General features: G+C 46.1%; 50 protein-coding genes and 1 pseudogene (1 of these 51 running past the window's edge). 32 read left to right on the top strand and 19 right to left on the bottom strand.

Annotated elements, in window-relative coordinates:
* Nucleotides 1-2,330, bottom strand: the 5' portion of a protein-coding gene (locus BM099_RS00255) for an efflux RND transporter permease subunit (RefSeq protein WP_090722932.1). Its footprint begins 841 nt before the window's first position; the window shows 2,330 of its 3,171 coding nt (coding positions 1-2,330); its start codon is at nucleotides 2,328-2,330; its stop codon lies off the left edge, out of view.
* A 31-nt stretch (nucleotides 2,331-2,361) separates the two neighbouring features.
* The gene (locus tag BM099_RS00250; RefSeq protein WP_090722930.1) at nucleotides 2,362-3,612 is read right to left on the bottom strand and encodes an efflux RND transporter periplasmic adaptor subunit; all 1,251 of its coding nucleotides are present in this window, start codon (nucleotides 3,610-3,612) and stop codon (nucleotides 2,362-2,364) included.
* A gap of 436 nt (nucleotides 3,613-4,048) precedes the next feature.
* On the opposite strand from BM099_RS00250, the gene BM099_RS00245 reads away from it, so the two are divergent.
* Nucleotides 4,049-4,666: a TetR/AcrR family transcriptional regulator gene (locus BM099_RS00245; RefSeq protein WP_090722928.1), complete on the top strand. Its 618-nt coding sequence runs from the start codon at nucleotides 4,049-4,051 to the stop codon at nucleotides 4,664-4,666.
* A 429-nt stretch (nucleotides 4,667-5,095) separates the two neighbouring features.
* On the opposite strand, the gene gyrB is transcribed toward BM099_RS00245, so the two are convergent.
* The 4 genes from gyrB to dnaA are packed head-to-tail and all read right to left on the bottom strand — an operon-like array spanning nucleotide 5,096 to nucleotide 11,319.
* Complete coding sequence (gyrB, locus tag BM099_RS00240; RefSeq protein ID WP_090722926.1) at nucleotides 5,096-7,516, bottom strand: DNA topoisomerase (ATP-hydrolyzing) subunit B; 2,421 nt, start codon at nucleotides 7,514-7,516, stop codon at nucleotides 5,096-5,098.
* Nucleotides 7,517-7,530: 14 nt separating this feature from the next.
* Nucleotides 7,531-8,622: a DNA replication/repair protein RecF gene (recF, locus tag BM099_RS00235; protein WP_090722923.1), complete on the bottom strand. Its 1,092-nt coding sequence runs from the start codon at nucleotides 8,620-8,622 to the stop codon at nucleotides 7,531-7,533.
* Nucleotides 8,623-8,669: 47 nt separating this feature from the next.
* Complete coding sequence (dnaN, locus tag BM099_RS00230; protein ID WP_090722921.1) at nucleotides 8,670-9,773, bottom strand: DNA polymerase III subunit beta; 1,104 nt, start codon at nucleotides 9,771-9,773, stop codon at nucleotides 8,670-8,672.
* Between the two features lie 28 nt (nucleotides 9,774-9,801).
* Nucleotides 9,802-11,319 (bottom strand): chromosomal replication initiator protein DnaA, encoded by a 1,518-nt coding sequence (dnaA, locus tag BM099_RS00225; protein WP_090722917.1) that lies wholly within the window; start codon nucleotides 11,317-11,319, stop codon nucleotides 9,802-9,804.
* Between the two features lie 478 nt (nucleotides 11,320-11,797).
* Between dnaA and rpmH the strand changes: the two genes are divergently transcribed.
* The 4 genes from rpmH to mnmE all read left to right on the top strand — a co-directional run bounded on the left by rpmH (nucleotide 11,798) and on the right by mnmE (nucleotide 15,457).
* Entirely contained in the window at nucleotides 11,798-11,932 is a 135-nt protein-coding gene (gene rpmH / locus BM099_RS00220; protein ID WP_054339742.1) for a 50S ribosomal protein L34, read from the top strand.
* 30 nt (nucleotides 11,933-11,962) lie between these two features.
* Complete coding sequence (rnpA, locus tag BM099_RS00215; RefSeq protein WP_090722914.1) at nucleotides 11,963-12,340, top strand: ribonuclease P protein component; 378 nt, start codon at nucleotides 11,963-11,965, stop codon at nucleotides 12,338-12,340.
* Nucleotides 12,341-12,353: 13 nt separating this feature from the next.
* Nucleotides 12,354-14,018: a membrane protein insertase YidC gene (gene yidC, locus BM099_RS00210; protein ID WP_090722911.1), complete on the top strand. Its 1,665-nt coding sequence runs from the start codon at nucleotides 12,354-12,356 to the stop codon at nucleotides 14,016-14,018.
* Nucleotides 14,019-14,089: 71 nt separating this feature from the next.
* Nucleotides 14,090-15,457, top strand: coding sequence for a tRNA uridine-5-carboxymethylaminomethyl(34) synthesis GTPase MnmE (mnmE, locus tag BM099_RS00205; protein WP_090722908.1), 1,368 nt, complete (start codon nucleotides 14,090-14,092; stop codon nucleotides 15,455-15,457).
* 24 nt (nucleotides 15,458-15,481) lie between these two features.
* On the opposite strand, the gene BM099_RS00200 is transcribed toward mnmE, so the two are convergent.
* The 9 genes from BM099_RS00200 to mtgA form a co-directional block, all read right to left on the bottom strand.
* Entirely contained in the window at nucleotides 15,482-16,807 is a 1,326-nt protein-coding gene (locus BM099_RS00200) for a hypothetical protein (protein ID WP_090722905.1), read from the bottom strand.
* 8 nt (nucleotides 16,808-16,815) lie between these two features.
* Entirely contained in the window at nucleotides 16,816-17,796 is a 981-nt protein-coding gene (locus BM099_RS00195) for a serine/threonine protein kinase (RefSeq protein WP_090722901.1), read from the bottom strand.
* A 153-nt stretch (nucleotides 17,797-17,949) separates the two neighbouring features.
* Complete coding sequence (locus BM099_RS00190; protein ID WP_090724111.1) at nucleotides 17,950-18,942, bottom strand: adenosine deaminase; 993 nt, start codon at nucleotides 18,940-18,942, stop codon at nucleotides 17,950-17,952.
* Between the two features lie 92 nt (nucleotides 18,943-19,034).
* Entirely contained in the window at nucleotides 19,035-20,120 is a 1,086-nt protein-coding gene (locus BM099_RS00185) for a BMP family ABC transporter substrate-binding protein (protein ID WP_090722898.1), read from the bottom strand.
* A gap of 45 nt (nucleotides 20,121-20,165) precedes the next feature.
* Entirely contained in the window at nucleotides 20,166-20,675 is a 510-nt protein-coding gene (gene gpt, locus BM099_RS00180; RefSeq protein ID WP_090722890.1) for a xanthine phosphoribosyltransferase, read from the bottom strand.
* Nucleotides 20,676-20,967: 292 nt separating this feature from the next.
* Nucleotides 20,968-21,894: an ABC transporter permease gene (locus BM099_RS00175; protein ID WP_090722886.1), complete on the bottom strand. Its 927-nt coding sequence runs from the start codon at nucleotides 21,892-21,894 to the stop codon at nucleotides 20,968-20,970.
* The gene (locus BM099_RS00170; protein WP_090722882.1) at nucleotides 21,894-22,991 is read right to left on the bottom strand and encodes an ABC transporter permease; all 1,098 of its coding nucleotides are present in this window, start codon (nucleotides 22,989-22,991) and stop codon (nucleotides 21,894-21,896) included. Before BM099_RS00170 ends, BM099_RS00175 begins: the two co-directional genes overlap by 1 nt.
* A gap of 10 nt (nucleotides 22,992-23,001) precedes the next feature.
* The gene (locus BM099_RS00165) at nucleotides 23,002-24,615 is read right to left on the bottom strand and encodes an ABC transporter ATP-binding protein (protein WP_090722877.1); all 1,614 of its coding nucleotides are present in this window, start codon (nucleotides 24,613-24,615) and stop codon (nucleotides 23,002-23,004) included.
* Nucleotides 24,616-24,987: 372 nt separating this feature from the next.
* Nucleotides 24,988-25,695 carry a monofunctional biosynthetic peptidoglycan transglycosylase gene (gene mtgA / locus BM099_RS00160; RefSeq protein ID WP_244889899.1) on the bottom strand — a complete coding sequence of 236 codons (708 nt, stop codon included), beginning with the start codon at nucleotides 25,693-25,695 and terminating at the stop codon, nucleotides 24,988-24,990.
* 186 nt (nucleotides 25,696-25,881) lie between these two features.
* On the opposite strand from mtgA, the gene BM099_RS00155 reads away from it, so the two are divergent.
* The 14 genes from BM099_RS00155 to BM099_RS00090 all read left to right on the top strand — a co-directional run bounded on the left by BM099_RS00155 (nucleotide 25,882) and on the right by BM099_RS00090 (nucleotide 39,605).
* Nucleotides 25,882-27,483, top strand: coding sequence for a GMC family oxidoreductase (locus BM099_RS00155; RefSeq protein WP_090722873.1), 1,602 nt, complete (start codon nucleotides 25,882-25,884; stop codon nucleotides 27,481-27,483).
* Between the two features lie 695 nt (nucleotides 27,484-28,178).
* Nucleotides 28,179-30,074: a tRNA uridine-5-carboxymethylaminomethyl(34) synthesis enzyme MnmG gene (gene mnmG, locus BM099_RS00150; protein WP_090722870.1), complete on the top strand. Its 1,896-nt coding sequence runs from the start codon at nucleotides 28,179-28,181 to the stop codon at nucleotides 30,072-30,074.
* On the top strand, nucleotides 30,074-30,703 hold the full coding sequence (gene rsmG, locus BM099_RS00145; protein WP_090722866.1) for a 16S rRNA (guanine(527)-N(7))-methyltransferase RsmG: 630 nt from the start codon (nucleotides 30,074-30,076) through the stop codon (nucleotides 30,701-30,703). Before mnmG ends, rsmG begins: the two co-directional genes overlap by 1 nt.
* Nucleotides 30,704-30,705: 2 nt before the next feature.
* Entirely contained in the window at nucleotides 30,706-31,515 is an 810-nt protein-coding gene (locus tag BM099_RS00140; protein ID WP_090722862.1) for a ParA family protein, read from the top strand.
* On the top strand, nucleotides 31,515-32,399 hold the full coding sequence (locus BM099_RS00135) for a ParB/RepB/Spo0J family partition protein (protein WP_198064086.1): 885 nt from the start codon (nucleotides 31,515-31,517) through the stop codon (nucleotides 32,397-32,399). Before BM099_RS00140 ends, BM099_RS00135 begins: the two co-directional genes overlap by 1 nt.
* 187 nt (nucleotides 32,400-32,586) lie before the next feature.
* Complete coding sequence (locus BM099_RS00130; RefSeq protein ID WP_090722853.1) at nucleotides 32,587-32,991, top strand: ATP synthase subunit I; 405 nt, start codon at nucleotides 32,587-32,589, stop codon at nucleotides 32,989-32,991.
* A gap of 18 nt (nucleotides 32,992-33,009) precedes the next feature.
* Nucleotides 33,010-33,831 (top strand): F0F1 ATP synthase subunit A, encoded by an 822-nt coding sequence (atpB, locus tag BM099_RS00125; protein WP_090722848.1) that lies wholly within the window; start codon nucleotides 33,010-33,012, stop codon nucleotides 33,829-33,831.
* Between the two features lie 90 nt (nucleotides 33,832-33,921).
* Nucleotides 33,922-34,149 carry a F0F1 ATP synthase subunit C gene (atpE, locus tag BM099_RS00120; protein WP_425319905.1) on the top strand — a complete coding sequence of 76 codons (228 nt, stop codon included), beginning with the start codon at nucleotides 33,922-33,924 and terminating at the stop codon, nucleotides 34,147-34,149.
* A gap of 71 nt (nucleotides 34,150-34,220) precedes the next feature.
* A complete protein-coding gene (locus BM099_RS00115) occupies nucleotides 34,221-34,691 on the top strand; it encodes a F0F1 ATP synthase subunit B (protein ID WP_090722839.1) in 471 nt (156 codons plus the stop codon).
* A gap of 12 nt (nucleotides 34,692-34,703) precedes the next feature.
* Entirely contained in the window at nucleotides 34,704-35,240 is a 537-nt protein-coding gene (locus BM099_RS00110) for a F0F1 ATP synthase subunit delta (RefSeq protein WP_090722836.1), read from the top strand.
* Between the two features lie 15 nt (nucleotides 35,241-35,255).
* Nucleotides 35,256-36,800: a F0F1 ATP synthase subunit alpha gene (atpA, locus tag BM099_RS00105; RefSeq protein ID WP_090722833.1), complete on the top strand. Its 1,545-nt coding sequence runs from the start codon at nucleotides 35,256-35,258 to the stop codon at nucleotides 36,798-36,800.
* Nucleotides 36,801-36,869: 69 nt separating this feature from the next.
* Nucleotides 36,870-37,733 carry a F0F1 ATP synthase subunit gamma gene (gene atpG / locus BM099_RS00100; RefSeq protein ID WP_090722831.1) on the top strand — a complete coding sequence of 288 codons (864 nt, stop codon included), beginning with the start codon at nucleotides 36,870-36,872 and terminating at the stop codon, nucleotides 37,731-37,733.
* Between the two features lie 36 nt (nucleotides 37,734-37,769).
* Nucleotides 37,770-39,146 (top strand): F0F1 ATP synthase subunit beta, encoded by a 1,377-nt coding sequence (gene atpD, locus BM099_RS00095; RefSeq protein WP_090722829.1) that lies wholly within the window; start codon nucleotides 37,770-37,772, stop codon nucleotides 39,144-39,146.
* A 33-nt stretch (nucleotides 39,147-39,179) separates the two neighbouring features.
* Nucleotides 39,180-39,605, top strand: a complete 426-nt coding sequence (locus BM099_RS00090) for a F0F1 ATP synthase subunit epsilon (protein ID WP_090722826.1) — start codon at nucleotides 39,180-39,182, stop codon at nucleotides 39,603-39,605.
* A 77-nt stretch (nucleotides 39,606-39,682) separates the two neighbouring features.
* Here the strand turns inward: BM099_RS00090 and BM099_RS00085 are convergent, their stop codons facing one another.
* Entirely contained in the window at nucleotides 39,683-40,423 is a 741-nt protein-coding gene (locus BM099_RS00085) for a TrmB family transcriptional regulator (protein WP_090722824.1), read from the bottom strand.
* A gap of 115 nt (nucleotides 40,424-40,538) precedes the next feature.
* Between BM099_RS00085 and glmU the strand changes: the two genes are divergently transcribed.
* From glmU to BM099_RS00045, 8 genes are all read left to right on the top strand, one after another.
* The gene (gene glmU, locus BM099_RS00080; protein WP_090722822.1) at nucleotides 40,539-41,903 is read left to right on the top strand and encodes a bifunctional UDP-N-acetylglucosamine diphosphorylase/glucosamine-1-phosphate N-acetyltransferase GlmU; all 1,365 of its coding nucleotides are present in this window, start codon (nucleotides 40,539-40,541) and stop codon (nucleotides 41,901-41,903) included.
* Nucleotides 41,904-41,915: 12 nt separating this feature from the next.
* A complete protein-coding gene (gene glmS, locus BM099_RS00075; RefSeq protein ID WP_090722819.1) occupies nucleotides 41,916-43,742 on the top strand; it encodes a glutamine--fructose-6-phosphate transaminase (isomerizing) in 1,827 nt (608 codons plus the stop codon).
* 456 nt (nucleotides 43,743-44,198) lie between these two features.
* Nucleotides 44,199-46,994 carry a monovalent cation/H+ antiporter subunit A gene (locus BM099_RS00070; protein WP_090722816.1) on the top strand — a complete coding sequence of 932 codons (2,796 nt, stop codon included), beginning with the start codon at nucleotides 44,199-44,201 and terminating at the stop codon, nucleotides 46,992-46,994.
* Nucleotides 46,994-47,359, top strand: coding sequence for a Na+/H+ antiporter subunit C (locus BM099_RS00065; RefSeq protein WP_090722812.1), 366 nt, complete (start codon nucleotides 46,994-46,996; stop codon nucleotides 47,357-47,359). Before BM099_RS00070 ends, BM099_RS00065 begins: the two co-directional genes overlap by 1 nt.
* A complete protein-coding gene (locus tag BM099_RS00060; RefSeq protein ID WP_090722807.1) occupies nucleotides 47,359-48,867 on the top strand; it encodes a monovalent cation/H+ antiporter subunit D in 1,509 nt (502 codons plus the stop codon). The genes BM099_RS00065 and BM099_RS00060 overlap by 1 nt, the downstream gene beginning before the upstream one ends.
* Nucleotides 48,867-49,370 carry a Na+/H+ antiporter subunit E gene (locus BM099_RS00055; RefSeq protein ID WP_090722803.1) on the top strand — a complete coding sequence of 168 codons (504 nt, stop codon included), beginning with the start codon at nucleotides 48,867-48,869 and terminating at the stop codon, nucleotides 49,368-49,370. Before BM099_RS00060 ends, BM099_RS00055 begins: the two co-directional genes overlap by 1 nt.
* Complete coding sequence (locus BM099_RS00050) at nucleotides 49,364-49,633, top strand: K+/H+ antiporter subunit F (protein WP_090722800.1); 270 nt, start codon at nucleotides 49,364-49,366, stop codon at nucleotides 49,631-49,633. Before BM099_RS00055 ends, BM099_RS00050 begins: the two co-directional genes overlap by 7 nt.
* Nucleotides 49,634-49,689: 56 nt before the next feature.
* Nucleotides 49,690-50,046, top strand: coding sequence for a Na+/H+ antiporter subunit G (locus tag BM099_RS00045; RefSeq protein ID WP_090722798.1), 357 nt, complete (start codon nucleotides 49,690-49,692; stop codon nucleotides 50,044-50,046).
* 284 nt (nucleotides 50,047-50,330) lie between these two features.
* Here the strand turns inward: BM099_RS00045 and BM099_RS00040 are convergent, their stop codons facing one another.
* Complete coding sequence (locus BM099_RS00040) at nucleotides 50,331-51,797, bottom strand: FGGY family carbohydrate kinase (protein WP_090722796.1); 1,467 nt, start codon at nucleotides 51,795-51,797, stop codon at nucleotides 50,331-50,333.
* Between the two features lie 290 nt (nucleotides 51,798-52,087).
* Here BM099_RS00040 and BM099_RS00035 point away from each other — a divergent pair, with 290 nt between their 5' ends.
* From BM099_RS00035 to BM099_RS00025, 3 genes are all read left to right on the top strand, one after another.
* Complete coding sequence (locus tag BM099_RS00035; RefSeq protein WP_090722794.1) at nucleotides 52,088-52,657, top strand: DJ-1/PfpI family protein; 570 nt, start codon at nucleotides 52,088-52,090, stop codon at nucleotides 52,655-52,657.
* 101 nt (nucleotides 52,658-52,758) lie between these two features.
* Nucleotides 52,759-53,109, top strand: coding sequence for a ribbon-helix-helix domain-containing protein (locus tag BM099_RS00030; RefSeq protein WP_090724105.1), 351 nt, complete (start codon nucleotides 52,759-52,761; stop codon nucleotides 53,107-53,109).
* 127 nt (nucleotides 53,110-53,236) lie between these two features.
* Nucleotides 53,237-54,727, top strand: coding sequence for an FMN-binding glutamate synthase family protein (locus tag BM099_RS00025; protein ID WP_090722791.1), 1,491 nt, complete (start codon nucleotides 53,237-53,239; stop codon nucleotides 54,725-54,727).
* A 44-nt stretch (nucleotides 54,728-54,771) separates the two neighbouring features.
* Here the strand turns inward: BM099_RS00025 and BM099_RS00020 are convergent, their stop codons facing one another.
* Complete coding sequence (locus tag BM099_RS00020; protein WP_090722788.1) at nucleotides 54,772-54,978, bottom strand: PA3496 family putative envelope integrity protein; 207 nt, start codon at nucleotides 54,976-54,978, stop codon at nucleotides 54,772-54,774.
* 83 nt (nucleotides 54,979-55,061) lie between these two features.
* Nucleotides 55,062-55,946, bottom strand: coding sequence for a transcriptional regulator HexR (hexR, locus tag BM099_RS00015; protein WP_090722786.1), 885 nt, complete (start codon nucleotides 55,944-55,946; stop codon nucleotides 55,062-55,064).
* Nucleotides 55,947-56,226: 280 nt separating this feature from the next.
* Here hexR and BM099_RS00010 point away from each other — a divergent pair, with 280 nt between their 5' ends.
* Complete coding sequence (locus BM099_RS00010; RefSeq protein WP_143083706.1) at nucleotides 56,227-57,306, top strand: TRAP transporter substrate-binding protein; 1,080 nt, start codon at nucleotides 56,227-56,229, stop codon at nucleotides 57,304-57,306.
* A gap of 111 nt (nucleotides 57,307-57,417) precedes the next feature.
* A pseudogene (locus BM099_RS00005) lies at nucleotides 57,418-57,671 on the top strand (hypothetical protein); the annotation flags it as partial.

Below are 57,671 nucleotides of genomic sequence, written 5' to 3'. Positions count from 1 at the left end.
ACCTGGTAAGTACGGCCAAACTGGTTGAAGTCATTAACATAGGCCGAGCCCATATATGCCTGCAGTGTATCGAACAACTCATTTAACGAGACGGATTGTTGCTTAGCCTTGGTCCGGTCTATATCCAAATCCAACTGCGGAACATTAACCTGGTAGCTGGAAAACACACCGGCCAATTCTGGTGTAGCCCATGCTTTTTGCATAACTTGCATAGTAACTTTATAGAGTTCGTCATAACCGTAATTTGCCCGATCTTGTATCTGTAGACGAAATCCACCAATAGTGCCTAAACCCATGACAGGCGGTGGCGGGAAAATGGCAATATAAGCATCCTCGATCCCTGCAAACTTTTGGTTGAGTGCAGCGGCTATCGCTTTTGCTGAAAGTGAAGGGTCTGTACGCTGATCAAAATCAGTCAACGGAGTGAATACCACACCACTGTTAGGGCTGTTGGTGAAGCCATTGATGCTAAGGCCGGGAAACCCGACTGAATGAGAAACGCCGGGTTGCTCAAGGGCAATACGAGACATCTCTTTGATAACGGCCTCGGTGCGGTCAAGCGATGCTGCATCAGGTAATTGAGCAAATGCAATCAGGTATTGCTTATCCTGACCTGGCACATAGCCTGTTGGTGTCGTATTAAATTGGTAACCGGTCAAGCCAATTAAGCCAATGTAGAGTATGCCAATCAGTGCGCCAAAACGGATTACTTTTTTAACCAGCCAGCCGTAACCGTGAGAGAGCTTTGCAAAAAGGAGATTAAACGGCTTAAACAACCAGCCACCTAACACGGTGTCCATAGAGCGTGTTAGCCAATCCTTTTTTTCGTGCCGGCCTTTCAGTAGTAAAGCAGACAGGGCAGGGCTAAGGGTTAGCGAATTGATCGCAGAAATAAAGGTAGAAATGGTAATAGTCAGAGCAAACTGCTTATAGAACTGCCCGGTCAAACCCGACATAAAGGCGGTAGGAATAAAGACCGCGGCTAACACCAGGGTAGTTGCCACGATGGGGCCTGTGACTTCCTTCATCGCTTTTTGTGTTGCCGCGATAGGTGATAAGCCTTCTTCGATATTACGCTCAACGTTTTCAACGACAACGATGGCATCGTCTACAACGATACCGATCGCTAATACTAATCCGAACAGCGAGAGGGCGTTTAATGAAAAGCCCAGCAAATGCATAAAAGCAAAGGTACCGACTAAGGATACAGGCACCGCTACCAATGGAATGATAGATGCGCGCCATGTTTGCAAGAAGAGTACAACAACGATAACGACTAACAAGATGGCTTCGAGTAAGGTTTTAACCACGGCTTCAATGGAACCCCGTACAAATACGGTTGGATCGTAGACGATGTCGTAGCTCAAGCCTTGCGGGAAGGTTTGTGATAGCTCCGCCATTTTCGCGCGTACATCATCAGAGATCTGAATGGCATTCGAACCTGACGCCTGGAAGACAGGAATCGCAACCGCTTCTTTATTATCTAATAAAGACCGCAGGGCGTAAGTAGAAGATCCCAGTTCGATACGTGAGATATCTTTTAAGCGTGTGATCTCTCCCTGCGCACCTACATTAACGATAATGTCTTCAAACTCTTCTACTTTTGAAAGACGGCCTTTTACATTGATCAATAATTGGAAGTCAGCATCACCTGTGGGCTGGGCCCCCAAACTACCGGCAGCCGCCTGCTGATTTTGCTCGCGAATAGCCGCAATAACGTCTGTAGGAGATAAGCCCAAAGCAGCGACTTTATTAGGATCCAGCCAAACACGCATGCTGTATTCGCCCGCACCAAATAAACGAACGGCACCGACACCCTCGATACGCGCTAGCTCATCTTTAACGTTGAGTGCCGCGTAGTTTGAAAGGTAGAGCATGTCGTACCTGTCATCCGGTGAGGTTAAATGCACCACCATGGTGAGGCTGGGTGATGATTTTTCTGTTACTACGCCCAGACGCTGCACTTCTTGTGGTAGACGAGGTTTAGCACGCTCTACACGGCTTTGCACCTGGGTTTGAGCCAAGTCGATATCGGTACCAATCGCAAAGGTGATGGTCAGTGTCATACGTCCATCAGAGGTAGCCTGAGAGGACATATACAGCATGTCTTCTACACCGTTGATCTCTTGTTCCAGCGGTGAAGCAACCGTTTCAGCAATCACTTTTGGGTTCGCGCCAGGGTAGTTAGCCGTGACGACAACCGTTGGCGGTACCACGTCGGGGTATTCGGTAATGGGTAACTGCCATACCGCTATTGCACCACCAATAAAAAACAACAGTGAGATAACGGCCGCAAATATCGGTCGCTTGATAAAAAACTGGGATAACATAGTGGCTCCTTACTGAACCTTGAGCGTTGGCTTAACTGCGGTTATCTGTTGGTTCTGCAGTACTGCTAAGTGCCGCAGCACTGGCTCTGTCTAAGGTCTGCTGCTCAGCGTGTATTAGCGCGAGTTCTTCATCGCTGGCCATGGCAACGGACTTAGGTTTGATCTGCATGGCGGGACGAACGCGCTGTAAACCATTAACAACAATGACATCCTCAGGCGATAACCCTTGGGTTACAATTCGTAATCCGTTGATGGTTTCACCCAAGGTAACAGGGCGGTATTCCAGCGTGTTCTCGGCATTGACCACCAGGACAAACTTGTTATTCAGGTCGGTACCGATGGCTTTGTTGTCGACAAGAATACCTTCGTAGGTATCACTGCCGATGAGTTTGAGCCGTGCAAATAAACCAGGAATTAAGTTGTTATCCTGATTTGCAAAGCGGGCACGAACCCGAATCGTGCCGGTTTGTTGGTTCATGCGGTTATCAACAAAATCGATATAGCCGATGTGAGAGTAACCAGTATCGTTTGCAAGCCCCATATAAACAGGCTTATCGGTATTGGTATCACGTGTATCGGCGCGTTTTCCAGCATTAGCCAGCATGCCGTATTTTAGATAAGTTTGTTCATCCAGATCAAAATAGGCATACATGCTATCGGTAGATACCAGGCTGGTTAGCTCGCTTTGGCCTGCATTAACAAAATTGCCCTCAGTCACCAGTGCATAGGATACACGGCCATCAATCGGAGCCGTAACCTGGGTATATGCCACGTCTAACTGAGCGCGTGTTAATGCCGCTTGAACAGAGGCGACTTGTGCAGCAGTTTGTTGTTGCTGAGCGAAGCGGTTGTCTACAGCCTCGTTAGAGATAGCGCGTTGTTTAGCCAGCTTTTTTGCCCGATCGTAATCGTGATTAGCCAGTTTTGCCGCTGCTTTGGCGTTATTCAGATCCGCTTTTAAACGATTTACTTCGGTGTCAAACGGCTGTGAATCAATAAGGAAGAGTACATCGCTTTTTTTAACCAGCGCGCCTTCTTGAAACATAACTTTTTCAATATAGCCAGAAACACGCGGTACAAGGCTCACTGTTTGTGGGGCTTGTAAACGGCCGGTGAACTCATCCCATTCGGTAATACGTTCATGAATCACTTGCGCAACGGAGACTGTCGGTGGAGGAGAAGATGCACTGGGTGCGGCTGCTTCTTTACCACCACACGCTGTTAGCAACAGGGTAACAATACTGCCAAGCGTGAGGTTTCTGATCATTTTTTTGTTGCTCATAGCGTTAGTCTCTTGAGTCATGTGATTTTTGATAAAACCGCTTTAAAGCGAGTGTCTGAGTACAGCGGTTGCAGAAAAGTTATATTTTCTTGACGCTTGCACTAGTTTTGTACCGCCCGGTAAGAATATAATTTACCTGTGATATGTACAATCTATTTTGTACCGATTGGTATATTATTTTTCGAACGCTGTATCTTGCGATTGCAACAATGCTTTTAAATAAGCATGTAAGACCATGTAAATAAGCCTGTGGTACGTATAACCCTGTAGTTTTGCCAGCTATACGTTACACTCAAATTCCAACAGGTGAGCGATTCTTACCTCACCTTGTTGGGCTGATAATTTGCAGATAATTCATGCTGCTTTTGAAGGGCATTATTGAATAGATGAGTTGTGTCGATTATTTGCGATAAAAAATGTCATTAGGAGAATAGCTATGTCGGAATCACGTTGTACAGCTTCGGTCGGCAGACCACGTGCTTTTGATCCGGAAGCTGCATTAGAAAAAGCCTTGGACGTCTTTTGGCGTAAGGGTTATGACGGCACTTCGTTAGCAGACCTAACGGAAGCAATGGGCATTAACAAGCCAAGCTTATATTCTACTTTTGGTAATAAAGACCAGCTATTTTTAAAAGCAATCGAGGTATATGAAAATCGCCCTTGTGCTTTTTTGGGGCCTGCACTCGAAGAGCCAACCGCTCACCAAGTGGTTAAAAAAATGCTCTACGGTGCCGCCAAAAATTTTGCAGACAAGAGCCACCCGCAAGGCTGTGTCATTATACAAGGCGCTTTATCTTGCAGCGAAACAGCCAGTTCCGTGAAAGAGGCGCTGATGGCCCGCCGGCAGGATGGCGAAGAACGTCTGCGTGATCGCCTGGCACGTGCCCAAGCCGAAGGGGATATCCCGGCAACGACAAATGTAGTGACTTTGGCACGTTATCTGGGAACGGTTATGCAAGGTATGGCAATCCAGGCGAATAATGGTGCAACTTCGGAAGAGTTAACAGAGGTGGCTGACTTAGCGCTTTCTGCTATGCCAGCAATCGCTCCATAGCGCTTGCCTATATTCAGGGCAGTAAAATCCTTCGTGCTGCGTAACCGCTGAATTACACAAAGATCTCCGCTATATCGGGTGTCCCGAATGTATATTGTGGCTGTTGTTTCGGACAGAAAAACAGCTCAATGTCTAACTATAATGAACACATACGACGTAGCTGATGGGCGTAAAACGCTGAGGCGCTGTCCGTTACGACAAGAGGCAAGTTTCATGATGATGCTTCTGAGGCAGCTCAAGTAAGGCTTTAGGGCAAAGGGGAGTCTGGAGAAAGAAGCGAGCTATCAAGGTTACAAATTTTTCCCTCAGCAAACCAAAAAGCAGCCAGTGACGGCTGCTTTTTAGCTTTCATTTCATCTCTCATGAGACGCCGTTTCACACTAATGAGACGGCATGTCATCTTTCATGAGATTTGACAAAACAGACAACCTAAACGTCAACATTCGTCGCATGCAGCGCATTGGCTTCAATAAAGGCACGTCTTGGTTCGACTTCGTCGCCCATCAGTGTGATGAACAACTGATCTGCTGAGATAGCGTCTTCAATGGTGACCTGCAGCATACGACGCGCATCTGGGTCCATGGTGGTTTCCCATAGCTGGTCTGGGTTCATTTCACCCAGCCCTTTGTAGCGCTGTATCGAGTTTCCACGCTTAGACTGCTCTAATAGCCAGTTAATGCCATCTTTGAAGAAGGTGACAGGGAATGTACGCTCGCCGCGTTTAACGAATGCGCCGGGCTCCAGAAGGCCTTCCAGCACCTTAGCCAGATCAGATATGGCGGCATATTCACGTGATGAGAAGAAGTCTCTACGAAAGACAAAGTTGGTATCAACGCCGTGGTTGATGTGCACAATCTTTGGCAGGTAAACACTGTGTTCTTTATCGTAAATCAACTCAGACTCATAGCGCTCACTAACACTGGACTGTAATTCCATCGCTTCAACCAGTGTTTTTAACCAACTCTCGACGATTTCTGGTTTAGCCAGATCATCTACGCTCAATACGGATTGATAAATCATCTGTGTTAATGCGGATGGCGGATAGAGTTTGCTCAAACGTGTAATGTGCTTATCCACAGCGCGATATTGATTAATCAGCGACTCAAGTGCCGCGCCAGAAATTGCCGGTGCGCCTTCATGTACGTGGAAGCTGGCGTTATCCAAAGCACCCTGTAGCAGGTAATTCTCTAACGCATCATCATCTTTCAGATACTGTTCTTGCTTACCTTTTTTGATCTTATACAGCGGCGGTTGAGCGATATAGATGTAACCACGCTCGATCAGTTCAGGCATTTGGCGGAAGAAGAAGGTCAGTAGCAGGGTACGGATGTGGGATCCATCCACGTCGGCATCGGTCATGATAATAACGCTGTGGTAGCGTAATTTATCCGGGTTGTATTCGTCCCGGCCAATACCACAACCCAATGCGGTAATGAGTGTTCCGACTTCAACAGAGGAGAGCATCTTGTCGAAACGCGCTTTTTCTACGTTGAGTATTTTACCTTTCAACGGCAGAATCGCTTGTGTCCGACGGTCGCGTCCCTGTTTAGCTGAACCGCCCGCAGAATCACCCTCTACGAGGTACAGTTCAGAAAGGGCGGGATCTTTTTCCTGACAGTCAGCCAGTTTACCCGGCAAACCAGCAATATCCAGTGCGCCTTTACGACGTGTCATATCACGCGCTTTACGTGCCGCTTCACGTGCCCGCGCGGCTTCTATCATTTTATTAACGATGGCTTTGGATTCTTGCGGATTTTCATGCAGATAATCGCTGAAGTGCTGAGCAAACATCTGCTCTACAGCCGTTTTAACTTCTGAAGACACCAGTTTGTCTTTGGTCTGCGAAGAGAACTTAGGATCCGGCACCTTAACAGAGATGATAGCGCATATGCCTTCACGGCTGTCATCACCCGAGGTGCTGACTTTACTGCCTTTATTCAGACCTTCTTGCTCAATATAAGTATTAAGTGAGCGCGTCAGTGCCGAACGAAAACCGGATAGATGTGTACCACCATCACGTTGTGGAATGTTGTTGGTGAAACAGTAAAGATTTTCTTGATAGGTATCATTCCATTGCAGTGCTATTTCAACACCCACACCATTTTCATGCATACCGGTCAGATGAACGACCTTATTGACGGCGGTTTTGTTCTGATTCAGATACTCAACAAACGCACTCAAGCCCCCCGTATACTCAAAAATATCCTGACGAGCAGTGCGCTCGTCTGTCAGGACAATACGCACACCGGAGTTAAGAAAAGAGAGTTCTCTTAAACGTTTAGCCAATATCTCGAACTGAAACTCAACATTCGTGAAGGTTTGTTCTGATGGCTTAAACCTTACTTCTGTACCCGATTGGTCAGTTTCACCGACAATCGCAAGCGGAGCCTGAGGCACACCATGAACATAAGTCTGTTCATGTACTTTGCCATCACGGCGAACTGTCAGCTTCAGCTCAGCGGAAAGTGCGTTAACAACTGAGACGCCTACACCGTGCAAACCACCGGATACTTTATAGCTGTTGTCATCGAACTTACCACCGGCATGCAGAACCGTCATGATAACTTCTGCAGCAGATACGCCTTCCTCATCATGCATGCCGGTAGGAATACCACGGCCATTATCTGAAACGGAAACACTATCATCCGGATGGATAATGACGCTAATCTCGCTGCAATGGCCAGCAAGTGCTTCATCGATTGAGTTATCCACAATCTCGAAAACCATGTGGTGCAGACCGCTTCCATCGTCTGTATCACCTATATACATCCCTGGGCGTTTACGAACCGCATCCAGCCCCTTAAGGACCTTAATACTGTTGGAATCGTAATTCTGCTCTTCGCCACTCATGGCACTCTCCTGACTCAGTGTGTTTGTACTAATTGGCCTGCTTCAATATTGAAATAGGCCACTGCTGTATCGGCTTTCCAGAATCTGCTTAACGCGTCTGGTTCAACACAGGTAATAAAGCATTGATTATTTGTTTGTTCTAAAAATTCACAAAATAAACGGCTATGGCGTTCATCCAGTTCTGACGGCAAATCGTCAATCAGATAAACGCATGGGCGATTACTTAAGCGATGAAACAAAGCGCCTTGTGCTAATTTCAATGCACTAACCACTAGTTTTTTCTGCCCTCGGGATAGGCGCTCTGCAGCACTCACTCCCTCAGATTTCACTTTAAGATCGGCGCGTTGTGGGCCGATACTGGTAAAACCCTGCTTCAGGTCTCTGAGTAAGTTTTCTGATAACAGTTCATCCAGAGGCCGCTTTTTATCCCATCCCGCTGAGAACTTCAGCGTGATCGCCAAATCACCCACCAATCTTAATAAAATCTCTTCAAAATCGGGCATTAACAAATCAATATAGCGTTGTCGCATGCTCGTTAACTGCTCGGCGTAGAGAATAAATTCCTGATCCCATATCTGACGTAAAACAGGATCAATTTTACCACACTTCAGCAAAGAATTACGCTGTTGTAATACACGCTTAAAAGCACGCCACAACTGGATAAAGGCTGTTTCTGAATGAAACGCTCCCCAATCAACAAACTGACGCCGTGTCGCGGGGCTACCTTCCAATAATTCAAAAGTATCCGTATTAATTAACTGCAGTGGAATCAGTCCTGCCAGCTCCGACAGATCAATACTATTTCCACCATAACGAATGTTCACTTCGCCCGACACATCGCGGCTCACGCCCAGGGGTTTAACCTGACCGTTACCCATGGCATCAATAGTCGAGAACACCAACGACTGACTTTCTGAAGCGCTTATCAGGTAGCGGAACTGATTAGTACGAAAGGAACGCGTCAGACCAAGAAAGTGCAACGACTCTAACAGCGAGGTTTTACCACTGCCATTGGCACCATAAATGATATTAATTCGCTCGGAGGGTTCGAAAGACAGTGCAGAGATATTACGTATCTTTTCTACGGAGAGAGATCTGATTGGCATAAAGTGTTGCGTGAAGCCTAAAACGGCTCCACACAGATCATCCTATCTTACATTCGCATCGGCATAACAACGTAAAGATTTCCCTGCTCATCGAGCCCTTCAATCAACGCACTGCTATTGGAATCCGACAAGGTAAAGCGAACAATATCTGAATTAAGAATAGAAAGCGCATCCAGCAAGTAGTTAACATTGAAACCGATCTCAAGAGAGTCTCCCTCATAATCGATCGCAATCGTTTCTTCTGCTTCTTCTTGCTCTGGGTTATTAGCCATAACCTGCAGAAAACCACTGGTTAATGTTAAACGAACGCCGCGATATTTCTCGTTAGATAGAATCGCGATACGGCTGAATACTTTTCGCAACGCCTGGCGATCCCCCAATACAAACTTGTCGCCGTTGCGCGGGATAACACGCTGATAATCAGGAAATTTTCCATCAACAAGTTTAGAGGTAAAGATGAATTCGCCGACATGTGCGCGGATATGATTAGCGCCCACAACCAGTTTCAGGGGTTCATCACCATGCTGAAGTAAGCGCGCCAATTCCAGAATGCCTTTACGTGGCACGATAATCTGTTGTGCGGATTGCTGATCCGTTTCAACATTGGCAACACTGGTCGCCAGTCGATGTCCATCGGTCGCAACCGTGCGCAATGAACCGTCAGCAATTTCAAGCAGCATACCGTTCAGGTAATAACGCACATCCTGCTGAGCCATCGAAAAGCCCGTTTGCTCAATCAAATAACGAAGTTGACCTTGCGAGAGTGTCAGATCAAATGTCTGCGGACTGTCTTCAACATTCGGAAACTCAGCAGCTGGCAGTGTAGACAGCGAAAAGCGGCTACGGCCTGACTTAATAACCATCTTCTGGCCAGTCAGTGCCATCTCAATTTGTGAATCATCCGGCAGTGATTTACAAATATCCATAAGTTTACGCGCAGGCACTGTCACCGAACCTGGCTCAGCCGGCTCATCAAGCGTGACACAACCAACCAGCTCTACTTCAAGATCAGTTCCTGTCATGGACAGCTTATGATCTTCAGCGACCAATAAAATATTGGACAACACCGGAAGTGTCTGACGACGCTCTACTACACCCGCTACCAATTGCAGCGGTTTAATCAGTGCTTCACGTGAAATAACGAATTTCATGGCAACCTACCCTTATTCCGCTCCGATACTACGCCGTCAGATGACGTAGCAGGTTCTGATAATCTTCTCGGATATCCGTATCGCTTTCCCGCAACTCTTTGATTTTACGGCAAGCGTGTAAAACCGTCGTATGATCGCGACCACCAAAGGCATTGCCAATCTCAGGTAAACTGTGATTGGTCAGTTCTTTGGAAATACTCATGGCGACCTGACGGGGACGTGCTACCGAGCGACTTCTTCGCTTGGATAACAAATCGGATATCTTAATTTTATAATACTCCGCGACCACACGCTGAATATTGTCAATACTAACTTGTTTATCCTGTAATGCCAGTAAGTCTTTCAATGATTCTTTAATGAAAGGCGTAGTTATTGCATTACCTGTAAAATGCGCGTTGGCAATGACCCGTTTCAGGGCGCCTTCAAGCTCACGGACGTTGGATCTGATTTTTTGTGCCAGAAAGAAAGCAGCATCATCCGGGAGGATAATTTTAGCTTCTTCGGCTTTTTTCATCACGATGGCAGCACGCGTTTCCAATTCAGGCGGCTCAACAGCCACCGTTAGTCCCCAGCCAAAACGTGATTTGAGACGATCCTCAACACCGTTTATCTCTTTCGGATAACGATCACTGGTCAGAATCATCTGTTGGCCGCCTTCAAGCAAGGCATTAAAGGTGTGGAAAAACTCTTCCTGCGAGCGCTCTTTACCAGCAAAGAACTGAATATCATCAATAAGCAGCGCATCAACCGAGCGATAATAACGCTTAAAGTCATTAATCGCATTCAGCTGTAATGCTTTAACCATGTCCGCTACAAAGCGCTCTGAATGCAAATAAACAATGCGAGCATTCGGATTCTGGCGCAACATTTCCATGCCAACGGCATGCATTAAGTGAGTTTTACCTAAGCCAACGCCGCCATATATAAAGAGAGGGTTGTAAGCGCCACCGGGGTTATCTGCAACTTGCTGTGCGGCCGCCAATGCCAGTTGGTTTGATTTGCCCTGTACGAAGGACTCAAAAGTAAAGGCTCTGTTTAAATTAGATTGATGGCGTAAACCACCTTCTACATCCACCTCAACGGCTCTATCGGGTTCAGATAAGCCGACATCGAGTTCCAACTGAGGAGCCTGTATGAGGGATCCAGAGCCGGAGTGAGCACTTACTTCTTTGTTTTGATCTGTATTTCTTTGCGCTGGCTGATACTCAGTTTGAACCGTATCGGCATATGCAGGCGCTGCAGGCGGTGCAACAGGGCGAGGGCGCGGAGGCATCCTGCGGGCGGTTGTTGACGCAGAACCAACGGCAGCAATTTCTATCCTGACATCAATACTGATATCACCAGAAACATCGCAAATAACTTGCCGGATACGAGATAAAAATTTGTCGTTAACCCAGTCACGGACGAATCGATTCGGTGCAAAAAGAACCACCAAAGAGCCGGAACTATCATCAGCACTTAAAGGGCGAATCCAGGTATTGTATTGCTGGGCAGGGAATTCACTTTGCAAGCTAGGCAAGCAACGCTCCCACAAATCTCCCGACATAGATTCTCCGCAAAAAAATAGTGACGCGCCAAAAACAACGTAAGTCAACGTAAGTGACTGTTATGTCGCGGCTATTCTACAGTGATACACATCAGTTATCCACACGACGGCTGAAAATATTAAAAACGGCAGGTCAAAATAAAATAACCGACTAAAAGACGCATGTTTTGATTACTTATTAAACAAATCAGCACTTATATACAACAAACAAACACGATATCTAACAGATTATTCACAGGGTAACCCATTGTTATAAATACAATACAGGCGTTATAAACATTTTTATTCAGTGCTTGTTATTCACCGATGAATCAACCCCATCCGACACTCATTCTTACAAGTAATTACGTTATTAGTTAAAAAAGCATTTGAATTATATAAATTAATTCACTAGACTTTCGCGTCTTAATTTTGCTCTGTAGGCTTCAGCCAGCTAATAACCGAGCACCTAAACAAGCGTTAATAGTAGGACTGACTCATGAAAAGAACTTTTCAACCAAGCGTATTAAAACGTGCTCGTACTCACGGCTTCCGTGCTCGCATGGCTACTAAAAGTGGTCGCGCAGTTATCAATCGCCGTCGTGCTAAAGGCCGCGCACGTCTGTCTGCTTAATAACAGACAGCGGCCGGATCTGGTAGTTGAATGACCGAATTCGGATATCCCCGACAGCTGCGCCTGCTGACTGCCGGGGATTTTCAAAAGGTCTTTGATAGTGTAACTATTAAAGTACCAGACCAGAAAATTCTCATACTCGCCCGTCATAACGGACTCGAACATCCACGTCTCGGGTTTGTAATATCAAAAAAAAATGTACGTAGAGCAGTGAAACGTAATCATGTTCGGCGTATCATTCGCGAGTCATTTCGCCTTAATCAGCATGATTTACCACCCGTCGATATAATTATTCTGGCACGCCCAGGATTAGGGGATATGAGCGGATGCGATTTACATCGCCTTGCCGTAAAATGCTGGTCTCGGTTGAATAAAAAATCCAAACACGTACTTAACAAGCAAGATTAACGGTCTTAAACTTATGGATGTACAGCGAGTCATACTAGTTGCCGCTCTGGCACTTATCTCATACATGCTGGTCTTACAGTGGAATGAAGATTACGGTCAGCAACCAACAGCACAAGCCCCGGCTGCTTCTGTATCTGTCTATGGCAGCGCAGCGACAAGCAGTGATCTCCCAACCGCAGTAAATACCGAAAAAAGCGTTTCTGGTGACTTACCTATTACCGAAACAACGCCAATAAGCACGCCTAAAGCACAGCTTATTACGGTAAAAACTGATGTTCTGGACGTGCTTATAGATGCCAAAGGCGGTGATATCATTCAAGTTGCCCTGCCAGCATACAAAGCATCGTTAGGCAGTCCACTTCCATTTATTCTGCTAGAACAAACACCTGGTCGCACCTACGTATCCCAAAGCGGCTTGGTGGGCAAAAACGGTCCAGATGCGAGTCCGGATGGTCGCCCAACCTATGTAGTAGAAAGCAACGAATTTACGCTGGGTGATAAAGATAGCTTCAATGTCGACTTGCTATTAACTAACCCGAATGGCGTTACCATCACTAAGCGATATATCTTTAGCAAAGGCTCATACACTATTGGGCATGAATATATCGTAAATAATGGATCTGCTGAACTCTTCCAGGCGAACCTGTTCGCTCAGATCAAGCGCGACCAAAGCTCAGATCCAAACTCATCTACTGATATGGGAATGCAGTCTTACTTAGGACCTGTCTTCTCTACCGCTGAAAATAAGTATCAAAAATACTCTTTCGATGATGTTGATGAAGTCAACTTCAATGCAACCACGCCTGATGGCTGGGCGGGTATGATTCAGCATTACTTCCTGAGTGCATGGATTCCTGCACCCGGCGCTGAATATACTTACAGCACCCGCAAGTTGAACGGTAACTATATCGCTGGTTTTGTTTCGCCTGCTTTTGAAGTACCTGCCGGCAGCGAAAAAACGGTATCTGCATCTTTCTATGCAGGCCCTAAAGATGTTGATCAGATGGAAGCCGCGGCTCCAAACCTTGAACTAACCCTTGATTACGGTTGGTTATGGTGGATTGCATCGCCCCTGTATGTCGTTCTTAAATGGATTCACGGTATTGTCGGCAACTGGGGTCTGACTATTATTTGTATCACCATCCTCGTGAAAGCATTGCTCTTCCAGTTAAACGCTAAAGCCTTCAAATCCATGGCTAAAATGCGTAAGTTCGGTCCAGAGATGACACGCTTGAAAGAGCTTCATGGTGGTGACCGCCAGAAGATGTCTCAGGCAATGATGGAACTGTACAAGAAAGAGAAGATAAATCCGCTCGGAGGGTGTTTACCTATCGTCGCGCAGATGCCTATCTTCATCTCTTTGTACTGGGTACTGATGGAATCGGTAGAATTGCGTCACGCTGAGTTCCTGTACCTGACTGACCTTTCAACAAAAGATCCTTACTTCATTCTGCCGATCATCATGGGCGTGAGTATGTTTATTCAGCAATCGCTGAACCCAACGCCTCCGGACCCGATGCAGGCTAAAGTAATGAAGATGTTGCCTATCCTGTTCACCTTCTTCTTCCTGTGGTTCCCTGCAGGTCTGACGCTGTACTGGGTAGTTAACAACATTCTGTCAATCGCACAGCAATATGTGATTAACAAACAGATTGAAGCGGAACCTGTCGCGTCTTAACATAGCGCAACGAACACAAGAAAGGCTCCTGCGGGAGCCTTTTTCAATGTCGCCAGAAAAATGGAGTACTTATGAGCCTGATATCTCAAGAAACCATCGCCGCACAAGCGACTGCCCCCGGGCGTGGAGGTGTGGGGATTATTCGTGTATCAGGTCCAAAAGCAGCTGAAATAGCTGAACAGGTGTTAGGTTATCTGCCCAAACCGCGTTATGCACACTACGGTCCTTTCAAAGATGTACAAGGCAACGAGTTGGACGAAGGCATTGCACTGTATTTCCCCGGTCCAAACTCATTTACCGGTGAGGATATTCTGGAGTTACAAGGGCACGGCGGCCCTGTAGTCATGGATTTTCTGCTTCAACGTGTTCAATCACTCGGTGCCCGACTCGCCCGGCCGGGGGAATTTTCTGAACGCGCTTTTTTAAATGACAAACTCGACTTAGCGCAGGCGGAAGCAATTGCCGACTTAATTGACAGCTCCTCACAGCAAGCCGCGCGTTGTGCGTTACGCTCTCTGCAGGGAGAGTTCTCGCGCCGTATCGATACCTTGGTAGAGTCGCTCATCCAGTTACGCATCTATGTAGAAGCCGCTATCGACTTCCCCGAGGAGGAGATCGACTTTCTCGCTGACGGCAAAGTACTTGCAGACCTGCATGCCATCATTGCTAACCTCGATGCAGTACAAGATGAAGCCAAGCAGGGTAGCTTGATCCGCGAAGGCATGAGCGTTGTTATTGCCGGCCGTCCTAACGCCGGTAAGTCCAGCCTGCTGAATGCACTCGCAGGACGGGAAACGGCGATTGTCACCGATATTGAAGGGACTACACGTGATGTATTGCGTGAACATATCCACATTGACGGCATGCCACTGCACATTATCGATACCGCCGGATTGCGTGACGCACCCGATGAAGTCGAACGTATTGGTATTAGCCGTGCCTGGGAAGAAATCCATAAAGCGGATAGGGTACTGTTGATGGTAGACAGCACCAAAACACATGCGGATGACCCGCAGCAGATCTGGCCAGAATTTGTCGAGAAGCTGAAAGATCAAAGCAAGATCACAGTTATTCGCAACAAATCGGATCTTAGCGGAGAAGGATGCGGCTTACAAGAAGTACACGGCCACACCTTAATCAACCTTTCAGCCAAAGCGGGTGAGGGGATAGAAACGTTACGCGATCACCTGAAAACCTGCATGGGCTACCAAGCCACCACCGAAGGTGGGTTTCTGGCACGGCGCCGCCACCTTGAGGCGTTAAATACCGCCTCACGACTGCTGGAAACCGGCCGTGAGCAGTTAATCTACAACGGTGCCGGCGAACTACTCGCCGAGGACCTGAGACAAGCCCAGCAAGCCCTAGGAGAGATAACCGGTCAGTTCAGTAATGATGATCTGTTAGGTAGAATTTTTTCAAGCTTCTGCATTGGCAAGTGAACTAATATCTTGCTGGGATTAAGGTTATAGCACGCCTATCGCATCATAGAGGTGTAAAAACAGGATCTGCAACAGTAAAAATTTTACTGAAAATATCCGGTTACGCATAAACAGGCCGAAGTTGCTGATATTAAAACGTCCCGAGAGTGTCAAATGCATCCCTGAGAGTGGCGACGCAATCACCCCTCCGGCCCAGCACATCAGGAAGGTCATGGCCAACAGATCTGGCGCGGCATTAAGATTGGCGAGTAAGCCGCCTGCTGTGGCGATAGTGATGACAGGATGCACACCGAGAACCGCCAGAGTGACCGATATAATCAATAAGCCGCTCGCTTGCCACGGGCCAAAACTACTTATTCCGAGCGATAAATTAGCTGACGTCATCAGTACGCCGATTCCCACTGCCAAGACACCCGCCGACAGAAACAACAGCAGTTCTGAGCCGATATTCGGAATCACATTCACGATATGATTTTTATACGAGGCAATACCGGCCGAGCGTTGCCAAAGCACCAGCAACAACAAAGGCAAGGTAATCGATAGTAACGAGATCAGCGTCAGCACCGGCACCAGCGGCAACAAAAAATGGCACGCCATGATCGATATTCCGAGAAATGATGGCATCCATAAGGCCGACAGATCCAACGGATAACCTTTGAACTCCCCGACCTCTATTTCCTTGCTGATTTCTGTTCCGGCAATCCACAGAGCAACGGCCGCGATGGGCAAACCAGCCATGGCTAAAATAAACAGATGTGCTCCGGGAGCATTAATCAGCGCTACCCCCATCGCAGCAAAAAAAGGCGACCAAAGTGCCGCTGTACCAAAACCGCGAGAAAGGGTGGCCGCCTGCGTCATCGTTAAAGGTTGTTTCTGATTCAGCTGTTCCGCCATAATCATCAGCGCCGACAGGTTGATAACCGATCCGAACAGATGCACCCCGAGTAAAGTTTTCCAGAAAGCTTTCCTACCCTGGGGTTCGGATCGTTCATCACTCAACGCCGAGGCCGCAACCAAGCGTAAAAAGCTGACAGATGCCAGCATAGTGACTAATGCCTGGTTCGCGCTCAGCGCTTTCAACCAGGATGTCGGTGCACCCTGTGCATAACTCCAAAACAAACAGACAACACCTACCAGTAACATCAAGCCAGATTGCAGCAATTGCATCGGCCGTACACGGTGTAACAATAAAATAGCTGCCAACCAACCCACAATTCCCGCCCACCAACTGGGTAGAGTAGCCGTTAAACCAGTGATGACAGATAACACGATCATCACAAACAGCGTAAGACCAGCCAGGCGGATATGGAGTGGACTCTGTTGTTGTATAATCGCCTGATTATTCGACATCTTTCATCTCACAATAGCCGCAGCACGGGTTCCTGCAAAGCAGAAAACTGCTCCCTAAGCTGCAACAGATGCTCCCCCCAGTAGCGCTCGGTATTGAACCATGAAAAATTATGCGGAAAAGCGGGATCATCCCAGCGGCGAGCAATCCAGGCCGCATAGTGCATCATTCGTAAAGTACGTAACGCTTCTATTAAATGCAGTTCACGGGGATTAAAATCGGAAAACTCATTATAGCCTTCTATGACTTCGCCAATTTGTAGCTGCTGTTGTTGACGATCTCCCGTCAAAAACATCCACAAATCCTGAATAGCAGGTGCCATGCGCGCATCGTCAAAATCAACAAAATGAGGCGTATTATCCCGCCACAGGATATTGCCGGCATGGCAATCGCCATGCACACGGATTTGCTTCACAGCTCCGGCACGCTTAAAAGCGGCGTCAATTTCACGCAACAGATCTGAGGTGAGGCTGTCGTAAGCATTTTTTAATGATTTAGGGATAAATTCCTGGCTGATAAAAGCCGCGCTATCCACACCATAGCTTTGAATATCCAAAGCAGGTCTGTGGATAAAAGGCCGTACCTGGCTTATGTGATGTATTCGTCCAATCGTTCGCCCTAACTGAAACTGATGCTCGGGGTCATCCAGCTCTGGCGCCCGGCCGCCGCGGCGCTCAAATAATGAGAAACGGAAATCTTTGAACGTAAATAAACTCTCGTCGATCTCATTTTTCATCGGTGCAACAACCGACAGTTCCTGCTCCACCAGCTCATACATAAACTGATGTTCTTCGATAATCTGCTCGTTACTCCAACGCTGTGGTCGGTAGAACTTGGCAATTAATGGTGTTTTTTCTTCAATACCTACCTGATAAACGCGGTTTTCATAACTGTTTAGCGCCATGATACGACCGTCACTTAAATACCCAAGCGACTCCACTGCGTCAAGAACGGTATCCGGTGTCAATTCAAAAAAGGGCTGTTTATTCATAAGACTAGCGTCGAATCCGGTAATGTAAGCATTGAAAAACGAACCTCATATAGTAAACCCTGAGCGACGCAATAGCGCGCTCAATGTGTTCAGCAGCAGTTTTTATAAATAGATTTTATAAAAACACATCATCTGGAACTAACACAGTGGACGTTAAACATTCCTGATCTGTTGGATGATAGAAAGTTTTCTTTCATCCGGCAAAAAACTAGCCTTAATACTGTTGATAGCCAACTGCCGGGCCTGAGCAGGTGACATCGCCAACGATTCATATAAAGCCATATAGTTCTCCGCGACATAGCCACCAAAATAAGCAGGATCGTCAGAATTAACCGTCACCATAACGCCTTGATCGAGCATTTTTAATATCGTGTGGTCAGACATATCTGCGAAGACTTTTAAGCGCGTATTCGATAGCGGGCAAACCGTCAGTGGGATCTGCTCATCGATCAAACGTTGCATCAATTCGGCATCCTCATAAGCACGCACGCCATGGTCGATACGATCTACATTGAGCTGATCTAATGCTGACCACACATATGCTGGCGGGCCTTCTTCACCCGCATGAGCGACTGTTTTAAAGCCTTTGGCGCGAGCTTTGGCAAAGACACGCTGAAACTTCTCCGGAGGATGGCCCATTTCAGAGCTGTCTAAGCCCACCGCAATAAACTGATCACGATATGGCATGGCCATCTCTAACGTTTCAAAAGCGGCTTCTTCGGATAAATGACGTAAAAAGGAGAGTATCAGGTAGCTACTGATACCCAACTCAGTTTCGGCCTGTTTTAAGGCAGCGCTGATACCCTTGATCAAGACCTTAAAAGAAATACCTCTATCCGTATGAGTTTGCGGATCAAAAAACGGCTCGGTATGCACCACGCCTTGCGCTTTACAACGCAGCAGATACGCCCAGGTTAAATCAAAAAAATCCTGCTCGGTCTGTAATACATTGGCGCCTTGATAATATATATCGAGAAAATCCTGCAAATTACTGAATTGATAAGCGGCTTTAATGGCCGCTATATCAGCATAGGGGAGCGTGATGCCGTTTCGATTCGCCAGCTGCATCATCAGTGCGGGCTCCAGGCTGCCTTCCAGATGAAGATGCAACTCAGCTTTAGGCAGCTGTGTAATAAAATCGGTCATGTTCATCATAAAAGCTCCCTGAAATTAGCCTAAAAATAGATTTAAAAAAGGGGGCATAAGCCCCCTGGTGTCATTTAGGTTATTAGTCCTGATTACTTCGGAATCTCACTAGGCACACCTTCTACAAACCAATTAATACCCGCCAGATCAGCATGCGGTAAAATTTCGCCTTCAGCCACTATAAGTTCACCGGCCTTATTTTTTATCGGACCGGCAAATGGGTGCAGAGTTCCTGCTTTGATCTGGGCGATCAGCGCTTGAGCCTCAGCAACAATATCCGCTGGGATGCTATCACTGAATTCAGGGATAACGATCTCTTCTTCTGCCATTCCACCCCAATGATCTTCCGACTTCCAGGTACCATCCATAACTTGCTGAACACGTTTGATGTAGAAAGGAGACCAGTTATCCACAACCGAAAATATGTGCGCTTTTTTACCAAACTTAGACATATCAGATGCCTGACCTACTGCAAATGCACCCCGTCTGTCGGCTGCTTGCATCGCTGCCGGGCTATCCGTGTGCTGCAAAATAATATCCACACCCTGATCCATCATTGCATTGGCGGCATCCGCTTCTTTACCCGGATCGAACCAGCTATTGACCCAGATGATTTTCAGCTCAGCATCCGGGTTATATTTATTCAACGCCAACTGTACCGCATTGATATCACGAATAACCTCAGGAATAGGGAAGGAGGCGATAAAACCAATTTTGTTAGATTTAGTCATTTTCGCGGCCGTAAAGCCCGCGATATAGCGACCTTCGTAGGTATTAGAGATATAAGTACCGACGTTTTTTGACAACTTGTATCCCGTCGCGTGTTCAAACGTCACTTTTGGGAAGCGTTTGGCTACTTTCAGGGTAGGATTCATAAAACCAAACGAGGTTGTAAAAATCAGATCGTGGCCGGTTTTAGCAAGATTACGGATAACACGCTCAGCATCCGCGCCTTCGGGTACGTTTTCAACGTAAGTCGTTTTCACCTTATCGCCAAAATGCTTTTCTAAAGCCAAACGTCCCTGATCATGTTGATAACTCCAGCCATGATCGCCTATCGGCCCTACGTATACAAAACCTACTTTAAAAGGCTCCGCTGCCTGAACACCCAGTGCCGCCACTATAGCCACAGCAGCCATTAAGCCTGTCAGGAATTTTTTTAAGACGATTTTTTTCATTACGGAAATCCTCGTTAGAATACTTTTTATTATTGACTAAAATGCTCAGCCAGCATTGTTTGCCCGGTCAGCCAACGGTGTAGCGAAGGTATAATCCATATCCCATGGAAAACGAATCCAGGTATCCTGGCTCACTTCCATTACATAAGTATCTACTAAAGGCCGGCCAGCAGGTTTAGCATATAAGGTGACGAAATGCGCTTTAGGTAGCATTTCACGAACACATCGCGCTGTTTTACCCGTATCAACTAAGTCATCCACCAGCAAAAAGCCTTCACCGTCGCCTTCAACACCTTTAAGAATGTTCAGTTCTCCCTGATGCGTCGCCGCATCACCTTCTTGACTCGCCGCATAACTGGTGATGCAGACGGTATCGATCAAACGGATATCCAGCTCACGAGCAAGAATCGCGGCAGGCACCAGGCCTCCTCGCGTGATCGCTATAATCCCTTTCCACGGGCCTAACTCCAGCAACCGCCATGAAAGCGCACGGGAGTTACGGTGAAGCTCCTCCCAGGTAACCGGAAAATCTTTACGGTAAGGCGACTGTCCCATCAATTATTCCTCATCAATCAACATTACATATGTCTTATAAAAAGATGACAAGACATAACACTGTCAGAAATCATAACCTAAAAGTTAGGTTTTTCTAGTGTATAAATGTTCTGCTCCCCTGTACCAGTCTTTCCTCAGGTACGCGATGTTAACCAGCCTCGCTCAATATAATCAACCGAGCACACACCAAACATTTTAAGCAGAATGTTTATTCGTCGATTACTAGCACTTCCTGTGTATCTGGACGCACATTATTACATTCCCTGATTTACGCTCCCTGGCTCTGCCTACGTTACGTTCCCGCATGAAAGGGTTTGCCCAAAGAGATCGGCGCATACATTTTACTTTGCCCCTGATTACGCGACATCATCACCAGCACCAGTACCGTAGCAATATAAGGCAGCATCGCTAGCAGGTTAGGTGATACAGCAAACCCAAGTCCCTGTGCTACCAGGTGCAAAATACTCGCTAGACCAAACAGATAAGCCCCCAGCAGTATTCTTTCTGTACGCCAGCTCGCAAATACAACCAAAGCTAATGCAATCCAACCACGTCCGGAGGTCATGTTTTCAGCCCATAAAGGGGTATAGGCCAGAGACAGATAACCGCCCGCTAAACCCGCCATGGCACCACCAAAAGCCACCGCTAAATAACGGGTGCGCATAACCGGTAAACCGATGGCGTTAGCGGCATGTGGATTCTCGCCGACTGCTTTGACAATTAAGCCGGTGCGACTCGATCGGAAAAACCAAAAGATCACGCCAAATAAGACAAAAGACAGGTAAACGATCAGATCCTGAGCAAACAGCATTTTGCCGATCACCGGGATTTCGCTGAGGAAGGGGATAGCGATCACGTCTAACCCTTCAATGGGATTACCGACAAAGCCTGAACCGATAAAAGCCGATAACCCTGTTCCAAAGATGGTCAACGCCAGGCCCGTTGCAACTTGATTGGCATTAAGCCCCAGTGCAATCATGGCAAATAATTGCGACATCAGCACACCGGCAACGATCGCCATCAAAAAGCCAAAGAATAGATTACCCGTTAACCATGTTGCTATAAACCCAGCCACAGCACCCATCAGCATCATGCCTTCCTGACCTAAATTTAACACGCCGCTTTTTTCACATACCATTTCACCCAGCGCCACAATCAGCAACGGAGTCCCGGTACGTATCATGGCGTAGAGAATATTCGTAATCAGATCAATATCCATTAATGTTGCTCCGCACGGCTTGTCACTGTATCCATACCTGACCAGGGAAATTTAATTTTATAACCAATCAAGACATCACAGGCGAGGAGGTAAAACAGCAGCATTCCCTGAAACAAACCGGTGATAGCCAGCGGCATATTCAATTCAATCTGCGCCATTTCTCCCCCCATATAAATGAGGGCCATTAATAGGCTGGCAAATAAAATACCGACAGGGTGCAAGCGTCCTAAAAAAGCCACAATGATAGCGGCATAGCCATAGCCCGGGGATATCTGCGGTACTAGTTGTCCTATTGGGCCTGCTACCTCACCGGCACCGGCAAGCCCTGCCAATCCGCCGCTAATTAGCATCGTTATCCAGACGAGTTTTTTATCTTTAAAACCGGCTAGCCTCGCAGCACTGGCATCCAGCCCCAATACTTTTATTTGAAACCCTATAAAGCTACGGGCTAACAAAACCCAGATAATCACGACTGCCAACAAAGCAAACAATATACCCGCGTGCACGCGCGTATCCTCTACTAAAATCGGCAACAAGGAAGCGTCCCCAAACATCGCTGATTCTGGAAAGTTGTAGCCATCGGGGTCTTTCAATGGCCCATGCACCGAAAAAATCAGCAAGTTCAGCGCAATATAGTTAAACATGATGGTTGTCAGAATTTCATTCGCGTTAAAGTGGGTTTTTAGCCAAGCCGCCAACAGCGCCCATAATGCACCACCCGCAATTCCCGCCAGCATCACTGCCGGCATAGCCCACGCAGCCTCCACTTCGATAATATTGACCGCTAACGCGCTGGCAGCGAGTCCACCGATCAATAGCTGTCCTTCAGCACCGATATTCCACACCTGCGCCTTAAATACGATCGCAAGTCCAATCGCGCAGAGCAAAATAGGTGTCGTTTTAACGCATAACTCAGCTAAACCATAGGTATCTGAAATCGGCGTATAGAGCATGGTTTTTAAAGCAAAGAAAGGATCATGTCCCTGCAAATAAAAAAACACGCCCCCGGTAATCAGAGTAAGAACACCGGCTAACAAAGGTGATAAATAGGCCATTTTACGGGAGTGCTCGGCGCGAGGTACGAGTTTAAGAAACATCTGGCACTCCTTAATGAGTTTTTACGGCTGCTGCCGTCGATTGTAGCGAAACGATGTTCGCCTCAGGCGTTTTTTCATCAGGGAGTAGTTCATCAAACATGCCTGCCATCCAGCGTCCGACCTCTTCTAATGTCACCTGCGGTGTAGGTTTAATCGGTGAAAGAGCACCATCACAAATAGCGCAAAGTCGATCAGAGATTAAAAAAAGCTCATCGATATCTTCTGAGACAATCAATATTGCGGCCCCCTGATCCCGCAAATCGATTAAAGCCTGATGAATCGCTGTGGCAGCACCGATATCAACTCCCCAGGTAGGATGTGCTGCGACTAATAATTGCGGATTCTGCATGATCTCGCGACCAATAATGAACTTTTGCAGATTACCGCCCGATAGGCTTTTGGCATGCGTACCACTATCAGGCGTCTTCACTTTGAACTGTTTAATAATTTTTTTCGCAAAACTTTCTGTACCCTCATGGTCGATCATGCCATTTTTAATCAAACCTGTTAGAAAGCCTGTCAGCAGTGCATTATCTTTCAAACTCATATCGGGCACTGCACCGCGACCTAAACGCTCTTCAGGCACGAAGGCGAGTCCTTTACGACGGCGTTTTTCCGGGCATAAATGCCCGACGGGGCCACAGGGGAAGTGGATAGCATCATGATTTTTGATGATATCTTCACCACTCAGTGCCGCCAGTAATTCTTCCTGACCATTACCAGCCACACCTGCAATGCCGACAATTTCACCCGCATGTACATCCAGATTAATGTTTTTCAGATCAACACCAAATGGGTCATCACTGCGTTGATTCAAGCCACGCACCTGTAAAAAAACCGCCTGTCCCTGCACTTTGTCATAATCCATGCTAATAGGGGTTTCATCCCCCACCATCATGCGTGCCATACTGGATGCATCTTCCTCCGTGGGTATACAAGCTCCCGATACCCGCCCGGCACGCAATACCGTCGCGCGATGACATAAGGCTTTGACTTCATTTAATTTATGGCTGATAAACAAAATACTACAACCTTCCTCTGCCAAACGGCGCAGCGTGATAAACAGTGTATCGACTTCCTGTGGCGTTAAAACTGAGGTCGGCTCATCCAGAATCAACAAGCGAATATCCTGTACCAAACAACGCACTATCTCAACCCGTTGCCTTTCTCCCACCGAAAGTGAATGTACGTAGCGCTGCGGATTCAACGCCATACCATAACGCGCTGATACGCTGCGAATTTTTTCAGCCAGGGCTTTCATATCGTCGGCTTCATTGCCCAACGCCAATGCGATATTCTCAGTAACGGTCAGGGTTTCGAATAATGAAAAGTGCTGAAAAACCATGCCAATACCGAGTTTTCGAGCATGCGCAGGATCTTTAATCCGAATCGTCTCTCCTTCCCAGATTAATTGTCCGGCATCGGGCTTCACTACACCGTAGATAATCTTCATCAGAGTACTTTTACCGGCACCGTTTTCACCTAGCAGGGCATGGATCTCTCCTACACCGATGTCCAGATCAACGCTGTCATTAGCAAGACACCCCGGATATTGCTTAGTGATACCTTGCATGACCAACCGCTTTGGCCGATCCGGATTAGAGCTGACTGTAGGAGTATTCATCTGTGCCCTCATTTAACGAATCGAACTTACTGTAATGTCTCTGGGCTCATTAGCTATAGACTGATTTTTTATACATAATGGCAGAATTTATGAAAGACCTGACTAATAAGACAGTTTTTTGAATAACTCAGATACATATTTTATCTCAGGTAGCTATCTGAAATACTATCGATAAATTAAAATAATATGAAAAAAGCAACGAAGTAAATTTATTTATAATCGATTAGCATGAAAATGTTAATGATGAAATTGCAGCACAATTAGGCATTTTATCATGTTAGCGATCTGCTAAGGAGCAGCCGTTATGGATCCTTAGCAACATGATTGGATGCGTTTATTAATGCTCTTTTTACATCTGATCCATGCCTGGGGTTAATCCTTTTTCATTAATGGATTTATATAGGCCGTTCCTCCTAATTGACGCATCTGCCTGGAAATCCATGTCACCCGCTGCGCTATATAAGCCGTCGGACGTCCTGCATTAAAGCGCTTAGGGTTAGGTAATACAGCCGCTAACCGAGCCGCCTGTACCTGGCTAAGCTGACGTGCATTCACACCAAAGAAATGCCGGCTAGCGGCTTCAACTCCGTAGATACCTTCACCAAATTCAGCAATGTTCAGATAAACTTCCATAATTCTGCGCTTAGACCACAAACCTTCCAGCCCCAATGTTAAACCGGCTTCGAATATTTTGCGTACAAACTGACGGCCGTTCCACAGAAACAGGTTTTTTGCAGTCTGTTGTGAAATGGTACTGGCTCCGCGTAAAGCGTTACCTTTTCGATAGTCCTTAACGACCGTCATAATTCCTTTAATATCCAATCCCCAATGGTGAAGAAAGGTCTGATCTTCACTGGCAATCACCGCTAGAGGCATCCACGCAGAGATATTTTCAAGATCAACCCATGTATGGCGTACCTCACGTTGCGGATGCTGCCACTGATCAATAACCATAAAAGCGGATGTTGGCGGATTAACAAAACGCAATAAACCAATCATTCCCAAAAAAAATAAACATACCAATAGAAATGTTAAAAGCACACGCTGTATAAACGACCGTAGCATAGATTTTTTAGCCACTCAGGATGCTCCCAAAGAAGAAAATTTCAACATCAAAAACCCCTTAAACTTTAATCACACACAGGCATAAAACGCCTATTTATACTTTTTTAATTGGTTATTACTTGTTAAAAAGAGATTCTATCTAATAACAAGAAAATAACAGCTCTTCGTTCGTTAAACGATAGAGTTTTACAGGGAGACGTTATGCATCCGTGCGAATTTCAGGCTGATTACATTATTATCGGCGCAGGTTCCGCTGGTTGTGTGTTAGCAAACAGACTCTCAGCCGATCCAAAAAATAAAGTCCTTTTATTAGAGGCGGGTGGCAAAGACAGCTACCCCTGGATTCATATTCCCATCGGCTATATATACACCATGAACAACCCGAAAACTGATTGGTGCTTTAAGACACAGGCCGATGCCGGATTAAATGGCCGCGCTCTGAACTATCCTCGTGGAAAAGTGCTGGGGGGATGCTCCTCCATCAATGGCATGATCTATATGCGAGGCCAACAACAAGATTATGATCAGTGGGCAGCGGCCGGCAATCAAGGATGGAGTTGGGACGACGTACTTCCTTATTTTAAAAAATCAGAAGATCACTTTGCTGGCACATCAGCACTGCATGGAGCGGGGGGCGAATGGCGGGTAGAAGAGCAGCGCCTCTCGTGGGAAGTACTGGATAGCTTCAGGGAAGCGGCTGCACAATCAGGTATTCCTTCAATTGATGATTTTAATGGTGGTGATAATGAAGGTTTCAGTTACTTCCAGGTGAACCAGAAAAATGGGCGTCGCTGGTCCGCCGCCACCGGCTTTCTTCATCCTATTAAAGACCGACCTAATTTAACTATTCTTACCCATGCGCATGTTGATCGTCTGCATATTAAAAACAAACAGGTTATAGGTGTAGCTTTTGATCTTAACGGCGTACCAAGCTACGCGCGCAGCAATAAAGAAGTGATATTGTCAGCAGGAGCGGTCATCTCACCCATCATTTTGCAGCGTTCGGGTATTGGGAATGCCGAACTCTTAAAACAGCACGATATTGAGCTTACCCATGAACTACCGGGCGTTGGCGAAAACCTTCAGGATCACTTACAAGTCAGGGCTGTGTTTAAAGTAAAAAACACCCACACGTTAAACGAACAGGCCAATAGCCTGTTAGGCAAAGCTAAAATGGCATTTGATTATGCGTTTTTCAGACGAGGACCTCTTTCGATGGCCCCGAGCCAGTTAGGAGGATTTGCTAAGAGTAACGACTCCTATACTACTGCAAATCTTGAATACCATATTCAACCACTGAGTTGCGATAAGCTCGGCGATCCACTCCATGCATTTCCCGCTATTACGGTTTCTGTTTGCAACCTCAGACCTAAAAGCCGGGGACATGTCAGATTAAGCGCTAAAGATCCTTATTCTGCCCCAATAATCACACCCAACTATCTTAGCCATCAAGAAGATCAACAGGTTGCCGCAGATGCCTTAAAGCTTAGCCGTCGTATCTGTCAGGCAGACGCTTTTAAAAAGTATGCTCCCGAAGAGTTTAAACCGGGTATTACGATCAATACTGATGACGAGCTGATTAAAGCCGCGGGAGATATAGCCACGACTATTTTTCATCCTGTAGGCACCTGCAAAATGGGAAATGACGCTATGTCGGTTGTAGATGAGCAGCTGAAAGTCCACGGAATAGATCAACTTCGAGTCGTTGATGCCTCTATTATGCCGTCAATTACCTCTGGAAATACTAATTCACCCACAATTATGATCGCAGAGAAGGCTGCAGCGATGATTTTGAAAAAATAATTCATTTTATTTTCCACAGATCAGCCTTTCCACAGGCTGATCTGCCTGCCTTATGAGCCAGTTACTCACATTTCTTTACACAAAAGTTATCTACAATTGTTTTTATATACACACACAAGCTATTGTTTTAAATAGATAAAACAAAACTATTAAGGACTTATCCACTGTTAGTAGTTTTAAACCATCCCTCTTTCTAAGTAATTTAAAAAACTCCATTTACAATGTTATTAACACTTTACACAGATTTACCCACAATCAGCGGCTGAATTATTCAATCGTTATTCACTATTTATGTATATGTTGATAACTACTGTGTAAATCAGGGGATATAGTGAGGTGAGAGGTGTGGGTAAACCTACCTGTGGATAACCAGCTGTTTTATGCACACCTTATATACCCACAGGACAGAGGTATCTGACAGTTTCCGTACCCAGTTTGATGTCTTTTATCTTATTGTTTTTATTGATAAAAAAAGTGTTAAGAACAGAAAAGTAGCTGCTTAATAATAACAACAATAATAATCTTATATATATATTCATATACTCTTTATCTTTATTAACTAAAAACAAAAACAATTAACAAATTGATCAATTTTTAAACATTCCTTCCATCGTTTTAGAATGTATAATGCGTCCCCTATCAAATCTGTTTCATAAAAACAGTTGAGTAATCTGCGTTATATCGAGGTAAGAGCATTGGACTATCCAGATCGTTTTGATGTCATTGTTATTGGTGGAGGGCATGCTGGAACTGAAGCAGCGTTAACTTCTGCACGTATGGGTGCTAAAACTCTGTTGTTGACACATAACATTGAAACGCTCGGGCAGATGTCATGTAATCCAGCGATTGGTGGTATTGGAAAAAGCCATCTGGTTAAAGAAATTGATGCGCTGGATGGGGCAATGGCTCGCGCGACAGACAAGGCTGGTATTCAGTTCCGGGTTTTGAATTCAAGGAAAGGACCTGCTGTGCGAGCAACACGTGCTCAAGCTGACAGAATTCTTTACAAAGCAGCCATACGTTCTATTCTCGAAAATCAACCTAACTTGCATATTTTTCAACAAGCCGCAGATGATCTGATTGTCGAACAGGACACAGTGAAAGGTGTGGTGACGCAAACAGGTATTCGATTTTTTGCCCCATCTGTAGTTCTGACAGCGGGCACTTTTCTCGGTGGAGTTATCCATATCGGGTTAGAGAATTTTTCTGGTGGTCGAGCGGGCGATCCACCCTCTATTGCCTTAGCAAAACGCTTAAGAGAACTTCCATTTCGTGTAGAACGTCTGAAAACAGGAACACCTCCGCGTATTGATGCGCGCAGTGTTAATTTTTCTGTGATGCAAGCTCAGCCTGGTGATACTCCCAGACCTGTAATGTCATTCATGGGATCGTTGAGTGATCACCCCGAACAGATCAGCTGTTACATTACGCATACTAATGAACGCACTCATGATATTCTGCGCACCGGTTTAGATCGTTCACCAATGTACACCGGCGTTATCGAAGGTGTAGGTCCTCGTTATTGCCCGTCAATTGAAGATAAAATCATGCGTTTTGCTGATAAAAATCAGCATCAGATTTTTGTTGAACCAGAGGGCTTAACAACCAACGAACTCTATCCGAATGGCATATCAACCAGTTTGCCATTTGATATTCAATTAGCCGCTGTCAGATCTATTTTAGGTTTTGAAAATGCTCATATTCTGCGGCCTGGTTATGCGATTGAGTATGATTTCTTCAATCCGCAAGACCTGAAACATACGCTGGAAACCAAATTTATTCAGGGACTCTATTTTGCTGGGCAGATCAACGGAACAACCGGTTATGAAGAAGCGGCAGCACAAGGTCTGTTAGCAGGATATAACGCAGCAGCGCAAGCGTTAGACAAAGAGCAGTGGTATCCGCGACGTGATGAAGCCTATATCGGTGTTCTGGTTGATGACCTGATAACCATGGGAACATCAGAGCCTTATCGGATGTTTACCAGCAGGGCAGAATACCGTCTGATTCTTCGGGAAGATAATGCGGATTTACGTTTAACAGAAAAAGGCCGTGAACTTGGCTTAGTAAGCGATGAGCGCTGGACTGCTTTTTGTAAAAAACGTGAAGCGATTGAGCAGGAAAAACAGCGCTTGAGTAGTACCTGGATTCAACCAGGAACCGACGCGGCTGAAAAAATTAAAGATAAGCTCTCTTCTGCTATGCAACGCGAATATAATCTTGCAGATCTGATTCGTCGTCCTGAACTGAATTATGCTGATGTTGCTGAATTAAAAGGAGAAGCGGTAAGTGATCCGCTGGTGGCAGAGCAGGTTGAGATTCAATTCAAATATGAAGGCTATATCAACCGTCAGATTGATGATATTCAACGAGTTAAACAGCAAGAGAATACAGCGCTTCCTGACAACTTTGATTATGAAGTGATCGGTGGGCTGTCAAACGAACTAAAAAGTAAGTTACAGCAGCAACGCCCGGTAACAATAGCTCAGGCTTCCCGAATTCAGGGAATGACGCCTGCAGCAATATCATTGTTACTGGTGCATCTTAAAAAACAACAGATGATCAAAAAGCAACAAAAGGCAACCGGTTAATGGATGTGACACAACAGCGAGCTTTACTGGTAAAACAATCGGATAAGATGGCGCTTGCGCTAACCGATAACCAGCTGGATACATTGATGGCGTATCTTCAGCTGCTGGTAAAATGGAATAAAGCTTATAATTTAACGGCGGTAAAGGATCCGGTTGAGATGGTTTCGCGACATCTGCTGGATAGCTTAAGCTTATTACCCTTTATCAAAGGGCCTCGAATTATTGATGTAGGCAGTGGTGCTGGTTTGCCGGGTATTCCTTTGGCTATTTGTCGTCCGGATATTGACGTTACAACACTCGATAGTAATGGTAAAAAAACGCGCTTTCAGAATCAGGTAAAGGTTGAGTTAGGATTGAGTAACCTGACTGTGATCAATGGTCGTGCAGAAGCCTGTGTCGATGAACCTTTTGATCAAGTGGTATCGCGTGCTTTTGCGTCTATAGCGGATATGATTAACTGGACACATCAGTTGTGCCGACAAGAAGGGGTTTTTCTTGCAATGAAGGGACTCTATCCTGAAGATGAGTTAACGCAATTACCCGCTGGTTTTGTATTAAAAAACAGTCATTCTCTTAACGTTCCGGGCACGCAAGGCGCACGGCATTTGATGGTTATTGGGAGAGGGTAATAGTGGCTAAGATCCTGACGATAACCAATCAGAAAGGTGGTGTTGGAAAAACCACTACCTGTGTCAATCTGTCCGCATCGCTGGCGGCAACAAAAAAACGCGTGCTGATGGTTGATCTCGACCCACAAGGCAATGCGACGATGGGCAGCGGTGTTGATAAACACGATTTACAACATTCTGCTTATGAGCTTTTAACAGGGCAATCAACAGCCATAGAAGCGATCATCAAAAATCCAAAAGTAGGCTACGATATTATTGGTTCAAATGGTGATCTGACGGCGGCGGAAGTTGAGTTACTGCAATTACCCCGAAGAGAATTTCGTCTGAAAACAGCATTAGCTCCCGTGATAGATGATTATGATTTCATATTGATCGATAATCCGCCGTCGCTGAATTTGCTCACCGTTAATGCGTTGGCCGCCTCATCCGGCGTAATTATTCCGATGCAGTGTGAATATTATGCGCTTGAAGGAATTAGCGCGTTAATCGGAACAATCGATAAAATCAATCAGCGTCTGAATCCTAATCTGCGGATTGAAGGCATTTTACGCACTATGTTCGATCCGCGCATGAGTCTTACAAAAGACGTATCAAATCATCTGGTTGATTACTTTGGCGATAAAGTTTACCGAACCGTGATTCCGCGTAATGTAAGGTTAGCGGAAGCGCCTTCTCATGGTTTACCTGTTTTGTTTTATGATAAAAATTCACGTGGTTCAGTGGCCTATCTGGCATTGGCAGGTGAGTTGATTAGAAAAACTGCGCAAGAATTAAAAAATGCTAAGCAAGCCGAGCAACAGGAAGCAGAATAATGGTTAAAAAAAGAGGACTAGGACGCGGACTGGATGCGTTACTCGCTGGCATTAATAATGAAGATGAAAACACCTCCGCTGTCAGTAAAGAAAGTCTGAATGATGGCTATCGTTTGATGTCAGTGCATAAAATACAGCGTGGACGCTATCAGCCACGTCGTGATCTGGAACCAGCTGCACTTGATGACCTGGCTAATTCCATCCGTGTGCAGGGTGTTATGCAACCCATCATTATTCGGCCAGTTGATGGCGACAAATATGAAATCATTGCCGGCGAGCGTCGTTGGAGAGCATCTCAAATGGCGGGCCTTGATGAAATTCCGGTCATCGTAAAAGATGTAGCCGATGAAGCCGCTATAGCGATGGCTCTGATAGAAAATATCCAGCGGGAGGATTTAAACCCGATGGAGGAAGCGATTGCATTACAGCGCTTACAGGATGAATTTGAGTTAACTCAACAGGAAGTAGCCGATGCCGTAGGGAAATCACGATCGACGGTTGCTAACTTGCTGCGTCTGATGAAGCTGACCGATGATGTCCGAAAAATGCTGGAATACGGTGATCTGGAAATGGGGCATGCACGCGCTTTACTGGGACTAGAAAGTGATCAGCAGCTAGCAGCAGCACAGGAAGTGGCCGGTAAAGCGCTTTCTGTTCGCCAGACGGAAGAATTGGTTCGAAAATGGCAAACAGAAGATCTGGCCAAACCATTACGTCAGGTAAAACAAGCAGATCCTCAACTTGAAAAGATATCAAGTGATTTGTCACGGCGTTTTGCCGCTAAGGTTTCTATTAACCAGAATCCTAAGGGAAAGGGAAAAATCACCATTGCATATGATTCTCCTGACGCACTAGAAAGCATTTTGAAGAATTTCGCAGAGTAATTAAATCAATATATTAACAGCAGACTGGGTGTTTTAAGGACTTAAGTATGATTGGTGATAAGACATTAGTGCAAAACCCTTACTATCATGTTGAGTCTGACGGATTAACCCCATATAATCGGCTCGCTGTTTTGATTTATTGCTACAAAATGGTGCGAAAGAGTCTGACTGCATGTGAAGAAGAGAGATGAACCTGAAACCAGGAAAACATACTCAGGCGACACGGCAGAGAGTGATCAGAATATTTCTGATTCAGGCTTTAGTGGTAGTAGTAATGGCCGTCATAGCATTACTGTTAGGTGTGACTCAAGCCTACTCAGTGTTACTGGGAGGTCTGCTTTACTTACTACCCAATGCATATTTTGCAAAGCGATTGTTATTCAGCCGTCAGCATGGCTCAGCAAATCGAGCACTGGCAGAAATGTATATCGGTCAAATATGGAAAATGGCGATATCGATAGTGGCTTTTTCAGCTGTCTTTATCATGGTTCGACCTTTGAGCCCATTTTCCTTATTTTTCGCTTTTATACTGCTACAGGTATCCGGTTGGTATCTGCAGATGAAAGCGAATTACCGATTCCTGAAACTTTAAGAAACGAGAGAACTGAGAATGGCTAGCGGAACTGTCACATCCTCAGAATATATATCTCACCACTTGACCAACTTAACGTTTGGCAGCCATCCAGAACATGGATTAGGTTTTGCTAAGACGGCAGTTGAAGCGGCTGAGATGGGATTCTGGGCAATTAATGTTGATACTATGTTGTGGTCTATCGGTCTGGGTGTGTTATTTACCTGGCTGTTTAGCAAAGTTGCTAAATCTGTTACGGCAGGTGTTCCGGGTAACACACAAAACTTTGTAGAAACACTCATTGAGTTTGTTGAAGATAACGTCAGCAGTATTTTTCATCATAAAAATGCACTGATTGCGCCTTTGGCATTAACCATTTTCGTCTGGATTTTCCTGATGAATACAATGGATTTAATACCAGTAGACTGGATTCCTTATATCGCTGGTCAGATGGGTATTCACTTTATGAAAGTGGTTCCTACAACTGACATCAACGCCACTATGGGAATGGCATTGAGTGTATTCGGATTAATTCTTTACTACAGCATCAAGATGAAAGGTCTCGGTGGTTTCCTGGGCGAACTGGCTTTCCAACCATTAGGTAAATGGATGCTTCCATTCAACCTATTCCTGGAAATTGTTGGCTTACTCGCAAAACCAATATCATTGGCATTGCGACTGTTCGGTAACATGTATGCAGGTGAGATGATCTTTATCCTGATCGCTTTACTGCCGTTCTGGATTCAGTGGGTTCTTTCTGTTCCATGGGCGATTTTCCACATTCTAGTTATTACATTGCAGGCATTCATCTTCATGGTATTGACGATAGTCTATATGGCCATGGCGCATGAAGAGCACTAAATTGTGATCGCTGAATAAAAAGATTTCATTCAAAACTTAAACTTAACTTAACTTTAACTTAGCAATTAGATCGGAGAAAAACTGATGGAAATGGCTTTGCTATATATCGCTGGTGCACTGATGTTGGGTCTTGGGGCCGTAGGTGCTGCTGTTGGTATCGGTATCCTTGGTGGTAAATTCCTTGAAGGTGCTGCTCGTCAGCCAGAACTGATTCCGCTTCTGCGTACACAGTTCTTCATCGTAATGGGTCTTGTTGACGCCGTTCCGATGATCGGCGTAGGTCTGGGTCTGTATGTACTGTTTGCTGTTGCAGGCTAATAAGTAGAGATGCAAACCTTTCCCATGTATATGGGTAACTACTTTTTAGAACAACTGCGAGAGGTAATGGCGTGAATATCAATCTAACCATCATTGGTCAGGCCATCGCATTCGCAATCTTTGTTATGTTTTGCATGAAGTATGTATGGCCACCTATTACAGGTGCCCTGGCAGAACGTAAGAAAAAGATTGCTGAAGGTCTGGACGCTGCTGAACGTGCTCAGCGCGATTTGTTACTGGCTCAAGAAAAAGCCGTAGAAAATATGCGTGAAAGCAAGGAACAGGCAGCCGCCATCATCGAACAGGCTAATAAGCGGGCTAGTCAGCTAGTCGACGAAGCTAAAGAGCAAGCGCGTGTTGAAGCAGAACGCATCAAGACAGCCGCTCAGGCAGAGATCGAACAGGATGTTAACCGTGCAAAAGAAACTCTTCGGAAACAAGTAGCTACATTAGTAGTTGCCGGTGCTGAAAAGATTCTGGAAAAATCGGTTGACCAAGCAGCCCACGCTCAGCTGGTTGATAAACTAGCAGCGGAGCTTTAAGCGAGGTTTACGATGGCTGAACTCAATACAGTCGCTCGTCCCTATACGAAAGCTGCATTCGAATTTGCGCAAGAAAAAGGCAATTTGGATCAGTGGTCAAAAATGTTATCAACTGTCGCAACGGTGGCAAGTGATAGTGTAATGGCAAAGGTTCTGGGAAATCCTGCGCTGACGAGTAAGCAGAAAGCTAGCGCTATGGTAGCGGTTTGTGAAGACTATCTGGATGAACCAGGTAAGAATTTCATTCAGTTACTCGCTGTTAATCAGCGTCTTGGTTTACTCCAGGAAATAAATGCGCAGTTCGAGCAGCTCAAAGCGAATTTGCAGAGGTCGGTCGATGTCGATGTGACCACTGCATATGAACTGGATGAGCAACAGCAACAGAAATTAACTCAGGCACTCAGCGCTAAGCTGGATCGTGACGTGACACTGACATCTAGCGTGGATAAATCAATCCTTGGCGGTGTTATTCTACGTTCACAAGACCTGGTAATCGACGGCTCAGTTCGCGCCCGATTGGCGAAACTAGCTGAAGCACTGAATTCCTGAGTATGAGGAATAACCATGCAGCAACTGAATCCATCTGAGATCAGCGAGATTCTCAAGAAGCGCATCGAAAAGCTGGATGTGTCTTCTGAAGCCCGAAATGAGGGCTCTATAGTCAGCGTATCCGATGGTATCATCTTGATCCACGGCTTGGCTGACGTAATGTACGGGGAAATGATCGAATTCCCTGGCGGTATTTACGGTATGGCGCTCAACCTTGAGCGTGACTCTGTCGGTGCTGTAGTTTTAGGTGATTACCAGGGTCTGGTCGAGGGCATGACTGCCCGATGTACCGGCCGTATTCTTGAAGTACCGGTCGGACCGGAACTGAAAGGTCGCGTTGTAGACGCGCTGGGTAACCCAATCGACGGTAAAGGTCCGGTTGAAGCTAAATTATCTGACGCTGTTGAAAAAGTAGCGCCGGGTGTAATTGATCGTAAATCGGTAGACCAACCTGTACAAACAGGTTTGAAAGCGATTGATGCGATGGTACCTGTAGGCCGTGGTCAGCGTGAGTTGATTATCGGTGACCGTCAGATCGGTAAAACAGCTATCGCGATTGATGCGATCATCAACCAGAAAGGTACGGGTGTAACCTGTGTCTACGTAGCTATCGGACAGAAGCAATCTACGATTTCAAACGTCGTACGTAAGCTGGAAGAGCATGGCGCAATGGATCATACCATTGTTGTTGCTGCCGGCGCTGCTGACCCTGCATCCATGCAGTTCCTGGCTCCTTATGCTGGCTGCTCTATGGGTGAATACTTCCGTGACCGTGGTGAAGATGCACTGATTGTATACGATGACCTGACTAAACAGGCATGGGCATACCGTCAGATTTCACTATTGTTACGTCGTCCTCCGGGTCGTGAAGCTTATCCTGGTGACGTATTCTACTTGCATTCTCGTCTGCTTGAGCGTGCTGCTCGTGTAAACGCTGATTACGTAGAAAAATTCACAAACGGTGAAGTGAAAGGTCAGACAGGTTCTTTAACTGCTCTGCCGGTAATCGAAACTCAGGGCGGTGACGTTTCTGCTTTCGTACCGACCAACGTTATCTCCATTACTGATGGTCAGATCTTCCTGGAAAGCAGCCTGTTTAACGCAGGTGTACGTCCGGCGATCAATGCTGGTTTGTCTGTATCCCGTGTAGGTGGTGCAGCACAGACTAAGATCATCAAGAAGTTGGGTGGTGGTGTACGTCTGGCTTTGGCTCAGTATCGTGAATTGGCTGCGTTTGCGCAGTTCGCATCTGATCTTGATGATGCAACACGTGCTCAGTTGGAACACGGTCAGGCTGTTACTGAGCTTATGAAGCAGAAACAGTACTCACCAATGTCTGTTGCAGAGATGGGCTTAAGCCTGTTCGCAGCAAACGAAGGTTTCCTGAAAGACGTTGAAATTAACAAAATCGGTAGCTTTGAATCTGCGCTGATCTCTTTCTTCAACAGCGAAAATGCTGACCTGATGAAAGATATCAATAAGAGCGGTAACTTCAGCGATGAAATCGCTGCACAGTTCAAAGCCGGTATTGATAAGTTCAAGTCAACTCAGACTTGGTAAGCACTCGTTGAGTGGTGGCCTGCAAATTTACGCAGGCCTTTACTAAGTTAAGGTTATATAGGCGGAACTATGGCAGTCGGAAAAGAGATTAAGACGCAAATAGCGAGTATCGGTAGCACGCGCAAGATTACCAGCGCCATGGAAATGGTTGCTGCGTCAAAAATGCGCAAAGCTCAGGATCGCATGCATTCTTCCCGCCCGTACGCTCGCAGTATCCGTGGTGTTATTCAGCATTTGTCTAAATCAAATCCTGAATACAAGCATCTTTACATGCAGGAACGTGAAGTTAAACGTGTCGGTTATATTATTGTAGCAACTGACCGTGGACTTTGTGGTGGTCTTAACGTTAACGCGTTTAAGAAAGCCATGTTAAGCATGAAAGAGTTCAACGACAAAGGCGTCGAGATTGACGTTTGCGCGTTAGGATCTAAAGCAGTCTCCTTTTTTAAGACCTACGGCGGTAATGTAGTAGCAGCAAAAACCCATTTGGGTGATCAGCCTGAAGTAACGGATCTGATCGGTGCTGTGAAAGTTATGCTGGATTCTTTTTCTGAGGGTAAGCTGGATCGTCTGTACGTTGTGGCTAACACTTTTGTTAACACAATGACGCAGAACCCGCAGGTTGAACAAGTGCTTCCACTGAAAACAGAAGACGATGAGGCGCTGCTGAATAATCACTGGGACTATATTTATGAACCTGACGCTAAAGAACTGCTGAATGGCCTTCTTATGCGTTATGTTGAGTCCGAAGTGTATCAGGCAGTAGTTGAGAATAACGCCTGTGAACAGGCCGCGCGAATGCTGGCAATGAAAAGTGCAACTGACAATGCCGGTGATTTGATTGACGAACTTCAAATGATTTATAACAAAGCTCGTCAAGCGGCAATTACTCAGGAAATTTCTGAAATTGTAAGTGGTGCTGCGGCTGTTTAATGCGGTGAACGGGTTAAAATTTAAGAGGATCCGAACATGAGTAGCGGACAAATTGTTCAGATTATAGGCGCGGTTGTCGATGTGGAATTTCCACGTGACAGCGTACCTAAAATTTACGACGCGCTGACCGTTTCAAAGAATGGTCTGACACTTGAAGTTCAGCAACAGCTGGGTGACGGTGTAGTACGTGCGATCGCGATGGGCCAGACTGAAGGTGTGAGTCGTGGCTTAGATGTAGAAAATACTGGTGCTCCAGTTTCTGTACCTGTAGGTACAGCAACATTAGGACGTATCATGGATGTATTGGGTAATCCAATTGATGATTGTGGTCCTATCGGCGAAGAAGAGCGTATGCCTATTCACCGTAAGGCTCCTTCTTATGCTGATCAGGCGGCTTCTAACGAGCTGCTGGAAACCGGCATCAAGGTTATCGATCTGGTATGCCCATTCGCCAAAGGTGGTAAAGTTGGTCTGTTCGGTGGTGCCGGTGTAGGCAAAACCGTAAACATGATGGAGCTTATCCGTAACATCGCTATTGAGCACTCAGGTTTCTCAGTATTTGCTGGTGTAGGTGAGCGTACTCGTGAAGGGAACGACTTTTACTACGAGATGAAAGAGTCCAACGTATTGGACAAAGTATCTCTTGTTTATGGTCAGATGAATGAGCCTCCAGGAAACCGTCTGCGCGTAGCGTTGACTGGCCTGACTATGGCTGAAAAATTCCGTGACGAAGGTCGTGACGTACTGTTGTTTGTTGACAACATCTACCGTTACACACTGGCAGGAACTGAAGTATCAGCTCTGTTGGGTCGTATGCCTTCAGCGGTAGGTTACCAGCCTACGCTAGCGGAAGAGATGGGTGTTCTTCAGGAGCGTATCACATCAACTCATACAGGTTCTATCACGTCTATCCAGGCGGTATATGTACCAGCGGATGACTTGACAGATCCATCTCCTGCAACCACCTTCTCCCATCTTGATGCGACAGTAGTACTGTCTCGTCAGATCGCAGAACTAGGTATTTACCCAGCAATCGATCCTTTGGATTCCTCTTCACGTCAGTTGGATCCTCTGGTTATCGGTCAGGAACATTATGACATTGCGCGTAATGTACAGGGTGTTCTTCAGCGTTATAAAGAGCTGAAAGATATCATTGCAATCCTGGGTATGGATGAGTTGTCTGAAGAAGACAAGCAAGTGGTTACACGTGCTCGTAAAATTCAGCGTTTCTTGTCTCAGCCGTTCTTTGTTGCAGAAGTATTCACTGGTTCGCCAGGTAAGTACGTTTCCCTGAAAGACACTATTCGTGGCTTTAAAGGTATTCTGGATGGTGAATATGATTCACTGCCAGAACAGGCGTTCTACATGGTTGGTGGCATTGAAGAAGCTGTTGAGAAAGCCAAAGGCATGTAATTGCTTTTGGTAAACCTTTAGAAGGAAAACAACATGGCTATGACTGTTCATTGCGATATCGTAAGTGCCGAAGAAGAAATCTTCTCTGGTCTGGTCGAGTTCGTATCAGTAACAGGTAGCCTGGGTGATCTGGGTATCTACCCAGGTCACGCTCCGCTTCTGACGGAACTGAAACCAGGCCCTGTCGAATTGCGTAAGCAGGGCGGCGAACAGGATATCTTCTACGTATCTGGCGGCTTCTTTGAAGTACAGCCAAACAAGATTATCGTTTTGGCAGACACTGCAATGCATGCAGGTGATCTGGACGAAGCGGCAGCTCTTGAAGCGCAGAAGCATGCTGAACAAGCGATGGGTGATAAGCAAAGCGAATTCGAATACGGTCGCGCTGCTACTCAACTGGCTGAAGCGGCGGCACAGCTCCGCACGCTACAGCAAATTCGCAAAAAGCTCGGCAAATAAAACTGACGTCGTTGAGTTACACACGAATAAAAAGGCAGCTTAGGCTGCCTTTTTTTGTGGTTGTCGAAGCAGTAGCATTAAAGCATTTCCCATAACGTATCAAAAATTATCTGCTGAGCCGTCGACACCTCTTTCGAGTCAATAAGTACCGCCGTAGGATAGTTGTTTGATGCTAATGAAATGATGGCACATTTCGGGGGATAGATAGCAATATAGGCGGCATCAACAGGACCTTCGGTTTTAATCCACTTTCTCTGTGATAACTCGGCATCTTCACCTCCCTCACCAATAGCGATTACCCGCACGCCGATTTTTCGCTGGATTCTTTGTGCCGTGTAATTCGGAAAGGGACGATAAAGGTGAGAACGAATCGGTTTTGAGGAAAATACAGAGTATTTGCGTTCACTCATTTGTGAGACGCTACTCAGAATATCTCTGAGCACAAACTCTATACCATCATCCCCCTCATAGAATTGCACATTAGCCGCAGTGAAATTAGGTTTAAGGTGATTAAGCTCGGGAATGATCGAATTTTTCAGTTGTTGAATCGTATTTGAGATCTCAAGTTGCTTCTGTTCAGCTAACTGTAGCAGTACTTCAGGATCGCGTGGAGAAAAAAGGCGGCGCTTTCCTTTTGGTAAATAACTGACAATACCTTTTTGCAGAAGTACTTTTAAGCAGTCGTACGTGGTACCCCGATTAATCCCTGCTTTCTCGGCAATGCTCCTGATGGGGCTGGGTCCAAGCGATAGTAATGCACGATAAATAGTAATTTCGCGTTGATCGAAGCCGAGTCTTTCTAGTATTGAATTTTGCATTTGTCAAAATTTTCCAGACAAAAAGTATTGTATAAGTTGAACTATAATATAGATTATCCATCATTCAATAAATTATGTAGATTTTTAATCTATTCAGATGCTACAGGATCGGATAATGACAACGGATATTGTAATTTTAGCAGCGGGTCAGGGAAGCCGTATGAAATCTTCTCTGCCTAAAGTACTGCACGCTGTTGCTGGCAAACCTATGGTCAAGCATGTACTGGATCAGGCACGTCATATCGATGAAGCAAAACTTCATGTGGTGATAGGTCATGGTGCCGAGCTGTTAGAAAAAGCGTTATCCGAAGAACAGCTGATGTTTGTTTTACAAGAGGAGCAGCTTGGTACCGGTCATGCGGTTGCACAAGCCTTACCCAATGTAGATCCTGAAGGGATAACCTTGATTTTATATGGTGATGTTCCGTTAACGCGTTCAGAGACCATGCAACAATTGGTCAGCATCGCTGCGCAGGGAAATTTAGGATTATTGACGGTTCATCTACAGAATCCTAGCGGGTATGGTCGGATTATCCGCAATCAGGACAATCATGTTGTGGCTATTGTTGAGCAAAAGGATGCGTCAGATGAGCAGCTTAAAGTAACAGAAGTTAATACCGGGATTATGGCGGTGCCCACTGGCTTATTGTTAGCATGGCTGCCTGAATTATCGTCGAACAATGCCCAGGGCGAATATTATTTAACGGATATTATCGCTATGGCCGCCGACCAGGGTGTTTTTATTGAAACACAGCATCCTGGCTGCGAACAGGAAGTGCAGGGCGTTAATAACCGCGTTCAGTTAGCCGAGCTTGAGCGCTGGTATCAACTACAGCAAGCGCAGACATTGATGCTCGACGGTGCAACATTAGCAGATCCTGCCCGGGTTGATGTTCGTGGCAAGGTAACGGTTGCAGGTGACGTCGTTATTGATGTTAACGTGGTATTTGAAGGTAACGTGGTATTAGAGCGAGGTGTCATTATTGAGCCAAACTGCATTATTAAAAACTCAGTGATCGGCGAAAACACACGTATCAAGGCCAACACCATGATTGAAGATGCTGATATTGGCTCTGATTGCGATGTGGGTCCTTTTGCAAGAATACGTCCCGGTACACAATTAGCGACCGGGGCAAAAGTTGGTAATTTCGTCGAGACTAAAAAGGCGATCATTGGTGAAGGCTCAAAAATTAATCATCTGAGTTATGTCGGTGATGCCATTATCGGTAAGAATACGAACATCGGTGCCGGCACTATCACCTGTAACTATGATGGAGTGAATAAGTCATTGACGCAAATTGGAGATCAGGTCTTTATCGGTTCGAATAGCGCGTTAGTTGCGCCTGTAAAAATTGGATCCGGCGCTACAGTCGGCGCAGGTTCAACGATTACCAAAGAAGTAGCTGAAAGCCAGTTGGCTGTGGCGCGGGTAAAACAAACTAATTTGTCTAACTGGCAGCGCCCAGTCAAGAAAAGCTAAGGAGAAGCAAGCATGTGCGGAATTGTTGGAGCAACGGCTGAGCGTTCGGTATCAGGAATATTATTAGAGGGCCTGCGTCGCCTGGAGTACAGGGGCTACGACTCTGCGGGCATGGCGGTCTGGGATGGTAAGTCCATTCAGCGCTTACGTCGGGCGGGTAAGGTCCAGGCGCTGGCCGATGCATTGGAAATGCAACCGCTGCCGGGTTCTGCAGGTATTGCACATACGCGTTGGGCGACTCATGGCAAACCGACAGAGCACAATGCACATCCACACATGTCAGGTTCAGCATTGGCCGTGGTGCATAACGGAATTATCGAAAATTTTGAAGAGCTCAAATCAGAGTTGATGACTGGTGGTTACCATTTCAGCTCTCAAACAGATACAGAAGTCATAGCACATCTGCTGGATCGCGCTATTAAGGCAGGAGCAGATCACTTAAGTGCAGTCAAAGCGACGGTAGCAACGCTGGATGGTGCATTTGCTTTAGGTGTGATGCATGAAGATAACCCCGGTGAACTGATTGCAGCACGTCAGGGCAGTCCATTGGTGATCGGTGTTGGTATTGGTGAAAACTTCATCGCATCGGATCAATTAGCCTTGTTGCCGGTGACTGATCGCTTTATGTTTCTTGAAGAGGGTGATATTGCTCACCTGACCAGAGATGAGATTATCGTTTGGGATATGAACGGCGAACTCGTCCAGCGAGAAATTGTTCAGTATGAACATGCTACATCTGCTACCGAAAAGGGAAAATTCAAGCATTTCATGTTGAAAGAGATCTATGAACAGCCAGGCGTAACGCTGGCTGCTTTTCAGGATCGGGTTCAGGATGCACTGGTGAATGAAAGAGCATTCGGTGAACATGCCTCTGCTATTTTTGACCAGGTAAAGCAAATTCAGATCATCGCCTGTGGTACCAGTTATCATGCCGGGATGATTGCCAAGTACTGGATGGAAGGGCTGGCAGGTATTCCTTGCCATGTTGAGGTGGCCAGTGAGTACCGTTATCGTCCGGTGGTGATTCAGGAAGGCACATTATTTATTTCGATTTCTCAATCAGGAGAAACGGCAGATACGTTAGCGGCGTTGCGTGATGTTAAACAACAAATCCTGGCAAGTCTGACTATTTGCAATGTTCCGGGTAGCTCGTTGGTACGTGAGTCGGATCTGTTCCTGATGACCAATGCCGGGCCAGAAATTGGTGTAGCGTCAACGAAAGCGTTTACCACCCAGCTTGTTTGCCTTTTGTTGACGACTGTCGTTATTGGCCGTCGCTTTAAAATGACGCAAGCAAAAGAGCGACAAATCGTTGAATCTCTTATGTTACTGCCTTCTCTGATAGAGCAGGCACTGGCAATGGATGCTGATATTGAATTGATGTCGCAGGCGTTTGCTGAAAAGCATCATTCTCTGTTTTTGGGACGGGGAACGCTTTACCCGGTCGCCATGGAGGGTGCTTTAAAGCTGAAAGAGATCTCCTATATTCATGCCGAAGCCTATCCAGCGGGTGAGTTGAAGCACGGGCCTTTGGCGTTAGTTGATAAGGATATGCCGGTTGTAACGATAGCTCCGCGTAACGACATGCTGGATAAACTTAAAGCAAATTTGCAGGAAGTTAGCGCACGCGGCGGAGAGCTGTTTATATTTGCTGGTTGTACACAGAAAGTTCAGGCAGGCGACGGTATTCACGTTTTGGGTATGCCAGAGATGCCAGAGATTCTGGAGCCGATTGTTTATACGATACCCTTACAATTGCTCTCTTACCACGTCGCCGTGCTGAAAGGCACCGATGTTGATCAGCCACGTAATCTGGCAAAATCGGTAACGGTGGAATAAAATTCCCTGCTTTCTGAATAATTGATAGCGAAGAATAAAGTCTGTCGGAACCTTTAATTATCCAAGGGGTAATTGAAGGTTCTGCCAGGTCGATGACAATTGAAAATGTAAGATCACAAAAAAGCTGATATGAGCGTAGATAGTGAAATTGCTCAGGATCTGAAACCATACCTCGGAAAGATTGTTTTCCGGAAAATCTCGCCCAGACTCATTCGTCAATTGTCGCGCTGGTGTAGCGACAATCTGCTTGGCGTATTCGCACGCTCACCGCCCAATGTTTCTTGATTACAGGCTTTTGTCAGGTAATTGTTAACTTAATCGTATGTTCCATAGCAAAAGCTTTATAGTTTTTTTGACCAAAACAGTACTATGTGTATAGTAAACAACGCCAAGACACGACTTATAAATCAGTCTGTTATTTGTTATATCGCCATTTAACTGGAGTCACCCCCTCATATGAACCTGCTATGGGTCGTACTACTACCTCTTATCGGCACATTAGTCCCTTTGTTTACAGAGCGTTTCGGCCGCAATATCTGTACTTTATCCGTTGCATTATTACCCGCCTGGTCACTCATTCTGGTACTTATGTATGCAGTGGATATATTTGATGGTCAAGCCATTCGCCAAACCATAGAATGGATTCCCGCTATAGGGCTGGATCTTTCATTTCGCCTAGATGGTCTGTCACTACTGTTTTTATTATTGATACTCGGCATTGGACTACTGGTAATTCTGTATGCCCGCTACTATCTGTCAGCAAAAGACTCGATGGGACAATTCTTTGCTTACCTGATCCTGTTTATGAGCGCGATGGTCGGTATTGTTATATCAAATAACCTGATCCAATTATGGATGTTCTGGGAATTAACCAGCATTAGCTCATTTCTACTGATCAGCTTTTGGTCTCATAAATCAGAGGCCCGAAAAGGCGCGAGAATGGCCCTAACCGTGACAGGAGCAGGTGGACTTGCTCTACTCGCAGGGCTGTTGATGATCGGCAATATGGTCGGTAGTTATGACCTCGATACAGTATTAGCGAGTGGCGACCTGATTCGATCACACGCCGCTTATCCGGTAGCCTTAGTATTGGTACTGTTAGGTGCATTCACAAAGTCAGCACAATTCCCGTTTCATTTTTGGTTACCCCATGCCATGTCGGCACCTACACCGGTAAGTGCCTACCTACATTCCGCCACGATGGTAAAGGCGGGTATTTTCCTCATGGCTCGTTTTTATCCGGCATTGGCTGGTACAGACCTATGGTTCATGATTGTCAGCCTAACCGGCTTGATAACACTCCTTATAGGTGCATATGTCGCCCTGTTTAAGCATGATCTAAAAGGCCTTCTTGCTTATTCGACGATTAGCCATCTAGGGCTGATTACTCTGCTGTTAGGTCTTAACTCGGATCTTGCCGCAGTCGCGGCAGTATTCCATATTATCAACCACGCTATCTTTAAAGCTTCGTTGTTTATGGCTGCCGGAATCATTGATCACGAGTCTGGCTCACGGGATATGCGCAAGCTCAATGGCCTGATGAAATACATGCCCTATACCGCGACACTCGCCATCGTCGCCGCGCTATCAATGGCAGGCGTTCCTTTATTGAATGGCTTTCTGTCAAAAGAGATGTTTTTTGCTGAAACCCTTAACCAAAGTACACTGGGCTCTCTGTCTTGGATGATTCCGCTGTTAGCCACAGTCGGCGCTGCGTTTTCTGTCGCCTACTCATTACGCTTCATTCATGATGTATTCTTTAACGGTGAGCCGATAGACCTTCCTAAAACCCCAAAAGAACCTCCGCGTTATATGAAGGTGCCGGTCGAGATTCTGGTAGCCCTGTGTTTACTGGTGGGGATATTCCCTGCCTATGTTGTCGGTGACCTATTGCATGTCGCCGCCTCTGCGGTGCTGACTCATGATGTTCCCGTTCACAGTTTGGCTATATGGCACGGATTAAACATACCGTTGTTCATGAGTTTCCTGGCTATGGTGGGAGGCGCAATTATTTACTACAACCGACGTCATCTTTTTCAGTTTCAATCACAATTTGATGAACCTGATGCAAAAAATATCTTCGAAGGCGGTGTTCAATCGATCGTCAACGCTTCTGAGCGCATTATAAGTGCCTTGGAAAACGGCTCTTTGCAACGGTATATGTTTTTATTGTTGTTATTCACATTAGTCATGGCGGGATTACCTCTGCTTGGTCTGACTCAGAACATAGGCACGCGCACTCAAATCCCGCTTGACGGTGCAACAGTCACCGGGGCCGTGCTATTGGTATTGAGTGCCATCGCAACCGTAATATGGTACAGACGGCGATTTCTTGCGCTGATATTTTTGTCTGTTGTGGGGTTAATGGTATCGCTGATATTTGCTAAATTTTCAGCACCAGATTTAGCCCTAACGCAACTATCAGTCGAAATAGTTACCATTATTTTGTTACTTCTGGCGCTATTCTTTTTACCGCAAAGTACACAGAAAGAGTCAACTAACAGGCGTTTAAGCGGAGATTTATTAATTTCAGGGCTATTAGGTTGCGTCATAGGGACCATCTGTTTCGCCATGCTCACAACGCCTTTGGATACGATTTCAGACTTTTTCTTAGCCAACAGTAAAACCGGTGGCGGCGGAACCAATGTGGTGAATGTCATTTTGGTCGATTTCAGAGGCTTCGACACACTCGGTGAAATTACCGTACTGGGTATTGCCGCATTAGGGATTTTTAAACTGATTGCCAAAATGCGTATCTACATGCCTGTACGTGACGACGCCGGACGTGCCTGGAGTAATGATCCTCATCCTATGATGTTTGAAATGGTGTCACAGAGTCTGCTTCCATTAGCGATACTGGTATCCGTTTATATTTTCTTACGCGGGCATAACGTACCCGGTGGTGGCTTTATTGCCGGTCTTATTACCGCCGTGGCGATTATTCAGCAATATATTGCACATGGTGTTCAGTGGATTAAACCCCGAATCAAAATCGACTACCAATGGCTCATTGCCGGCGGGATATTAATTGCGACCACGACAGGCTTAGGCAGCTGGATATTTGACGAACCATTCCTGAGCACCTGGTTTGATCACTTCAATTTACCCTGGGTTGGAGAGTTCGAACTCGCCAGTGCTATGTTGTTCGATTTAGGGGTCTACCTAACGGTCGTGGGCTCTGTGATGCTAATACTGGCAAATTTGGGCAAGCTTACCACTAGCGAACGCTTTGAAATGAAGGAGAACGATTGATGGAAGCGATTTATGCGTTCTGTGTCGGTATATTGACTACCTGTGGATTTTTTCTCGTGCTAAGAGGACGGACATTCACTGTTGTCATAGGTTTAACCCTGCTGTCGTACGCAGTAAACTTGTTTCTTTTCGCCAGTGGTCGCCTAAAACTCAACGGTGCTGCAGTACTGGGACAATCTGCTGAATACAGCGACCCATTACCGCAAGCACTGGTATTAACCGCTATTGTAATCGGCTTTGCCATGACTGCATTTGTGGTGATATTAGCCATGCGCTCGCGAGCTGACCAAGGCAATGATCATGTAGACGGTCAAATGCCTGACCAACCCAGCCGGATCAGTGTTTCAGATAAGAGGAGTGGTTAATGCAACACTTGGCTATTTTTCCCATTTTATTGCCGCTGCTGGCGGCTGTCTTTATGTTATTGCCGCCGTTAAGTAACTCCATCACCCGACAGCGTATTTTTGCCGTTTCGATTTTGCTTCTTCTGGTTACAGTATCCACTTTGCTTTTGCTCACCAGCCATCAACAAGGAACCCAATTGTACATACTGGGTGGCTGGCAACCGCCTTTCGGCATCACCCTGGTCGGCGACAGACTATCAACCATGATGGTATTACTTACCTCGGTGCTTGGTTTGGGCGCACATTTATATGCCTGTGCGGGTGAAGATAAAGATGGCATGTATTTTCACCCACTTTTTATGTTTCAGATCATGGGGGTTAATGGCGCGTTTCTGACAGGAGATATTTTTAATCTGTTTGTTTTCTTTGAAGTGCTGCTGATTGCTTCTTATGCGCTATTGATACATGGCGGCGGTAAACAGAAAACCAAAATGAATGTGCATTATGTGATTCTTAATTTAGTCGGCTCGGGTATCTTCCTGTTTGCACTGGGTATTTTATACGGCACCATCGGCTCACTTAATATCGCCGACATGGCCAACAAAGTACGCTTATTAGACGAACATGAACAAGCCTTAGCGAAAGCCGGCGGCCTGTTATTGCTGGTAGTATTTGGGTTAAAAGCGGCTTTGCTGCCATTACATTTTTGGTTACCTAAAACCTATGCAGCAGCCAGTGCTCCGGTTGCAGCGCTCTTCGCCATTATGACCAAGGTGGGTGTCTACAGCATTTTACGTGTACACACGACCATCTTTGGCGAAGATGCCGGAGCCCTTGCCGGCATTGCCATTCCTTGGTTATGGCCATTGGCGCTGCTAACGTTAACCATGGGAGCCATCGGCGTACTGGCCAGCCCGGGCTTAAGGTTAACCGCAGCCAATTTAGTCATCGTCTCGGTCGGGACGCTCATGCTGGCGATTGCCATGCAACGTGAATCGGCCACCTCTGCAGCGCTTTACTATATGATGCATACGACTTTGGTGACAGGCGCACTCTTCCTGATCGCAGACCTCATTAGTAAGCAACGAGGCAAAGCCGAAGATCGCTATGTGATCGCGCGCAAAATGAGGTATGGAAAATTCATAGGCATTGCGTTCTTTATTGCCGCACTCACGTCAGTGGGTATGCCACCCTTATCAGGTTTTGTGGGTAAAATACTAATATTACAAGCCACTCAAGGCTTAGCTGAAACGGCTTGGGTATGGGCGATCGTGCTGCTGGCAGGGCTAGCGTCGATGGTAGCCATATCCCGTGCGGGTACCACTATTTTCTGGCGAGCTGCAGGAGAAAATACCAATAATGAGAAGCTCTCCCCACTGAAGATTATCGCCGTTGTTTTATTACTCTCTGCATCACCGCTGTTGGTCGTGTTTGGGGGGGCGGTTACAGACTATACCAACCTGGCAGCGGCTCAACTGCATAACTCGATGCCAACAGTGACTGCTCTACTTCCAGGAGGGAATGAATAATGACAACTAGTCCGCGTTTTCGCTTGTTACCCATGCCACTGCATTCTCTGCTACTGTTCGTCGTCTGGCTATTGCTCAATAATACTGTCGCACCGGGCCACTTAGTATTAGCTGCATTTTTGGCAATCGCCATTCCTTTACTGACATCGGGTATGCATGATCCGCAACCCAGTATTCATAAGCCATTCGTTACTCTTCGCTATATATTAATGGTGATCGGTGACATTGTTGTGGCTAATTTTGAAGTCGCGGTATTAGTCATTGGTCCCGCTAAAAAGCTGCAGCCTGCCTTTGTCGCTATCCCTCTGGATATCGAACATGAACTTCCGATCACTATACTGGCCAGTACGGTCTCTTTAACACCTGGCACCGTTAGCGCAGAAATCTCCGAAGACAAAAAATGGCTCTATGTACACGTGCTTAATCTGACGAATGAAGAAGAGCTTATCGCCTTAATCAAACACCGTTATGAGAGACCTCTTAGGGAGATTTTCAAATGCTAAGTACTGCAATAGTGGTTGCAACCACGCTAGTTTGCATATCTTTAATCCTTAACTTGTGGCGTTTGTTTATTGGGCCAAGCAGACCTGACCGCATTCTGGCACTCGACACCATGTACATTAACAGTATTGCGTTGATCCTGTTGTTTGGTATTTCTTCAGGTACAACCCTGTATTTTGAGGCTGCATTGTTAATTGCCATGCTGGGGTTTGTGAGTACCGCCGCCATGTGCAAATATATTTTACGTGGCGACCTGATCGAATAAGCAGCCACTTAAAGCCATGTAACAACGATATACAGCTAAAGAGTTAGGAAAATAGAATGGAATTTTGGATTGAGTTAGTAGTTTCAGTATTGCTGGTAGTGGGAGCCATATTTGTATTTATTGGCTCACTGGGCCTGGCAAAGCTGCCCGATTTTTACACCCGGCTTCACGCCCCAACCAAAGCGACAACGTTGGGCATGGGCTGCATGCTTATTGCGTCGGTGATACTAGTCACCTATCAGCAAGGTTATTTAAGCCTGCATGAGCTGCTTATCACATTATTTTTGCTCATTACTGCGCCTGTTACCGCCCATATGCTGGCTAAAACGGCGCTGCACCATAACCTGGAGATACTCGATAAAACGTCAGACAAGGCCCTGTCAAAGCGTGCACGTGAGCGAATGAATCCATAGTCAGCCATCTAGATCCACCCAACAGAGAGCCTGCCTGTGGTCCGTCAAAGACAATGAGCAGGGCTTTACACAAGCGAAGCATTTTTTATCCAAGATTTCATATTTTCATCGCTTGTTTTTTGTAGCATACGATTAAGTGAATAACTTTATTTGAGAACTTTACACGGAAGCACGGGCTCCTGGCGTTAGTTGATAAGGATGTACCGGTTCTCAAAGCAAACTTGCAGGTAGTCAGTGACGGTAGAATAACCCTTAGAAACGACCCAACCGCCAGGCAAAATCCTTCATGCGTGATTCTTTAGATAGTTGGTGAAAGTCTGGTAACGGTCCACTAACCCAGGATCTTTTTCCGGCGTGAATGTCCGATTGATACGGTGTGGCCAGACGGGGCGTTCGCTATGTGCCAGCCATGCAATACCCTTGGCAGTCGTTTCCCTGGCTTCAAATCGGATTACAGGAAGTTGAGACAGGTTTGCTAGTTTCTGGCATAAGCCATCCAGTCGTGAGACGCCGCCACTCAGATAAAGCTGCCTGATTGTTGTTGCTGAGTCGCGCATCAAATCCAGATTGTTCAGGAGCAGAAAGAGGATGCTTTCAACCACGGCAACGGCACGATGCTCAATGCTGTGCGATTCATTGCTGTTATGCATGTTGTTATTAATGCTGTTGAAGAATTTCGGCTTCAGGTCAGTGTTCCACCAGGGGCTGCCAATGTTTCCGATACTGTTGATAAAGATAGGTGGTGCCGTGATGGCTGCCAGCCATTGTGGTAATTGTTCCCACCAATCGTCTTTGGGATACTGCTTCCTGATCCAGTTCAGTGCGCTGCCGGCGCCGTTGACGGTTCCTTCCAGAAAATAACGGGATGATTGCGCATCAGTATAGCCAATGCTAGTTAGCAGCGGAGCTTGCAACTGTACTTCTCTGATTGGATACAGCACAAATCCGCCACTTCCAAGATTGATATAGGCGGTATTGGCCTCAGGTTCTCCGGCAGCGAACAGCGCCGCATTCTGGTCGCCGTTGGCAGCGGTCAGTGGAATGCCGGTATCCAGCAATGTGCCGAAATGCCGGCAGCTCGCCACGCAATCGGGTAAAACATGTTTCGGGATAGCGTAAAGGCTTAATAGCTCTTTCGACCAGTCACAGGTACGGATATCCATGAGTTGAGTGCGTTGCGCATTGGCAGGATCAACGACAAATGCATCACTGCGGGTCAGATGCTTGAGCAGGTAACTACTCAGAGGGAGTAAACGTAAAGCGCTATGTGGCTGCTGTTGATCCCGCTGTTGATCGAGAATCCAGCGCATTTTGCTAGCACCATAATGCGCCGATAGCGGTAAGCCACTGATGTCCTGGATACGTTGTTTTTTGTCTGGCAAAGTTTCGATCAGCCCGGTGGCACGGGTGTCTTGCCAGCTGACAGCGGAAGCTACAGGCTGTCCCGACTCGTCACAGGGAACCAATGTCGAGCGTTGCGTCGCCAATCCGCATTGTCTGATTTGATTGCGCTGGGATGCTGGAATTTTTTGCAATACTTGTTCGATGCAGACCTCGATGGAGCGCAGAATCTGCAGCGCATCCTGCTCAATGTGCCCATTGCTGAGGCGCTGCAGCTCTACCGACTGCCATTCGCTGTCGATGGTCCTGCCATTGGAATCATAAAGAATGGCACGGCTGGCATGCGTGCCTTGGTCTATAGCAAGCGTGAAATCCATAAACAGAGTATAGCAAATTATCAGTTTTAGCATGAAATGGCGCAATTTTGGTAAATCACGCCACTTGTTTTTTGTATAAGGTAACTCATGTTATTTTGCAGAATCCAGGGACAGTTTACTTAATTCAACTTACCTTCAGGACTAGGTTTCACGGAGAATGGTGAAGCGCGATCCAAGCACCGCGTAAGGCATAATTCTTGCCTCTGTAGTATTCGAGTAATACCACTCGCCTTTTAGCACATGATATTTTCTTTGATGTCAGACCGTTAACAATGACTTGTTGGCAGTCGTTCGTACTATTTTTTCGAGCATCGGAGCAAATAATGAATAATAAAAAGATATTAATGATCACAGGTGATTTTACTGAAGATTATGAAACCATGGTTCCTTTTCAGACGTTAATGGCTGTAGGGCATAGCGTGGATGCAGTCTGCCCGGATAAAAAAAGTGGTGACACCGTGGTTACCGCTATTCATGATTTTGAAGGTGATCAGACCTATACGGAAAAACGCGGCCATAATTTTGTATTAAATGCGACTTTTGATGACGTTGTGTTGGCAGATTATGATGCGTTGGTTATTCCGGGTGGGCGGGCACCCGAATATTTGCGGTTGAATCCTCAGGTCCTGTCTATGGTTAAGCACTTTTTTGATACGAATAAACCGGTGGCGGCAGTCTGTCATGGGGCGCAGCTTTTAGCGGCCGCAGGCGTATTGAAAGGTAAGCAATGCTCAGCGTATCCTGCATGCCAGCCTGAGGTGGAAAGTGCTGGCGGTACATTTGCAGAAATCGAGGTATTTGAAGCGGTAACAGACGGGAATTTGGTGACAGCGCCGGCTTGGCCAGCTCATCCTGCTTGGCTATCTCAGTTTATGATATTGTTAAACAAATGATATCAGGGTGACGTAACTGCGAAAGTAAGACGGTTGATTTAACGGCTTGGGTTAACTCGGCCGTCTTATCCTTTGGATAAACAAATACGGAGTGAATGCCCGTGTGTAAACTCTTTATTCAGGCGAATGCTGAGCTTTGGTCAAGTAGCACCAGGTCTTTGCGTATTGATGGGATGGTCACGAGTATTCGGCTCGAAAATTATTTCTGGACGATACTGGATAATATTTCTAGCCGGGATGGTATGAATATTCCTCAAATGATCACACGTCTTTATCATGAATCAATCGACGCCGAACATGATTTAGGTAATTTCACGTCGTTTCTTCGCGTATGTTGCATGCGCTATTTAGCCTTGCAATTGAGTGGAGAGATTCCAATAAATGAGAATGTGGCAATATCTTCGTTGGATGTTGAGGATATATTGGCGCGTGAGAAACGAGATTATCATTAGTTTATCTCTGATGGATGATGGTTTTTATTCCCGGTCAACTTTCGTTAACTTCAACTAACGCTAAATTAGTTCACCTTTGTGTATTCACTGGTTAGGATAGCTCTACTATTTAGTAGGGAGAAATAACGTGAACGATACGGTAACTATTTTCGCCATCAATTTCATAGCGACGATCGGAGTTATATTTCTGATCGTTGCTGCGGGTTTATTGATCAGCGCTTTTATTCTTTATCAACATGATAAAAAGCAAACCTCGCAAACAATTCGACGCAACTATCCGCTGATTGGTCGTTTTCGCTATCTATTTGAGCATCTGGGTGAGTTCTTCCGTCAGTATTTCTTTGCGATGGATAGGGAAGAGCTACCGTTTAACCGTGCACAACGCAGCTGGGTATATCGTGCTGCAAAGAACATAGATAATACGATCGCTTTCGGCTCGACACGTGATTTACGCAGACCCGGGACTTATTACTTTCTTAACTGTCCATTTCCCACCTTATCTGAAGATTCCGCACAATCACAACCGTCGCGCATAGGGCCCTATTGTGAGCATCCGTACGATGCACCTTCCTTCTTTAATATTTCGGGCATGAGCTATGGAGCCCTATCCGCGCCAGCGGTTCAGGCGTTGTCACATGGTGCGGCTAAGGCCGGTTGCTGGATGAATACCGGTGAAGGTGGCTTATCTCCTTTTCATCTTGAGGGGGGCTGTGATCTGGTCTATCAGATCGGTACGGCAAAGTATGGTGTTCGGGATGCAAATGGCCAGTTATCAGATGAAAAGCTAAGAGAAAAGGCAGCCATTAAACAGCTACGTATGTTTGAACTGAAACTTTCTCAGGGCGCTAAACCCGGAAAGGGAGGGATTTTACCTGCAGAGAAAGTCAGTAAGGCAATCGCTGAAATTCGTGGTATTCCTGAAGGGAAGGCGTCTATCAGCCCTAACAGGCATGCAGACATCGCTACTATTGATGACCTGCTTGATACTGTTGCAAGAATACGCCGGGTCACGGGTAAGCCTTGTGGGTTTAAACTGGTCTTGGGTACAACTGACTGGTTAGATCAGTTTTGTGAAGCGGTGAATCATCGGGGCATTGAAAGTGCGCCCGATTTCATAACGCTGGATAGCTCTGATGGTGGAACCGGCGCGGCACCTATGCCTTTGATGGATAACGTAGGTTTGCCGGTGCGTGAGAGTTTGCCGATTCTGGTGAATAAACTACACCAACATGAATTACGTGAACGAATCAGAGTGATTGTATCCGGCAAGATGATAAACCCGAGTGATGTAGCGGCAGCTATTTGTGTTGGTGCAGATTTTGTTGTCAGTGCACGCGGATTTATGTTTTCACTGGGATGTATCCAGGCGTTGCAATGTAATAAGAACACCTGCCCGACGGGTATTACAACACATGATCCTGACCTGCAGCGGGGGTTGGTGCCAGAAGTAAAAGCGGAACGCGTCGCTCATTTTCATAATAACCTGGTGCACGAGGTAGAGACGATAGCCCACTCTTGTGGAGTAACCGAGCCACGTCAACTAAAGCGTCATCATGCTGCCATTGTCATGGACGGCGGTAGTTCGGTGCCGTTAAATATTATTTACCCTGAGTATTAAGCGAGCCGACTGCTTAAGGATTAGCAGAGAAGCCCGGCACTCAGCTAGAGTGAATCAAACCAGGCTTTTCTGTCTAATACCGTTGCAAGCTTACGTATTTCGCGGTGTTCTTCAATAGCGCGTCTGGCTTTAAATAAACGTTGCGTTGCTTGTTTTTTGTTATGAAGTTTTTTTGTGTCTTCGTAGCCCATGAGCGTATTCATGATCTCAAGCTGTATTTCGCTGAAACGATCTGCATTCTGTTTTAACATCACATATCAACCTGTTCTCTGTTGTTTTGCGACAGGATATTTTATTCAGATTGCAGAAATATTAAGGCGATGAAAATAGTTGATTACACTTCAATATCAGGGGGTGTAATAAGACGCTTATCGTTCTGTCTTAAGCTGCGCAGGCTACGTTTAATAGTTTTCAGGTGATCAAGTAGCGCGGGGCCGAGACGCATTGCAACGCCAACGGCTAATACATCAATAACGACGAGGTGGAGCACTCTGGAGGACATCAAGGTGCTTAGGTCTTTATCCTCTTCCACATCAATATGGATAGCGATATTGGCCAGGTCGGCTAATAAGGTATTACTCGGGCATAAAGTGATAACGGTCGCGCCGGTCTCTTTGACTAATTTGACGGTATGCAGCAGGTCTTTCGTTTGGCCTGTTTGTGATATAGCGACAACCACATCACCTGCTGACATAGAAACAGCGGAGATGGTTTGCATATGCGGATCAGAATAAGCAGCAGCAGATATCTGTAAACGGTAGAATTTATGTTGTGCGTCACTGCACACAGCCGCGGAGGCGCCAAAGCCATAAAACTCTATCCGTTTTGCTTTGACCAGCACATCAATCGCATTTTCCAGGGTTTCAGCATCCAGCTGATCACGAATGTTGATCAGGTTGCCGATCATTGAGTCGAAAATCTTTTGCTTAAACTCTGAGACCGTGTCTTTAGAGTCCAGAGCAAACTGTTCGAAGTTAGGGTTACTGGCCAGCCCTTGAGCTAGCGTCAGTTTAAAGTCCTGAAAACCATCATAATGCAGTGCGCGGCAAAATCTAACGACGGTAGGCTCGCTGACATTCGCTTCCGAGGCCAGATCCACGATACGCATGTGGATAACTTCCTGTGGATTAGCCAATACGAAGTCTGCTACTTTTTGCTCCGATTTTCGGAGTGTAGGGTGAGCATCATTGATTGTCTTTAGTAAGTTTGCTGCGTTCAAAAGTAACTCTCGTTAAGCGCGATTACATAACATATCAGTATATCAACGAAATCTTGAACAACATAATGTCACAAGGATTAATGATCAAAACCAGGCAATTTTCTCTAGTGACTAAGGCTGGATAGATGAAAAATTAAAGCAGTTTGTTTTAGTTTCGGTGTAGTGTCTCGGTATTACCACGTACGTAATAAAAGAGCTGTCCGTGATTATTGCAGGGGCTTATAGTGCATGCTATGTTTATTGCATATTACTGAAAAATAATAAAATAAGGAGTAGGCCTTTGAAACGTCGTCAATTTCTAAAAGGTGCCGGAGCTGCAACCGTAGCAACAGGTGCCTTGATGTCCACTGCCGCTCAGGCAGCACCAGAATTTAAGTGGAAAATGGTAACTACCTGGCCTAAAAACTTCCCTGGTTTAGGTGTTGGAGCGAACAACCTGGCTCAGCTGATCAATGATATGACCGGTGGCCGGGTCGAAGTTAAAGTTTATGGTGCTTCAGAATTAGTTGGAGCGCTCGAAATTTTTGATGCTGTCTCCCGCGGAACAGCGGAAATGGGCCACGGTGCTTCTTACTACTGGAAAGGTAAAAGCCGTGCAGCGCAGTTCTTCGCCGCTGTACCTTTTGGTTTGACCGCTCAGGAGATGAACAGCTGGTTGTATCACGGTGGTGGCATGGAGCTGTGGGAAGAAACCTATGCAGCGTTTGGCCTGGTGCCTGGCGCTGCAGGTAATACTGGCGTACAGATGGGCGGTTGGTTCAATAAAGAGATCAACTCAGTAGAAGACCTTCAGGGTCTTAAAATGCGTATGCCTGGCTTAGGTGGAGAAGTATTGAAGCGAGCGGGAGGTACTCCGGTATTACTACCAGGTGGCGAGATCTTCCCTGCACTGCAATCTGGCGCAATCGATGCAACAGAGTGGGTGGGCCCATATAACGATGCAGCCTTTGGTTTACATAAAGCCGCGAAGTTTTACTACTACCCAGGATGGCATGAGCCAGGTACAACCCTTGAGTGCTTCATGAATAAAGAAGCATTTGAGAAATTACCCGCTGACTTGCAGGTGATTGTGCGTAATGCGATTCGTGTCGCTAACCAGGATATGCTGGCAGATTTCACGGCGAAGAATAACCTCGCACTGGAGCAGTTAGTTAACGAGCAGAACGTGCAGTTACGTAAATTCCCGGATGATGTTCTGGCGAAACTGAAAGCGCTGTCTGATGAAGTGATTGCAGAAGAAGCGGCGAGTGATGACATGACGAAGAAAGTGTTCGACTCTTTCGTTAAATTCCGTGATCAGGCGACTAAATGGCATCAGGTATCTGAACAGGCTTACCTGAATGCGCGTAACCCGCTATAAGGGTTAATTGTTAATCTTAAAGCCGGCAGATGCCGGCTTAATGAGATGGTTCCCCTCGCTTTTAACCAGCTATGCTGGAAAGGTGACGAAACCAACAAGGAGAACCATCTCATGTATATCAAAGTCCTTGGAATCGATTTAGGCAAGTCTTCTTTTCATTTAATCGGTTGTGACTCCCACGATCAACAAGTCTGTAAAAAGAAACTTTCTCGTCAAAAACTCATAACTTTTATCGCTCAACTACCGCCGTGTCTGATTGCATTTGAAGCCTGTGGTGGTGCGCATTGGTTAGGCCGCCTCTGTATGGAGCACGGTCATGACGTTCGATTAATCCCACCTCAATATGTTAAACCTTTCGTTAAAGG

The sequence above is a fragment of the Neptunomonas qingdaonensis genome, assembly GCF_900113275.1.
GTDB lineage: Bacteria > Pseudomonadota > Gammaproteobacteria > Pseudomonadales > Balneatricaceae > Neptunomonas > Neptunomonas qingdaonensis.
Note: the sequence above shows the minus strand (reverse complement) of the source record. Positions and strands in the feature narration are given on the sequence as shown.

Excerpts from the sequence above, each read along its gene's own strand:
- BM099_RS00190 (WP_090724111.1), bottom strand. The coding sequence starts at position 18,942 with ATGACCGATTTTATTACACAGCTGCCTAAAGCTGAGTTGCATCTTCAT.
- atpA (WP_090722833.1), top strand. The coding sequence starts at position 35,256 with ATGCAGCAACTGAATCCATCTGAGATCAGCGAGATTCTCAAGAAGCGC.
- BM099_RS00065 (WP_090722812.1), top strand. The coding sequence starts at position 46,994 with ATGGAAGCGATTTATGCGTTCTGTGTCGGTATATTGACTACCTGTGGA.
- mnmE (WP_090722908.1), top strand. The coding sequence starts at position 14,090 with ATGAGCCTGATATCTCAAGAAACCATCGCCGCACAAGCGACTGCCCCC.
- BM099_RS00060 (WP_090722807.1), top strand. The coding sequence starts at position 47,359 with ATGCAACACTTGGCTATTTTTCCCATTTTATTGCCGCTGCTGGCGGCT.
- rpmH (WP_054339742.1), top strand. The coding sequence starts at position 11,798 with ATGAAAAGAACTTTTCAACCAAGCGTATTAAAACGTGCTCGTACTCAC.
- atpE (WP_425319905.1), top strand. The coding sequence starts at position 33,922 with ATGGCTTTGCTATATATCGCTGGTGCACTGATGTTGGGTCTTGGGGCC.
- atpD (WP_090722829.1), top strand. The coding sequence starts at position 37,770 with ATGAGTAGCGGACAAATTGTTCAGATTATAGGCGCGGTTGTCGATGTG.
- BM099_RS00045 (WP_090722798.1), top strand. The coding sequence starts at position 49,690 with ATGGAATTTTGGATTGAGTTAGTAGTTTCAGTATTGCTGGTAGTGGGA.
- BM099_RS00085 (WP_090722824.1), bottom strand. The coding sequence starts at position 40,423 with ATGCAAAATTCAATACTAGAAAGACTCGGCTTCGATCAACGCGAAATT.
- rnpA (WP_090722914.1), top strand. The coding sequence starts at position 11,963 with ATGACCGAATTCGGATATCCCCGACAGCTGCGCCTGCTGACTGCCGGG.
- dnaA (WP_090722917.1), bottom strand. The coding sequence starts at position 11,319 with ATGTCGGGAGATTTGTGGGAGCGTTGCTTGCCTAGCTTGCAAAGTGAA.
- BM099_RS00200 (WP_090722905.1), bottom strand. The coding sequence starts at position 16,807 with ATGTCGAATAATCAGGCGATTATACAACAACAGAGTCCACTCCATATC.
- BM099_RS00245 (WP_090722928.1), top strand. The coding sequence starts at position 4,049 with ATGTCGGAATCACGTTGTACAGCTTCGGTCGGCAGACCACGTGCTTTT.
- rsmG (WP_090722866.1), top strand. The coding sequence starts at position 30,074 with ATGGATGTGACACAACAGCGAGCTTTACTGGTAAAACAATCGGATAAG.
- glmS (WP_090722819.1), top strand. The coding sequence starts at position 41,916 with ATGTGCGGAATTGTTGGAGCAACGGCTGAGCGTTCGGTATCAGGAATA.
- BM099_RS00170 (WP_090722882.1), bottom strand. The coding sequence starts at position 22,991 with ATGTTTCTTAAACTCGTACCTCGCGCCGAGCACTCCCGTAAAATGGCC.
- BM099_RS00250 (WP_090722930.1), bottom strand. The coding sequence starts at position 3,612 with ATGAGCAACAAAAAAATGATCAGAAACCTCACGCTTGGCAGTATTGTT.
- BM099_RS00135 (WP_198064086.1), top strand. The coding sequence starts at position 31,515 with ATGGTTAAAAAAAGAGGACTAGGACGCGGACTGGATGCGTTACTCGCT.
- BM099_RS00055 (WP_090722803.1), top strand. The coding sequence starts at position 48,867 with ATGACAACTAGTCCGCGTTTTCGCTTGTTACCCATGCCACTGCATTCT.
- BM099_RS00090 (WP_090722826.1), top strand. The coding sequence starts at position 39,180 with ATGGCTATGACTGTTCATTGCGATATCGTAAGTGCCGAAGAAGAAATC.
- BM099_RS00040 (WP_090722796.1), bottom strand. The coding sequence starts at position 51,797 with ATGCTAAAACTGATAATTTGCTATACTCTGTTTATGGATTTCACGCTT.
- BM099_RS00155 (WP_090722873.1), top strand. The coding sequence starts at position 25,882 with ATGCATCCGTGCGAATTTCAGGCTGATTACATTATTATCGGCGCAGGT.
- BM099_RS00165 (WP_090722877.1), bottom strand. The coding sequence starts at position 24,615 with ATGAATACTCCTACAGTCAGCTCTAATCCGGATCGGCCAAAGCGGTTG.
- yidC (WP_090722911.1), top strand. The coding sequence starts at position 12,354 with ATGGATGTACAGCGAGTCATACTAGTTGCCGCTCTGGCACTTATCTCA.
- glmU (WP_090722822.1), top strand. The coding sequence starts at position 40,539 with ATGACAACGGATATTGTAATTTTAGCAGCGGGTCAGGGAAGCCGTATG.
- BM099_RS00185 (WP_090722898.1), bottom strand. The coding sequence starts at position 20,120 with ATGAAAAAAATCGTCTTAAAAAAATTCCTGACAGGCTTAATGGCTGCT.
- atpG (WP_090722831.1), top strand. The coding sequence starts at position 36,870 with ATGGCAGTCGGAAAAGAGATTAAGACGCAAATAGCGAGTATCGGTAGC.
- BM099_RS00195 (WP_090722901.1), bottom strand. The coding sequence starts at position 17,796 with ATGAATAAACAGCCCTTTTTTGAATTGACACCGGATACCGTTCTTGAC.
- dnaN (WP_090722921.1), bottom strand. The coding sequence starts at position 9,773 with ATGAAATTCGTTATTTCACGTGAAGCACTGATTAAACCGCTGCAATTG.
- BM099_RS00035 (WP_090722794.1), top strand. The coding sequence starts at position 52,088 with ATGAATAATAAAAAGATATTAATGATCACAGGTGATTTTACTGAAGAT.
- BM099_RS00130 (WP_090722853.1), top strand. The coding sequence starts at position 32,587 with ATGAACCTGAAACCAGGAAAACATACTCAGGCGACACGGCAGAGAGTG.
- recF (WP_090722923.1), bottom strand. The coding sequence starts at position 8,622 with ATGCCAATCAGATCTCTCTCCGTAGAAAAGATACGTAATATCTCTGCA.
- atpB (WP_090722848.1), top strand. The coding sequence starts at position 33,010 with ATGGCTAGCGGAACTGTCACATCCTCAGAATATATATCTCACCACTTG.
- gyrB (WP_090722926.1), bottom strand. The coding sequence starts at position 7,516 with ATGAGTGGCGAAGAGCAGAATTACGATTCCAACAGTATTAAGGTCCTT.
- BM099_RS00070 (WP_090722816.1), top strand. The coding sequence starts at position 44,199 with ATGAACCTGCTATGGGTCGTACTACTACCTCTTATCGGCACATTAGTC.
- BM099_RS00175 (WP_090722886.1), bottom strand. The coding sequence starts at position 21,894 with ATGGATATTGATCTGATTACGAATATTCTCTACGCCATGATACGTACC.
- BM099_RS00020 (WP_090722788.1), bottom strand. The coding sequence starts at position 54,978 with ATGTTAAAACAGAATGCAGATCGTTTCAGCGAAATACAGCTTGAGATC.
- gpt (WP_090722890.1), bottom strand. The coding sequence starts at position 20,675 with ATGGGACAGTCGCCTTACCGTAAAGATTTTCCGGTTACCTGGGAGGAG.
- BM099_RS00110 (WP_090722836.1), top strand. The coding sequence starts at position 34,704 with ATGGCTGAACTCAATACAGTCGCTCGTCCCTATACGAAAGCTGCATTC.
- BM099_RS00050 (WP_090722800.1), top strand. The coding sequence starts at position 49,364 with ATGCTAAGTACTGCAATAGTGGTTGCAACCACGCTAGTTTGCATATCT.